Genomic DNA, 57,671 nt, shown 5'->3' with positions numbered 1-57,671 from the left:
CTGTCCGCGGCCACTTCGGTCGCGGGCGGAACGGGTGGAGCCTGTCCCGCAGGTTGCGCGAGAGCGTGGCCAGTGGTTGTCGCTCGGGGGTGATCGCCGATGCTCGGACACCGCCGTCCGTACTCCCCCGCGGAGGGACGGCCCCGCCGACCGCGGCGCTCTCCTTTCCGAGGACGTAGCACTTCTCCCATCCCGGGCCGGGACCCGAACGACTCCCGGCCGGAGATGTACGTCCGAGAAGGAGGAAGTATGGAGTCGCTCGTTCGAGGCGGTACCAGATGGCGGCGGTTCGCCGTCGTCATGGTGCCGAGTGTCGCGGCCACGGCCGCGATAGGCGTGGCACTGGCCCAGGGGGCGCTCGCGGCGTCCTTCGCCGTGTCGGGCCAGGAGTTCAAGGTCACCGCCAAGACCCTGCACGGCAACGGCTTCGTGCAGTACGGCGCCGTGGACGCCGAGGTGAACGGCACCAAGCACCCGGTGGCCGTCTCGGCCTTCTCCAGCGCCACCATCACCGGCCTGTGCCAGTCCGTGGTCATCCCGGCGCCGTTCGTCGGCGACGTGACGCTGAAGCTCAGCGCCGGCAACAACGGCAAGAAGGTCAAGGCGTCGAACCTGTACATCGACCTCGACCAGCTCGACGCCGATGCCACGTTCCACGACATCAACATCGGTGTCGCCGCCGGCGCCGTGAACCCGGACTACGCACAGCCCGAGAACGCGGTCAAGCAGGGCGCCCCCGGCTCCTTCGCCCAGGAGGCCAGGACCGCGGACCTGACCGACGTCCGGCAGACCGCCTGGGCCACCAGCGCCGGCACCTTCAAGCTGGCGGGTCTCAGCATGAGCGTCAAGAAGGGCTCCGGCGCCGGAGTCGAGTGCTACTAGGCGGCACTTGCGCCGACGTGGTCACGGGCGAGCCGCGCGGGACGCGGCTCGCCCCCGGCGAACGAGCCGGCCGCACCGGCCCGCACCCGTCCCCCTGAGCGCCACCCGAGCCCGCCGCACCCGCGGCACCGCACGACCCAGCACGTCCACGCACGTTGAGGCAGGGGCCGTACCACCCGGTGCCGAGCCAGAGCCACGCCAGTGCCAAGTCAGTTCCAGGGAGCTGTTGTCCATGAGCGCCGAGTCGACCGGACTGCGGGCCCGCATCCGCTACGGACGCCTGGTCTTTCGCCACTGGCGGTGGACCCGGCCGTTCTGGGCGGGGTTGCTCACCCTCATCTCCGGGCTCCCCATCGCGTACTTCCCGTACGCCCACCTCACCATCGGTCAGCTGACGGTGCGCATGTCCACGACCACCGGGTCGGCCTCGCTCATCATCGGCGTGCTGCTGTTCGTCCTCGGCCTGACCATGTGGCTGCAGTCCGCGGTGCGGATCTTCGCCGGGGTGGCGACGATCCTGCTGGCGCTGGTCTCGCTGCCGGTGTCCAACGTCGGCGGTTTCCTGATGGGCTACCTCCCCGCGTTGCTCGGCGGCGCGCTCGCCGTCTCCTGGGCGCCCGGCAGACGGGCCGACGAGCCGGGCGAGAAGGCCGAACTGCCGGACGGCACCCCGGTGCCCGGCGAGCCGGGCGAGCAGGAGCCGGCCCTGCCGCGCGATCCCTTCCTGCCCGCGCAGGGCTCGGGTGCCGAGCGCGGCGAGGAGCCGGTGCTGGCCGGCGGACACCCCGACGAAGAGACGACCAAGGAGAACGGGAGGCACCGTGCTGGGTGACGAAGCTCAGCCGGCCGCGAGCGAGGGGCCGCGCGCCAGGGCGGCCTCGGGGCCGCGCCACGCGGCTCCCCGCAAGTCCCTGCTGACCAAGCTGCACGTGCCCGCCGGCAAGGCGGTGGCGCTGGCCGCCATGCCCACCGCCGTCCTGATGGGCATGGGCCTGACGCCCCACCTGGCGCAGGCGGACGAGCCGAAGAACCCGGCCTTCAAGCCGGGCCCGTGCGTCACGCAGTCCGACACCCCGTCCCCGAGCGCCACCGGCAAGGACGCCGGAAAGGACGGCAAGAAGGACGGCAAGGGCGCCGAGGACGCGGGCAAGGACGCCGCGAGCACGGCCGGGGACGCGGCCAAGGGCGCGGAGAAGGACGGCAAGGACGGCGCCGGCACGGCGAAGGACACGCCGAAGCCGACGACGAGCCCGAGCGCGCAGGCGGACGGCAAGCCCGCCGCCAAGGACAGCCCGAGCGCCACCAAGGCGCCCACGCAGCAGCCCACCACGGCCGCGCCGACCCCGACGAAGTCGGTCGACCCGAAGGACCCGCTGGGCCTGGGCGGCCTGCTGAGCGGCCTGCTCGGCGGCGGCAAGCCCACCGCCACCCCGGCGCCGACGACCACCGCGCCGAGGCCGGACCCGACGACCACGCCGCCCGCGCCCGACCCGTCGCCCACCGGCACGCACGCCTCGCCGTCGGCCACCCCGAAGGCGACCGCGACCCACGCCCCGGTCAAGGACGCGGTCAAGGGCGCCTCCGAGGCCGCCAAGAAGGCCGCCAAGGCCCTCGCCGACCCCACGGGCAGCCCCACGGCCTCGCCGAGCGCCACGGACGGCAGCGGCGGCACGGGCGGCTCCGGCGACCCGCAGTCCTACCCCTGCCCGGTGTACGACGCCAAGGCGCTCGCCGACGCGCAGACCGAGCCGGGCATACCCCTGCTGCCGGACCAGCCCTGGACGCTCAAGAGCAGCGTGCTGACCCTGCACGGCCTCAACTACGACGGCATCGTGCAGGTGCGCACCGCGGGCGGCTCAGTCAAGGACGTGCTGAAGTTCACCGCGACCGGCGTGGACATCGGCGACCTGGACCAGTTCGTGGTCGGCCCCGGCAACACCCACACCGAGGTCCGCGCGGCCAAGGGGTCCACCTCCACGATCCGCAACGGCACGGTGACGATGTACACCGAGTCGCTCAGCGGCAACCTGCTGGGCCTGATCCCCATCACCTTCACCCCGAAGGCGCCGCCGCCGCTGACCCTGCCCGAGCTGTTCTTCACCGACGTGACCGTCGTGCAGGCCGGCCAGTTCGGCGGCGACCTCCACGTGCCCGGCATGCAGGTCCTGCCCGGCCAGCCCTGACCGGACCGGCCCTGACGCAGGCTCCGCCCGCAGCGGGCCGACGGGGCCGGCAAGGGCCCTCACCCGTGCGTGCGAACGGCCGCCTGCCCCCGCGAGGGGACCAGGCGGCCGCAGTTCTTCCGCGGGTACCGGCGGTCAGTCGCCCAGGTGGTGCACGCGGACCAGGTTCGTGGTGCCGGGGACGCCGGGCGGGGAGCCGGCCGTGATGATGACGGTGTCGCCCTTGGCGTACTCCGACAGCTTGAGCATCTCCCGGTCGACCAGCTCGACCATCGCGTCGGTGGTGTTCACGTGCTCCACCACGAAGGTCTCCACGCCCCAGGTCAGCGCGAGCTGATTGCGGGTGGCGGGGTCGCTGGTGAAGGCCACCACCGGCACGGGCACCCGGTAGCGGGCCAGCCGGCGGGCGGTGTCACCGGACTTGGTGAAGGCCACCAGCGTCCTGGCGTCCAGGAAGTCGGCCAGCTCGGCGGCCGCGCGGGCCACCGCGCCGCCCTGGGTGCGCGGCTTCTTGTCGGCGCCCAGCGGCTCCAGCCCGCGCCGCAGCAGCTCCTCCTCGGCGGCCACCACGATCCGCGACATCGTCTTGACGGTCTCGATCGGGTACTTGCCGACCGAGGACTCCGCGGAGAGCATCACCGCGTCGGCGCCGTCCAGGATCGCGTTGGCGACATCGGACGCCTCGGCGCGGGTCGGGCGGGAGTTGGTGATCATCGACTCCATCATCTGGGTCGCCACGATCACCGGCTTGGCGTTGCGCCGGCACAGCTCGATCAGCCGCTTCTGCACCACCGGCACCTGCTCCAGCGGGTACTCCACCGCCAGGTCGCCGCGGGCCACCATCACGGCGTCGAAGGCGAGGACGACGTCCTCCATGTTCGCCACCGCCTGCGGCTTCTCCACCTTGGCGACGACCGGGACCCGGCGGCCCTCCTCGTCCATCACCCGGTGCACGTCCCGCACGTCCTTCGCGTCGCGCACGAAGGACAGCGCCACCATGTCCACACCCATCCGCAGCGCGAACCGCAGGTCCTCGATGTCCTTGTCGGACAGCGCGGGCACGTTGACGGCCGCGCCGGGCAGGTTGATGCCCTTGTGGTCGGAGACCACGCCGCCCTCGACCACCAGGGTCCGCACCCGGGTGCCCTCGACCTCGATCACCCGCAGCGCCACATTGCCGTCGTTGATCAGGACCGGGTCGCCCTGCGAGACGTCGCCGGGCAGGCCCTTGTAGGTGGTCGAGCAGATGGACTTGTCGCCGGGCACGTCGTCGGTGGTGATGGTGAACTCGTCGCCGGCCACCAGCTCCACCGGCCCGTCGACGAACTTGCCGAGCCGGATCTTGGGTCCCTGCAGGTCGGCGAGGACGCCGACCGCGTGGCCGGTCTCCTCGGCCACCTTCCTGACCCGGTGGTAGCGCTCCTCGTGTTCGGAGTGGCTGCCGTGGCTGAAGTTGAAGCGGGCCACGTTCATACCGGCCTCGACCAGCGTTTTCAGCTGTTCGTAGGAGTCGACGGCGGGACCCAGGGTGCAGACGATCTTGGCTCGGCGCATGGGCGCTATCCTATCGGTTTGTTCCGCTCCGGAATTATCTGGGGGCTTGCCGGCTGAGCCATGGTCCGGGGCCGGCGCGGGGGCGGTCAACTCCGGGCCAGCGCGTAGGTGTCACGGGCGATCTCCAGCTCCTCGTCGGTGGGCACCACCGCCACCGCGACCCGGCTGGCGGCGGTGGAGACCACCCGGGGGCCCGAGGCCCGTACCGCGTTGTGCACCGGGTCGAGCTCGATGCCCAGATGCTCCAGGCCGCTCATCGCCGCGGCCCGCACCGCCGCGGAGTTCTCGCCCACCCCGGCGGTGAAGGCGATGGCGTCCACCCGGCCGAGGACCGCGGTGAAGGCGCCGACGTAGCGGCGCAGCCGGTGCACGTAGACGTCGAAGGCCAGCCGGGCGTCCCGGTCGCCCTCGCCGATGCGGCGGCCGATCTCGCGCATGTCGTTGGCGCCGCACAGGCCGAGCAGCCCGGAGCGCTTGTTGAGCAGGGTGTCGATCTCCTCGGTGCCCATGCCGCCCACCCGCTGCAGGTGGAAGACGACCGCGGGGTCGATGTCGCCGGAGCGGGTGCCCATCACCAGGCCCTCCAGCGGGGTCAGGCCCATGGAGGTGTCCACGCACACCCCGCCGCGCACCGCCGACGCCGAGGCGCCGTTGCCCAGGTGCAGCACGATCGTGTTGACCTCGGCCACCGGGCGGCCGAGCAGCTCGGCGGTGGCCCGCGAGACATAGGCGTGCGAGGTGCCGTGGAAGCCGTAGCGGCGGATGCCGAACCGGTCGGCGGTGGCCGCGTCGATGGCGTAGCGGGCGGCGGCCTCCGGCAGGGTGGAGTGGAAGGCGGTGTCGAAGACGGCGACCTGCGGCAGATCAGGGCGCAGCTCGCGGGCGACCTTGATGCCGGTGATGTTCGCCGGGTTGTGCAGGGGGGCCAGCGGCACCAGCTTCTCGATCTCGGCGAGCACCTCGTCGGTGATCACGGTGGGCTCGGTGAACCGGGTGCCGCCGTGCACCACCCGGTGGCCGATGGCGGCCAGCGCCGGCGAGTCCAGGCCGACGCCCTGGTCGGCGAGCCGGCGCGCCACCTGCCGCAGCGCCTCGCCGTGGTCGGCGACCCCGCCCTCCTCGCCGATCCGCTCCACCAGGCCGGAGGCGAGCCGGCCGTGGTCGCCCATGTCGAGCAGCTGGTACTTCACCGACGAGGAGCCGGAGTTGAGCACCAGCACCCGGTTCGGGGCGGTCGGGTCCGCTTGAGTGGTCACAGCTCATCACCCTGCGCCTGGATCGCGGTGATCGCGACCGTGTTGACAATGTCCTGTACAAGTGCCCCGCGGGACAGGTCGTTCACCGGCTTGCGCAGCCCCTGCAGCACCGGGCCGACGGCCACCGCCCCGGCCGAGCGCTGCACCGCCTTGTAGGTGTTGTTGCCCGTGTTGAGGTCGGGGAAGATCAGCACCGTCGCCTGGCCCGCCACCGTGGAGCCGGGCAGCTTGGCGGCCGCGACCACCGGGGAGACGGCCGCGTCGTACTGGATCGGGCCCTCCACCATCAGCTCCGGCCGCAGCTCGCGCACCAGGTCGGTGGCCGCGCGCACCTTGTCCACGTCCGCACCCGTGCCCGAGGTGCCGGTGGAGTACGACAGCATCGCCACCCGTGGCTCCACCCCGAACCGGGCGGCGGTGCCGGCCGCCTGGACGGCGATGTCGGCCAGCTGCGCGGCGTCCGGGTCCGGGATGACCGCGCAGTCGCCGTAGACCAGCACCCGGTCGGCCAGGCACATGAAGAACACCGAGGAGACGATGGCCGCGTCCGGGCGGGTCTTGATGATCTCGAAGGCCGGGCGGATGGTGGCGGCCGTGGAGTGCACGGCGCCGGAGACCATGCCGTCGGCCAGGCCCTCCTGGACCATGAGGGTGCCGAAGTACGACACGTCGGCCACGACGTCGTAGGCCAGCTCGCGGGAGACGCCCCGGTGGGCGCGCAGCTGCGCGTAGAGGGTGGCGAAGCGGTCGCGCAGCGGCGAGGTGTGCGGGTCGATCAGCTCCAGGCCGGGGTCGTCCAGGGCGATGCCGAGGTCGCCGGCCTTCTTGCGGATCGCGTCCTGGTCGCCCAGCAGCGTCAGGTCGCACACTCCGCGGCGCAGCAGCACCTCCGCCGCCCGCAGGATGCGCTCCTCGGTGCCCTCCGGCAGCACGATCCGCCGCTTGTCGGCGCGGGCCCGCTCCAGCAGGGCGTGCTCGAACATCATCGGGGTGACCCTCGGCGAGCGGGCCACCGACAGCCGCTCGGTCAGCTCGGCGGTGTCCACGTGCGTCTCGAAGAGGCCGAGCGCGGTCTCGGCCTTGCGCGGGGTGCCGGCGCCGAGCTTGCCGTCCAGGCCGAAGAGCTCGGCGGCGGTGGGGAAGGAGCCGGTGGGCACCGCGAGGACCGGGGTGCCGGGGGCCAGCCGGTCGGCCAGGGCGAGGATCTGCGGGCCGGGCCGCTCGTCCAGGGTGAGCAGCACGCCGGCGATCGGCGGGGAGCCGGCCGAGTGCGCGGCCAGGGCGCCCACGATCAGGTCGGCCCGGTCGCCCGGGGTCACCACCACGCAGCCCGGGGTCAGGGCGGGCAGGAAGGTGGGCAGCATGGCGCCGCCGAAGACGAAGTCCATGGCGTCGCGGGACAGCCCCGCCTCGTCGCCCAGCAGCACCTCGGCGTCCAGGGTCTCCACGATCTGCCGGACGGTGGGCGCGGTGAGGGCGGGCTCCTCGGGCAGCACGTAGACGGGCACGTCCAGGGTGCGGCGCAGCTGCTCGGCGGCCGGGCCGACCTCGGCGGGGTCCACCCGGTTGGCGACCATCGCTATCACGTCGCAGCCCAGGTTGGTGTAGGCGTGGTGGGCGTTGCGGACCTCGGCGACCACGGAGTCCGCGCTCTGGTCGCGGCCCCCTATCACCACCAGCACCGAGGCTCCGCACTCGTTGGCCAGGCGGGCGTTGACGCCGAGTTCGGCCGGCAGGTTGGTGTCGGCGAAGTCCGAGCCGAGGATGAGGACGGTGTCGTATTCCTCGGCGACCCGCAGGTAGCCCTCCACGAGGCGGGCGGTCAGCGCCTCCTGGCCGCGGTCGGCCTGCAGCGCCGCGGCCTCCTCGTAGCCCAGGCCGAGGACGCTGTCTTCCTTCTGGGTGAGGCGGTAGCGGGTGCGCAGCAGCTCCAGGATGCGGTCCGGGGCGTCGTGCACCAGGGGACGGTAGACGCCGAGGCGGTCGACCTGCCGGGTGAGCAGTTCGGTCACCCCGAGTTCGACGACCTGCCGGCCGTCGCCGCGGCCGATCCCCGTCACATAGACACTGCGGGTCACCCGGTTCCTCCGAGATACGTTGCACTGGGCGTGCGGGGGTCCGACCGCCCCCGTCCCGACGGTAACGCCCCCTCTTCGCGCCTGCCCGCCGGGTCCCCGGATCAGCCACGGATTCTGCCTCCGGCGCGCCCTCTTTCGCGGTGTCATCCAAGGGATGTGCGAGGTCCGGACCGTAGGGTGAGGGCGGGGCGGGAGAAGGAGGTGAGGTGTATGGAGGTGCTGGCCACAGGTGTGCAGCGCGACGAGCGGCCCCTGCTGGAGGCGGCCTTCGCGCCGCGGCACCAGGTGCGCTGCCTGGAGACCGCGCTGAGCGCCGACACGCTGCCGCTGGCCGCGGGGTACGAGGCGGTGTCCACCAGCGCGGACTCCGTGCTGGACGCTCCCGCCCTGGAGGCGCTCTCGCGCGGCGGCACCCGGCTGGTGGCGCAGCGCTCCACCGGCTACAACAACATCGACCTGGCGCACGCCGAGCGGCTCGGCATGACCGTCGCCCGAGTCGCCCGCTCCGCGCCGTATCCGGTGGCCGAGTTCGCCTGGTCGCTGGCCGCCGCGCTCAACCGCCGGCTGGTGCGGGCCGCCTCCCGCACCCGCGACTTCGACTTCCGCCTGGACGGGCTGCTCGGCCGCGACTTCCACGGCCGCACCGCGGGCGTCATCGGCACCGGCCGGATCGGCACCGCCTTCGCCCGCATCGCCGGCGGCTTCGGCATGCGGCTGCTCGGCTGGGACATCGCGGTCAGCCCGCAGTGCCAGGAACTCGGCATGGAGTACGTCGAACTCGACCGGCTGCTGCGGGAGTCGGATCTGGTCAGTCTGCATGTGCCGTTGATGCCCTCCACCCACCACCTGCTCGGCGCCCGCCGGCTCGCCGAGCTGAAGGACGACGTGCTGCTGGTCAACACCGGTCGCAGCGCCCTGATCGACCCCGCCGCCCTGGTGGACGCGCTGGGCGACGGCCGGTTCGCGGGGGTGGGACTGGACTTGTACGAGGAGGAGGAAGGAGTCTTCTTCTACGACAAGTCGCTGGAGGTCATGACCGACGACACGCTCGCCCGGCTGCTCGCCTTCTCCAACGTCCTGGTCACCTCGCGCCAGGCGTCCTGGACCGCGGAAGCGGTACAGGAGATCGCCGCCACCACCGTCCGCAATGTGGACGACTATCTCGCCGGGCGGATCACCGAGTGCACGCTGATTCCGACGTCCCCGTGACACCCGTTCGCCGATCCCCTGGAGGCAGGCCATGCGTATCGGAGTCCTCACAGCCGGTGGCGACTGCCCCGGTCTCAACGCCGTCATCCGCTCCGTCGTCCACCGCGCGGTCACCGGGCACGCCGACGAGGTCATCGGCTTCGAGGACGGCTTCGTCGGGCTGCTCGAAGGGCGCTTCCGCGAACTGGACCTGGACTCCGTCAGCGGCATCCTGGCCCGCGGCGGCACCATCCTCGGCTCGGCGCGCCTGGAGCGGGCCCGGCTGCGGGAGGCCGCGGACAACGCCGACGAGCTGTGCCGCCGCTACGGCATCGACGTCCTGATCCCGATCGGCGGCGAGGGCACCCTGACCGCCGCCCGGATGCTCTCCGACGCCGGGATGCCGGTGGTGGGCGTGCCCAAGACGATCGACAACGACATCAACGGCACCGACCGCACCTTCGGCTTCGACACCGCCGTCACCGTGGCCACCGAGGCGATCGACCGGCTGCAGACCACCGCCGAGTCCCACCAGCGGGTGATGGTGGTGGAGGTGATGGGCCGGCACGCGGGCTGGATCGCGCTGGAGGCGGGGATGGCCAGCGGCGCCCACGGCATCTGCGTGCCCGAGCGGCCCTTCGACCCGGCCGACCTGGTGGACATGGTGGAGAAGCGGTTCGCGCGCGGCAAGAAGTTCGCGGTGGTGTGCGTCGCCGAGGGCGCCCACCCGGCCAAGGACACGATGGACTACGGGGTCGGCGCCATCGACAAGTACGGCCACGAGCGGTTCGCCGGGATCGGCACCACGCTCGCCCGCGAGCTGGAGGCCCGGCTCGGCAAGGAGGCCCGGCCGGTGATCCTCGGCCATGTCCAGCGCGGCGGCGTGCCCACCCCCTACGACCGGGTGCTGGCCACCCGCTTCGGCTGGCACGCCGTCGAGGCCGCGCACGCCCGCTCCTTCGGCCACATGACCGCCCTGCACGGCACCCGCATCAGCCTGGTCCCGCTCGCCGACGCGGTCACCCACCTGAAGACCGTCCCCGAGAACCGGATGGACGAGGCCGAGTCCGTCTACTGAGCCCGGCCCCCGAAGCGGCCGCCGTCCGGGCGGAGCCGGGGACGCGGCGTACAACTGTTGCGGGCCGCCGCGGGTCTTGGATGCACAGCACTGTTCGCATCGGTGCTCCGGAGGGGATCCGCGGTGCTCAAGGCCAGTATTGTCGTGCCCGTATTCAACGCCGGGGCGTCGATAGAGCGCTGCGCTCCGTCACTGACGGGGCAGAGCATCGGCGCGGACGCCTATGAGGTGCTCTACGTCGACGACGGGTCCACCGACGGCTCCCTGTCCGGGCTGCACCGGATCGCCGAGAGGTTCGCACACGTCAGGGTGGTCGCGCTGGGGAATTCCGGGCGGCCGGGGAAAGCCCGCAACACCGGCGTCCGGACGGCCCGCGGCGAATACGTGCACTTCGTGGACCAGAGCGACGAGTTGGCGCCCGACGCGCTGGAACGGCTCTACCGGCTGGCCCGCCGGAACTCCTCGGACATCGCGTTCGGAAAGGCGTACGGCGAGTCGCTGGGCCCCGCGGGCGCCTTCCGGCACACCCGCGAGCGGTGCTCGGTGCGCGACGCCGAACTCTTCGAGACGCTGACCCCGTACAAGATGTTCCGCCGCGCCTTCCTGCTCGACAACGGCATCGAGTTCCCCGAGGGCCGGGTGCGGCTGGCCGACGAGCTGTTCCTCGCCCGCGCCTACCCGCTGGCCCGCACCGTCTCCGTCCTCGGCGACCACCCCGCCTACCACCGTCGCCCCGCCGCCCGCGCCCGCAGCACCCGCCCGCCCGGGCCCGAGGACTACTACCGGCAGCTGCGGGCCGTGGTCCGCGCGGTCAAGGAGCGCTCCGAGCCGGGCCCGGTGCAGGACCGGATGCTGCGCCCCGCCTACCGCCGCGAGGTGCTCCGCCCGGTCACCGAGCCGCGGGTGCTGCAGCGCGGCGGCCGGCAGCTGGAGCGGTACTTCGAGCTGGTGCGCCGACTCGCGCTGGAGGAGTTCCCGCCCGGGGTCGCGGCCGGGCTGCCGGCCCTGCCGGGCCTGCGCGCCCACCTGCTGGAGACCGGCCGCCTGGACGGCCTGGTCGAACTCGCCCGCCGCACCGCCCGGATCAGGGTGCGCGTCGAGACGGGCGCCGTGCGCTGGCGGCGCGGGCGGCTGGTCGTGCCGGTGCGGGTGTGGCTGGTGCACGCCGGCGGCCGGCCGGTGGCGCTGGCACGCCGGGCCGACGGCCGGCTGCTGCTCGACCCGGTGCTGCTCGACGGGGTGCCCGGCGCCCGCGGGTGGGAGGTCGCCGACCCGTTCGCCGACACGCACGGCGAGGTGCTGGTCAAGGACCCGCGGACCGCGCAGTTCTGGTACGCGCAGAACGACCTGCGGCCGCGCCTGGAGCCGCTGCGCGGCGGGCGCTGCCATGTCGTGCTGTCGGCCGAGGCCGTCGTGGACCCGCTCACCGTCGCGGGCGGCGGCGCGTTGCCCGCCGGGCGGCACGAGATGTGGATGGACGTCCAGCTGCTCGGCCTCGGCCGCCGCCCGCGCCTGGCCCTGCCCCGGGGCGCCGCCCGGAGCGCCCGCCGGGCGGCGCGCACCACGGTGCCGGGCCGTCCGCCGCGCGGCCGGCTCGCCGGCTGGCACGGCGCCGGCGCCCAGCTCCTGCTCCGCGCCCCCGAGCCGGCGCCCCCGGCGGACCCGCTGCGCTGAACCGGCTGGCACCGCAAGGCAAGCGGGCTCGCGTCCGGGCACGCCGACCGGGGCCGCGGGCACCTGACCGGCAGCCCGCGCAGGGTTGCGGCGGCGCCGCCCGGACCGCTACGGGGCCGGCCGCAGCCAGACCGTGGCCAGCGGGGGGATGGTCAGGGCGATGCTCTGCGGCCGGCCGTGCGCGGCGACCGCCTCGCTCTTGACCGGCGCCCCGGTGTGCACGCCGCTGCCGCCGTAAAGGGCGTCGTCGGTGTTGAGCACCTCGGTCCACACGCCCTCGGGGCAGCCCAGCCGGTAGTCGTGCCGCACCACGGGGGAGAAGTTGCTGACGCACAGCAGCGGCCGGCCGTCGGCGTCCAGGCGCAGGAAGGACAGCGTGTTGTCCTCGGCGGCACCGCCGTCGACCCACTCGAAGCCCGCCGGGTCGGTGTCGCACTGCCACAGCGCGGGTGTCGCCCCGTACACCACGTTCAGGTCCCGCACCAGGTCGCGCACCCCGCGGTGGTCGCCGGCCGCGGGATACGTCTCGTCCAGCAGCCACCAGTCCGGGCCGTTGTCGTGCGACCACTCGGTGCCCTGCGCGAACTCCTGTCCCATGAAGAGCAGTTGCTTGCCCGGGTGGGCCCACATGAAGCCCAGGTAGGCGCGGAGGCTGGCCCGCCGCTGCCACCAGTCGCCGGGCATCTTCTCCACCAGGGCCCGCTTGCCGTGCACCACCTCGTCGTGCGAGATCGGCAGCACGTAGTTCTCGCTGTAGGCGTACACCATCGAGAACGTCATCTCGTTGTGGTGGTACTTGCGGTGGATCGGCTCGTGCTGCATGTACTCCAGCGAGTCGTGCATCCAGCCCATGTTCCACTTCAGGCCGAAGCCGAGCCCGCCGAAGCCGGTGTGGCCGACGTGGTGGGTGGCGCGGGTGACGCCGTCCCACGCGGTGGACTCCTCGGCGATGGTGACGACGCCGGGGCAGCGGCGGTAGACGGTGGCGTTCATCTCCTGCAGGAAGGCCACCGCGTCCAGGTTCTCCCGCCCGCCGTAGGCGTTGGGCACCCAGTCGCCGCCCTCGCGCGAGTAGTCCAGGTAGAGCATCGAGGCGACCGCGTCCACCCGCAGCCCGTCGATGTGGAACTCCTCGCACCAGTACACCGCGTTGGCGACCAGGAAGTTGCGCACCTCGGTGCGGCCGAAGTCGAACTCCAGGGTGCCCCAGTCCGGGTGCTCGGCCCGGCGCGGGTCGGCCGGCTCGTAGAGCGGCTCCCCGTCGAAGCGGGCCAGCGCCCAGTCGTCCTTCGGGAAGTGCGCCGGCACCCAGTCCATGATCACGCCGATGCCGGCCGCGTGCAGCGCGTCCACCAGGAAGCGGAAGTCGTCGGGGGAGCCCAGCCGCGAGGTGGGGGCGTAGTACGAGGTGACCTGGTAGCCCCACGAGCCGCCGAAGGGGTGCTCGGCGACCGGCATCAACTCCACGTGGGTGAAGCCCAGTTCGCGCACGTAGGCGGGCAGCTGCTCGGCCAGCTCGCGGTAGCCCAGGCCCGGCCGCCAGGACGGCAGGTGCACCTCGTAGACGGAGAAGGGCGCCCGGTGCGCGGGGAGGTCCCCGCGGTGCGCCATCCACTCGCCGTCCTGCCACGTGTAGGCGGAGTCGGTGACGATCGAGGCGGTGGCCGGCGGCACCTCCGCGGCCCGCGCCATCGGGTCGGCCTTCAGTTTGTGCGAGCCGTCCGGCCGGGCGATGTCGTACTTGTACGCGGTGCCCGGGCCGACGCCGGGCACGAACAGCTCCCACACGCCCGAGGAGCCCAGCGAGCGCATCGGCAGCGCGGTGCCGTCCCAGAAGGTGAAGTCGGCCGCCAGCCGCACCCCGCGGGCGTTGGGCGCCCACACCGCGAACCGGGTGCCGGCCACGCCCTGGTGGACCATCGGCTGCGAGCCGAGCGCCCTCCACAGCTGCTCGTGCCGCCCCTCGCCGATCAGGTGCAGGTCCAGCTCGCCGAGCGAGGGCAGGAAGCGGTAGGGGTCCTCCACCACGTGCTCGCCGTCGTCGTAGCGCACGGCCAGCCGGTAGGACTCGGGGACGGCCGGCAGCGGCAGCAGCCCCGAGAACAGCCCGTCGCCCTCGGCGGCCAGTTCCGTACGCTCCCCGCCGTCCAGCACCACCGCCACCGACAGGGCGAACGGCCGCAGCGCCCGCACCCGCACCCCGCCCGCCTCCTGGTGCGCGCCGAGCACGCCGTGCGGGTCGTGGTGCGTCCCGCCCAGCAGCCTGGCTCGGTCGTCGGGCCCGAGCGAGCCGGCCGGGGCGGGGGCCGGGGCAGGGGCCGCCTGACCGCTCGCGCCCGCCTTCCGTGATGCGCCTCCCGTGCCGCCGGGGGCCTGCCCGTTCGCGGCACCGCCCGCCGCGCCGTTCGCCACAGGGGAGCCGCCGGCCGGTGCCGCACCGCCGGGCCGCCCGTTCGCCGTGCCGCCGGCCGCGGCAGCGCCCGCCGAAGGCCGTCCGCCTATGACCCCGTTCGCGCCGCCGCCCGTGGCCGGGTCGCCGCCGCCTGCCCGTTCGCCGCTCGTACCGGCCGCGGGCGAGCCGCCGGTCAGCGGCGCCCCGGCGGGCGGCCGGCGGCCCGCAGGGCGGGTCTGCGGGGCGCGGCCGGATGCCTCGGGGTGCCGGGTGGTCGCGTCGTAGCCGCGGGCGGCGGCCTCGGAGGTGGCGTCCGCGGGCGGCGGGGTGGGGCGCTGGGACTCGGGCGGGACGGTCACGGAAGGTGCCTCCTCGTGCGGTGGAGCGGGTGGCGGGCCGGGGGTGCGGTCAGCCCGCCGATGTGGCGAGACGGGCGAGTGCGGACAGCGGGATCGGCAGCCACGCGGGGCGGTGCCGGGCCTCGTAGCGGGCCTCGTAGACCGCCTTGTCGGTCTCGAAGGCGCGTATCAGCACCGGGTGTTCCCGGGGGTCGGTGCCGGCGACGGCGGCGTAGCCGGTGCAGAAGGCGTCCCGGTGCGGGGCGGCCCAGGGGCCGTTGCCGCTGTGGTGGGCGGCGTAGTCGAAGGAGCGCAGCATCCCCGCCACGTCCTGTACCGGCGGGGCGGGGCGGCGCCGCTCGGCCAGCGGCCGGGCCGGCTCGCCCTCGAAGTCGATGAGCACCCACTCCCCGTCCGGGCCGCGCAGCGTCTGGCCCAGGTGCAGGTCGCCGTGGACGCGCTGGACGGTCACCCGCCCGGCCCGGCCCGCGCCGAGCTCGGCCAGGTCGTCGAAGGCCGAGCGCAGCGCGCTCGCGTAGGGGCGCACGGCGGGCACCTCGGCGGCGGTGTCCTCCAGCCGCCGGGTCATCGCGGCGGCCATCCGCTGGACGGCGGCGCCGTCCAGCGACGCCACCGGCAGCGCCTCGGCGAGCGCCTGGTGGACCTCGGCGGTCGCCGCGCCCAGCGCCGCGGCCTCGGCCCGGAAGTCGCCGTCCTCGGCGACCGAGGCGAGCGCGAGCGCCCAGCCGTCGGTGGAGCCGGGCAGGAAGCGCTGCAGCACGCCGAGCGTCGTGGGCTCGCCCGCGCCCTCGGCCGGGCCGTCCTCCTGGCCGGCGGCCCCGCACACCACGTCCACCGCCTCGAACCAGGCGGCCGGCTCGGCCACCCGGCGCGAACCGGCCCTGGCCAGGGCGCGGGAGAGCTCCAGGTCGGGGTTGGCGCCGGGGGAGACCCGGCGGAACAGCTTGAGGATGTAGGTGTCGCCGTACACCACGGAGGTGTTGGACTGCTCGGCCGTGGACACCCGCGGGGTCAGCCCCGGCGGGAACTGGGCGTTCGGCTCGGTGGAGAAGCGCAGCGGGCCGGTGCGGCCCGGCAGCCGCAGCCGCTCCAGCAGCGCCGCGGCCAGCCGCGGGTCGTGCGGGGCGTCGTAGAGCGTCAGCCCGTCGTAGGGGCCGCCGACCGCGGGGCCGAGCGCGGTGCGCACCAGGGCGGAGGGCAGCAGCGGATGGGCGCCCAGCAGCAGTTGGTAGCAGTCCGGCGCCCGGCCGGGTTGCTCCACGTCGACCAGGACGTGCAGCAGCCCGAGCGGGCCCAGTGCGCCACCCGGGGGAACCAGTTCGGTGGCGGCGGCCAGCGAGAAGCGCCCGATCGGCAGGCCCTTGCCGGCGAACCACCGCTGCCGGGGCAGCCAGCCGCGCAGCAGCGGGTCGAGGGAGCGCAGCAGGCCCGGCACGAGGTCGCGCCCGGCGGCAACGGCGGGAGCACGGGTCCAGGAGCTGTCCGACATGACGTCCTTTCCCCGGGGAGTCGCGCACCCGGCCGCGACCAAACGGGCGGGTGCGTCAGCCTCCCGGATGACGGGTTCGGGCTGTCCGGCGACACGTGGAGCCTGCCCCGGGCGGGTGACAGGAAACCGCCGTACGGGCTTGCAGCGGGAGTACCCCTGGATCCTCCCAAAGGTGCGGGGTGGCCGCACCTCGGGCGCGGCGGGGGCCGGGCGCGTCCGAGGACGCGGCCGGCCCCGCGGCGTCAGGACGGGTCGCGGCGCAGCCGGAACCAGTAGAAGCCGTGGCCGGCCAGGGTGAGCAGGTACGGCAGTTGGCCGATCGCGGGGAAGCGCACCCCGCCGATCAGCTCCACCGGGTGCCGCCCCTGGTACTGCCCCAGGTCCAGCTCGGTGGGCTGGGCGAAGCGGGAGAAGTTGTTCACGCACAGCACCAGGTCGTCGCCGTCCTCCCGCAGGAAGGCGAGCACGGCCGGGTTGCTGGAGGGCAGCTCGGTGTAGGAGCCGGTGCCGAAGGCACGGTTCTGCTTGCGGATCTCGATCATCCGGCGGGTCCAGTGCAGCAGCGAGCTGGGCGAGCTCATCTGCGCCTCGACATTGGTGACCTGGTAGCCGAAGACCGGGTCCATGATGGTCGGCAGGTTCAGCCGGCCCGGGTCGCAGGAGGAGAAGCCGGCGTTGCGGTCCGGGGTCCACTGCATCGGGGTGCGCACCCCGTCGCGGTCGCCGAGCCAGATGTTGTCGCCCATCCCGATCTCGTCGCCGTAGTACAGCACCGGCGAGCCGGGCAGCGACAGCAGCAGCGCGGTGAACAGCTCGATCTGGTTGCGGTCGTTGTCCAGCAGCGGGGCCAGCCGGCGGCGGATGCCGATGTTGGCCCGCATCCGCGGGTCCTTGGCGTACTCCGCGTACATGTAGTCGCGCTCCTCGTCGGTGACCATCTCCAAGGTCAGCTCGTCGTGGTTGCGCAGGAAGATGCCCCACTGGCAGCCGGCCGGGATCGCCGGGGTCTTGGCCAGCACCTCGGAGACCGGGTAGCGCGACTCGCGGCGCACCGCCATGAAGATCCGCGGCATCACCGGGAAGTGGAACGCCATGTGGCACTCGTCGCCGCCGCTGCGGTAGTCGCCGAAGTAGTCGACGACGTCCTCGGGCCACTGGTTGGCCTCGGCGAGCAGCACGGTGTCCGGGTAGTGCGCGTCGATCTCCGCCCGGACCCGCTTGAGGAACCCGTGGGTGCGCGGCAGGTTCTCGCAGGAGGTGCCCTCCTGCTGGAACAGGTAGGGCACCGCGTCGAGGCGGAAGCCGTCGATGCCGAGGTCCAGCCAGAACCGCAGGGCGGCCAGGATCTCCTCCTGCACCTGCGGGTTCTCGTAGTTCAGGTCCGGCTGGTGGGAGAAGAAGCGGTGCCAGTAGTACTGCTTGCGCACCGGGTCGAAGGTCCAGTTCGACGTCTCGGTGTCGACGAAGATGATCCGCGCGTCGGCGAACTGCTTGTCGTCGTCGGCCCAGGTGTAGTAGTCGCCGTACGGGCCGTCCGGGTCGTTGCGGGACGCCTGGAACCAGGGGTGCTGGTCGCTGGTGTGATTCATGACGAAGTCGATGATCACGCGCATGCCCCGCTGGTGGGTGGCGTCCACGAACTCCACGAAGTCGGCGAGGTCGCCGAACTCCGGGAGCACGGCGGTGTAGTCGGCCACGTCGTAGCCGCCGTCGCGCAGCGGCGAGGCGAAGAACGGCGGCAGCCACAGGCAGTCCACGCCCAGCCATTGCAGGTAGTCGAGCTTGGCGGTGATGCCTTTCAGGTCGCCGACACCGTCGCCGTTGCTGTCCTGGAAGGAGCGCACGAGGACTTCGTAGAACACCGCCCGTTTGAACCATTCGGGATCGCGGTCCTTGGCCGGTGTGTCCTCGAATGTGTCAGGAACGGGTTCGTTGACGATCAACTGAGTGACCCTCCGATCGATGGAGACGGTCGCAGCGACAGGACGTGCGCGGGCGCGCGGCCCGGCTCGAGGCGCACATAGTTGTCCCTGCCCCAGTGGTAGGTCTCGCCGGTGAGCTCGTCGCGCACCGGGAACGACTCGTGCCAGGAGAGGCCGAGTTCCGGCATGTCCAACGAGACGGTGGCCTCCTGGGTGTGGAACGGGTCCAGGTTGGCGACCACCAGCACGACGTCGTCGCCGCGCCGCTTGGAGTAGGCGAGCATCGCGCCGTTGTCCACGGGGTGGAACGCCACGTCCCGCAGCTGCCGCAGCGCCGGGTGCCTGCGGCGCAGCCGGTTCAGGCGGGTGATCAGCGGGGCCAGCGAGCGCCCCTCGGCTTCGGCGGCCGCCCAGTCCCGCGGCCGCAGCTGGTACTTCTCCGAGTCCAGGTACTCCTCGCTGCCGGGGTGCGCCGGGGTGTTCTCGCACAGCTCGAAGCCGGCGTAGACGCCCCAGCTCGGCGAGAGGGTGGCGGCGAGCACCGCCCGCACCTCGAAGGCCGGCCGGCCGCCCTCCTGCAGGTAGGCGTGGAGGATGTCGGGGGTGTTCACGAAGAAGTTCGGCCGCATCCAGCCGGCCGCCTCACCGCTCAGCTCCCTGACGTACTCGGTCAGCTCGTCCTTGGTGTTGCGCCAGGTGAAGTACGTGTACGACTGCTGGAAGCCGATCTTGCCCAGGGTGCCCATCATCGCCGGGCGGGTGAACGCCTCGGCGAGGAAGACCACGTCGGGATCGGTCCGGTTGATGTCGGCGATCACCTTCTCCCAGAAGACCACCGGTTTGGTGTGCGGGTTGTCCACCCGGAAGATCCGCACCCCGTGCGCCATCCAGTGCCGCAGCACCCGCAGCGTCTCGCGGACGATGCCGGCGAAGTCCTGGTCGAAGGCGATGGGGTAGATGTCCTGGTACTTCTTCGGCGGGTTCTCCGCGTAGGCGATGGTGCCGTCGGCGCGGTGGGCGAACCACTCGGGGTGCTGGGCCACCCACGGGTGGTCGGGCGAGCACTGCAGGGCGAAGTCGAGCGCGACCTCCAGCCGCAGTTCGCGGGCCCGGGCCACGAAGTGGTCGAAGTCGGCGAGGGTGCCCAGGTCGGGGTGGACCGCGTCGTGGCCGCCCTCGGGCGAGCCGATCGCCCAGGGCGAGCCGACGTCGTCGGGCCCCGCCGACAGGCTGTTGTTGCGGCCCTTGCGGAAGGCGGTGCCGATCGGGTGGATCGGCGGCAGGTACACCACGTCGAAGCCCATGGCGGCGATGGCCGGCAGCCGCTCCGCCGCGGTGCGGAAGGTGCCCGAGCGCACGGTGCCGTCCGGCTCGCGCACCGCGCCCTCCGAGCGGGGGAACATCTCGTACCAGGAGCCGTACAGCGCCCGCTCGCGCTCGACCTGCAGCGGCATCGGCCGCGAGGCGCTGACCAGTTCGCGCAAGGGGAAGCGGTCCAGGACGGCGACCACGTCGGGGGCGAGGGCGGCCGCGTGCCGGGCCGAGGGCGGGCGGGAGGCGTCCCGCAGCGCGTCCACCGCCTCCAGCACCACCTGGCGGCCGTCGCTCTTGGGCACCCCGGCGGCCGCCCGCTCGTGCAGCGCGGCGCCCTCGGCGAGCACCAGGTCGGTGTCGATGCCGGCCGGGATCTTGATGCCCGCGGTGTGCCGCCAGGTCGCCACCGGGTCCGACCACGCCTCGACGGTGTAGGTCCAGCGCCCTTCGGCCGTCGGGGTGACGCGCGCGCCCCAGCGGTCGGTGCCGGGGGCCAGTTCGCGCATCGGCGTCCACGGGCCGGAGCGGCCCGCGGCGTCGCGCAGCACCACGTTGGCGGCGACGGCGTCGTGCCCCTCGCGGAACACCGTCGCCGTGACCTCGAAGGTCTCGCCGACCACCGCCTTGGCCGGCCGGCGGCCGCAGTCCACCACCGGACGGACGTCGAGGACGGGAATACGACCGATCATTTCCTCACCTGGCAGGTCGGACGGTGGACGGGGAGCCCCGATTCTTTTTAACTGCTCTTGGCCGAACCGGCTCGCTCGGGCGGGCCGCCCGGGAGGGGTTCACCCGGGTGGCCTGCCCGAAAAGCCGCGCACATGTCGGAGCCTGCCCAGGCATCCCGGCCGGAACTCACCACCTGACGGCGTTTCGGGTGCGCGCCCCCGATGGCCCCGTTCACTCCCGTGAGCCCCCGTTCGGGCGTTTGGGCGGCGGGATCGTGGAGAGCTTGCCCGGGACCCCGCTGTCCGGGCTACGGTCGACAGTGTGAAGGCTATCCGTCGTTTCACCGTGCGCACCGTCCTGCCGGAACCTCTGCGCCCGCTGGGGGAACTGGCCCGCAACCTCCGCTGGTCCTGGCACCAGGAGACCAGGGAGCTCTTCTCGAGCGTCGACCCCGAGGGCTGGCAGAGAGTCCAGGGCGACCCGGTACGCCTGCTCGGCTCGGTCTCCAAAGAGCGCCTGGCCGCCCTGGCCGCCGACCGCCGCTTCGTCCGCCGGCTGGCGGCCGCGGCAGAGGACCTCGCCGACTACACCTCGGCCCCGCGCTGGTACCAGGAGGGGGCCGGGCAGGGTGAGGGGGAGGGCGGCGGCAGACCCGCCGCCGTCGCCTACTTCTCCCCGGAGTTCGGCGTCACCTGGGCGCTGCCCCAGTACAGCGGCGGCCTGGGCATCCTCGCCGGGGACCACCTGAAGGCCGCCAGCGACCTGGGCGTGCCGCTGATCGGGGTGGGCCTGTTCTACCGGCACGGCTACTTCCGCCAGTCGCTCTCCCGCGAGGGCTGGCAACAGGAGCACTACCCGGTCCTCGACCCCAACTCCCTGCCCGTCACCGCGCTGCGGGAGGCCGACGGCAGCCCGGCCGTGGTCACCCTGCACCTGGCCGGCGGCCGCACCCTGGCCGCCCGGATCTGGACCGCCCAGGTCGGCCGGGTCCCGCTGCTGCTGCTCGACTCCGACGTGGAGGGCAACGAGCCGGCCGAACGCGACGTCACCGACCGCCTCTACGGCGGCGGCAGCGAGCACCGGCTGCTGCAGGAGATGCTGCTCGGCATCGGCGGGGTGCGCGCGGTGCGCGCCTACTGCCGGATCACCGGCCACCCCGCGCCCGAGGTCTTCCACACCAACGAGGGGCACGCCGGCTTCCTCGGCCTGGAACGCATCCGCGAGCTGGGCGAGCAGGGCCTGGACTTCGACGCCGCCCTGGAGGCGGTGCGGGCCGGCACCGTGTTCACCACCCACACCCCCGTCCCGGCCGGCATCGACCGCTTCGACCGAGACCTGGTCGCCCGCCACCTCGGCGACGGCGGCGAGCTGCCCGGCCTGGACAGCGGCCGCATCCTGGAGCTGGGCCGCGAGACCCACCGCGGCGGCGACCCCAACCTGTTCAACATGGCCGTCATGGGCCTGCGGCTGGCCCAGCGCGCCAATGGCGTCTCCACCCTGCACGGCGCCGTCAGCCGGGAGATGTTCGCCGGGCTGTGGCCGGGCTTCGACGCCGAGGAGGTGCCGATCACCTCCGTCACCAACGGCGTGCACGCCCCCACCTGGGTCGCGCCCGAGGTGCTGCGCCTGGGCAGCCGCCAGTTCGGCGCCCAGCGCGCCGAGGACGCCCTGATGATCGGCGGCGAGGAGCGCTGGGCGGACCTGGCCGACCCCGCCCGGGTCTCCGACGCCGCCATCTGGGAGCTGCGCCGCACCCTGCGCGAGCAGCTCGTGGACGACGTGCGGCGGCGGCTGCGCGCCTCCTGGCGGCAGCGCGGCGCGGGCGACGCCGAACTCGCCTGGACCGACCAGGTGCTCGACCCCGACGTGCTCACTGTCGGCTTCGCCCGCCGGGTGCCCTCCTACAAGCGGCTCACCTTGATGCTGCGCGACCCCGAGCGGCTGACCGCGCTGCTGCTCCACCCCGAGCGGCCGATCCAGATCGTGGTGGCCGGCAAGGCCCACCCGGCCGACGACGGCGGCAAGCGCCTGGTGCAGGAGCTGGTCCGCTTCACCGACGACCCGCGGGTGCGGCACCGCATCGTCTTCCTGCCCGACTACGACATGCGGATGGCCCGGCTGCTCTACCCGGGCTGCGACGTGTGGCTGAACAACCCGCTGCGCCCGCTGGAGGCGTGCGGCACCTCCGGGATGAAGGCCGCCCTGAACGGCTGCCTCAACCTGTCGGTGCTGGACGGCTGGTGGGACGAGTGGTTCGACGGCGAGAACGGCTGGGCGATCCCGACCGCCGACGGCGTCGAGGACGAGGACCGGCGCGACCAGCTGGAGGCCGCCGGGCTCTACGACCTGCTGGAGCACCAGGTCGCCCCGCGGTTCTACGACCACGGCCGGCACGGCTACCCGCAGCGCTGGACCACCATGGTCCGGCACACCCTGGCCACGCTCGGCCCCAAGGTGCTCGCCGGGCGGATGGTCCGCGACTACGTCGAGCAGCTCTACACCCCGGCCGCCCGCTCGCACCGGGCCGTACAGGGCCCCGCGGCGGCCGGGCTCGCCGAGTGGAAGCGGCGGGTGCGGCAGTGCTGGCCGCAGGTCGCCGTCGACCACGTGGAGACCTCCACCGACGAGGACTCCGCCGACGGGACCCCGCAGGTGGGCGCCACGCTCACGCTGCGGGCGCAGGTCTCGCTCGGCGGCCTGGAGCCGGGCGACGTGGACGTGCAGCTGGTCGCGGGCCGGGTGGACGCCGCCGACACCCTCGCCGCCCCGGCCACGGTGTCGCTGAAGCCGGCCGGCCGGGCCGACGTGGCCGGCCGGTACTGCTTCGAGGGCCCGCTGACCCTGGACCGCACCGGGGCCTTCGGCTACACCGTCCGGGTGCTGCCCGCCCACCCGCTGCTGGCCACGCCCGCCGAGCTGGGCCTGGTGGCCTTCCCGGCCGGCGCGCAGGCGATGACGGGCGGTGTGCTCCGCTAGTCCGCGAAACGCTGCCGGACGCCGAGCGGCACCGAGCAGCACCGAGAAAACGGGGAGGCCCGCACCGGAGGTTCCGGTGCGGGCCTCTCGTACGCCGTGGGGGTGAACCCGGGCGACGAACCTCAGGCGGTGCCCTTGACCATGCGGATGTTCTCCGCCTGCGGGCCCTTGTTGCCCTGGGTGACGTCGAACTCCACCTTCTGGCCCTCCATCAGCTCCCGGTAACCGGTGGCCATGATGTTGGAGTAGTGGGCGAAGACGTCGGAGCCGCCGCCGTCCTGCTCGATGAAGCCGAAGCCCTTTTCCGAGTTGAACCACTTCACGGTTCCGGTTGCCATATTCCCTCTCCTACGGGTGGTGCGGGTTTCCAGTTCCGCACTGTACGGAATCGGGCGGCTGTGGATGATCACCCCACACCGGAGCAAAACGGCAAAAAATGATTCCGGTCTCCCGTTCAGCCGACGTTGAGCGCGGTGTCGTCCAGCAGGAAGGACGTCGCCAGCGAGGAGTCCTCGGCGCCGGTGAACTTCAGGGTGAAGGTCTTGCCGATCTGGGAGGAGAGGTTGACGGTCTTCTGGACGTAGCCGCTGCTCGCGTTGAGGTTGGAGTAGGTGGCCACGGTGGTGCTGCCGGCCTGGACGGTGAGCTTGTCGTAGGCGGTGGTGGTCGAGGTCTCCTCGGTGGAGACCTCGAGGTAGAACGTCAGGGTGGCCGAGGTGCAGGTGGCCGGGACGGTCACCGACTGGGAGAGCGTGTCGGTGTGGGTGGTGCCGTAGCCGTCGAGCCAGGCCTTGTAGGAACCGGAGTGCGCGGGCGCGTCCGAGCTGTTGTCGATCACGCCGGTACTCGCCGTCCACGAGGTGGCGCCGGACTCGAAGCCCGGGTTGGCGACGACCTGGCCGGCGGTGCAGCCGCCGCCACCGCCGGAGCCGGTGACCGTCCAGGTGAAGGTGGCCGAGCCGGTGGCGTTGGTGGAGTCCTTCGCCGTCACGGTGACGCTGGAGGTGCCGGTGGCGGTCGGGGTGCCGGAGATCAGGCCGGTGGTGGAGCCGATCGACAGGCCCGCGGGCAGCCCGGTCGCCGAGTAGGTCAGCGTGCCGCCGTTGGTGGAGCTCGCCTGGATCTGCAGGCTCGCCGCGGTGCCCACCTGAGTGGACTGGTTCGCCGGCTGGGTCACGGTGACGCCGGAGGGCGTGCTGACCCGGCTGCCCACCCCGATCGCCGCCCACGTGTTGGCGACCGTGTTGTACGTGGCGCTGCCCGCGCCCCACAGGTCGGCGGCCGCCTGCAGCGACTGGGTGCGCGCGGCCGCGTAGTTGGTGGTGGAGGTGAAGCGCTCGGTCAGCGACTTGTACCACAGGGCCAGCGCGTTGGCCCGGCCGATGCCCGGCACCGGCAGGTTGTCGTAGGTCGGGCTGTTGTAGCTGACCCCGCCGATGACCTTGGCGCCGCTGCCCTCGGAGAGCAGGTAGAAGAAGTGGTTCGCCGGGCCCGAGGAGTAGTGCACGTCCAGGCCGCCGAGGCTGGAGGACCAGTAGTCCTTCGAGCCGCCGTCCTTGCTGGGCTTGTCCATGTAGCGCAGCGGGGAGCCGTCGCCGTTGATGTCGATCTTCTCGCCGATGAGGTAGTCACCGGGGTCCGAGGCGTTGTTGGCGTAGAACTCCACGCCGGTGCCGAAGATGTCCGAGGTCGCCTCGTTGAGGCCGCCGGACTCGCCGCTGTAGTTCAGGCCGGCGGAGTTGGAGGTGACGCCGTGGCTCATCTCGTGGCCGGCGACGTCGAGGGCGGTCAGCGGGTGGGCGTTGCCGCTGCCGTCGCCGTAGGTCATGCAGAAGCAGGAGTCGTCCCAGAAGGCGTTGACGTAGGAGTTGCCGTAGTGGGCGCGCGAGTAGGCGGCGCGGCCGTCGTTGGCGATGCCGTTGCGGCCGTAGGTGTTCTTGTAGAAGTCCCAGGTCTCCTGGGCCCCGTAGGCCGCGTCCACACCGGCGGTCTGGGCGGTGCTGCCGTTGCCGTCGCCCCAGGTGTCGTCGGCGTCGGTGAACAGGGTGCCCTTGCCGGAGGTGCCGTGGTTGAGGTTGTACGTGCTGTGGCCGCCGCGGGTGTTGTCGGTCAGGTTGTACGTCGACCCGGACTTGGTGGTGCCGATCGTCACCTGGCCGCTGTACTCGCTGTTGCCGACACCCGTCTCCACGGCCTGGTAGCTGTAGAGCTTCGCGCCGGTGGCCGCGTCGGTGACGACGTGCAGCTTGCTCGGGGTGCCGTCGTCCTGGAAGCCGCCGACCACCGTCTCCCAGGCCAGCTTCGGCACGCCGCCGGCGGCCCAGACGACCTCGCGCGGCGCCCCGGCCTCGGCGCCGGCCTTGCCGCCCTGCGCCTTCGCCGTGCTCAGCGCGAGGGCCTGCGCCGAGGCCGCGCTCTTGGCGGGCTGCTCGGTGGCCAGGGTGAGCGCGGCGCCGGTGGCCCGGTCCACGCCGGTGGTCGCGCCCGCCGCGTCCTGGTGGACCACCAGGTCGCCGCCGAGCACGGGCAGTCCGTCGTAGGTGCGCTCGTAGCGGGTGTGCACGCTGCCGTCGGCGTCCTTCATGACGTCCTTGACGACCAGCTTCTCCTTGGCGCCCAGGTGCAGCGCCTCGGCCGCCGCGTCGGTGCCGCTCCGGGCGGCGGCGACCAGCGCCTCGTGCTGGGCCGGCGAGAGGTCCGCGGGCAGGGCGCCCGCGCGGGGCTGTGCATGGGCTGCGGCTGCTGAGACTGCTGAGGCCGTTGAGGATGCCAGGGTGGCCGGGGCGGGGGAGGCCACGGCGGGCAGGGCCGCGGCCACTGTGGCGGCGCCGGCGATCAGCGCGACCGCTGCGGCTCTCGCGGTGCGGGGGGTGATGCGCACTCGTCACTCCTTCTGCTGCGGCCGCCGCTGCGGCGGCCGGGACAGTCCGGGCGGGCGCGGTCCGCGGCCCGTCCGGCAGGTGGGGGTGGAGCAGATGACTCGTGATGCGCGTGGAACCTGTGCTCTGGCTGTGCGCGGCGGTGCTGCGGAACGGGCCACACAGTGACACCCTTTACCTGTTCATGTCATCCTCATGGGGAGAACTTGGCCGAAATTCGTCCGCTGTCCGGTGAGCGGTATCCGTATAACGGGCATGTTGCGCGGGTGTTGCACCCGCAGGTGGCACGGCCGGCGGAGCGAAAACCAGGTGAGCGCTGTCGGAGGGACCGCCTAGGGTCGGACGGTGATGTCTGCACCGGATCAGCCGCCCCCGCCGGAAGCCCGCCACCGATCCACGGTCCGCTCGCTGATGCGGCTCGCCCCCTACGTCAGACCGGTCCGGGTGCGGCTGGGGGCCTCGGCCCTGGTCGCCGTCGCCGCCTCCTGCATGGCGCTGCTGATCCCGCTCGCCCTCAAGCGGCTGGTGGACGGGCCCGTGCGGGACCAGGACCCCGGCGGGGTGTGGCTCGGCGGCCTGACGGTGCTGGTCCTCGGGCTGCTGGAGGCGGGGCTGTTCGGCGTGCGGCGCTGGCTGGTGGCCCGGCCGCTGGCCGGCGTGGAGGCAGCCATGCGCAAGGACCTCTACGAGCGCCTGCAGCGGCTGCCGGTGGAGTTCCACGACCGCTGGGCCTCGGGCCAGCTCCTCTCCCGGGCCACCATGGACCTGCAGATCCTGCGGATGTTCCTCGCCTTCCCGCTGGTCTTCCTCGTGGTCAACGGGGCCACCATCGTCATCGGCTTCGCCATCCTGCTCACCCAGTCCTGGCTGCTCGGCCTGGTGCTGCTCGGCCCGGTGCTGCCGCTGACCATCGTGTGCTGGTACTTCGAGACCAGCTACGCGCTGGCCGCCCGGCGGGCCCAGGACCAGGCCGGCGACCTGGCCACGCTGGTGGAGGAGTCGGTGCTCGGCATCCGGATCATCAAGGCCTTCGGCCGGCACCGCAGCCAGGCCACCGCCTTCCGCGACCGCAGCCGGCAGCTGTGGGGCACCGAGATGCACAAGGCCCGGCTGCTGTCGAACATCTGGGCCGTCATCATGACGCTGCCCGAGATCGCGATCGGCGTCGCCCTGCTGCTCGGTGTCCGCGAGGTGGCGGACGGACGGCTGTCGGCGGGCACGCTGGTCGCCTTCCTGTCCACCGCGCTCGCCCTGCGCTGGCCGGTGGAGTCCATCGGCTTCCTGCTCGCGATGAGCAACGAGGCGGGCACCGCCGCCGACCGCTACTTCGAGGTGATGGACACCCCGCTGCCGCCGGACACGCGGACGGGGACCGAGGAGCCCGCGGCCGGGAGGCGATCGGCCGGGACGGGACCGGCCGACGGGCCCGCCGCGGAGGAACCTGCGGCCGGGCGGCACCCGAGGCGGGACCTCTCGGGTGACCCCGGGAGCGGGGGAGAAGGCGGCATCCGGCTGGAGGGCGTCCGCTTCCGGTACCCCGACGCCCCGCCCGGGAGCCCCGACCTGCTCACCGGCGTCGACCTGCACATCCGCCCCGGCGAGACCATGGCGCTGGTCGGCGCCACCGGCAGCGGCAAGACCACCCTCACCGCCCTGCTGCCCCGGCTGCTCCCCGCCACCGGCGGCCGCATCACCCTGGACGGCGAGGACATCGCGGCCATGCCGACGGCCCGGCTGCGGCACCTGGTGGCCGTCGCCTTCGAGGAGGCCACGCTCTTCTCCGCCAGCGTGCGGGAGAACGTCGCCATGGGCGCGGGGCCCGAGGGCGCCGACGACGAGGAGATCCGCAGGGCGCTGGCCATCGCCCAGTGCGACTTCGTGGACCGGCTGCCCGGCGGCCTGGACACCCAGGTCGGCGAGCAGGGGCTGAGCCTGTCCGGCGGGCAGCGCCAGCGGCTCGCGCTGGCCCGCGCGGTCGTCGGCCGCCCCCGCTTCCTCGTCCTGGACGACCCGCTGTCCGCGCTCGACGTGCACACCGAGGCCCTGGTCGAGGCCGCGCTGCGCGAGGTGCTGCGCGGCACCACCGCGCTGGTCGTCGCCCACCGCCCCTCGACCGTCATGCTCGCCGACCGGGTCGCCCTGCTGTCCGGCGGCAGGGTCACCGCGGTGGGCACCCACGCGGATCTGCTGCGGGAGAACGCCGAGTACCGCCGGCTGATGTCCGGCACCCACCAACAGGCCGCAGAAGAAACGACAGAACAAGACCCCGAACAAGCCGCAGGACAAGCCACGGAACAAGGCGCAGGAGAGGCCGGCGCCGCCCGAGCGGGCGGCGAGCCGCGGTCCGCGGACGGCGAACTGCCCGCGCTCGAAGGGAGCGAGGCCCGATGACCGCGGCCCCCGGCACCGAGGCCACCACGAAGGCCGCTCCCGGCGGCACCGCCGCCCCCGAAGGCGACGGCCCCGGAGACCCGTTCGACCAGGACCTGCTCCCCGCGCCGCGCAACGCCCAGTTCGCCCTGCTGGGCTCGCTGCTGGCCCCCGCCCGCGCCCGGGTCTGGCTGGCCGCGGTGCTGCTCGTGGTGCAGCAGGCCGCCGTCCAGGTGGGGCCGCTGCTGGTTGCCTACGCGATCGACCACGCCGTGCCCGCGCTGCGCGCCGGCCGGCACGGGCCGCTCATCGCGGTCGGCTGCGCGTACATCGGCTGCGGTCTGGCCGCCGGCGGCCTGCAGCGCGTCTTCATCAGGACCGCCGCCCGGGTCAGCCAGGACGTCCTGGTGGACCTGCGCGGGCGGATCTTCCGGCACGCCCAGTCGCTCAGCCTGGACTTCCACGAGCGCTACACCTCGGGCCGGCTGATCTCGCGCGCCACCTCCGATGTGGAGACCATCCGCGAACTGCTCAACGACGGCCTCGACGAGCTGATCGAGGTCGTGCTCTCCACCCTCTACATCGGCGTGCTGCTGGTGGTGCTGGACTGGCGGCTGGGCCTGGTCACCGTGGCCTCCGCGATCCCGCTGTATGCGTCCGTGCGCAGCTACCAGCGCCGCTCCATGGCCGTCTACCGCAGGCGCTCCACCGCGACCGCCGCGGTGATCGTGAAGTTCACCGAGACGATGAACGGCATCCGCCCGGTCAAGGCGTTCCGCCGCGAGGAGCCCAACGACGCGGCCTTCGCCGACCTCAACCACGCCCACTACCGGGCCAACGGCGACGCCCTGCTGGAGATGGCCCGCTACGTGGTCGGCTCCCGGCTGATCGCGAACATCACGGTGGCCGGGATCGTCGTCTGGGGCGCCTACCGGGTGGCCGGCGGCGGCATGGCGCTCGGCGTGCTCGCGGCCTTCGTGCTCTACCTGCGCCGGCTCTACGACCCGATCGACCGGCTGGGGATGTTCCTCAACTCCTACCAGTCGGCCGCCGCCTCGCTGGAGAAGATCGCCGGGCTGCTCGCCCAGGCGCCCACCGTGCCCGAGCCCGAGCACCCGGTGCCGCTGCCGGCCCGGCCGCAGGGCGCCCCGCCCGGCCGCGAGGTCGTCTTCGACGGCACGCGCTTCGCCTACCGCACCGGCGGCGAGGTGCTGCCCGCCTTCGACCTGCGCATCCCGGCCGGGCAGACCGTCGCGGTGGTCGGCGCGACCGGCGCGGGCAAGTCCACCCTGGCCAAGCTGCTCGCCCGCTTCTACGACCCCACCGAGGGCCGGGTGCTGCTCGACGGGGTGCCGCTGGCCGACCTCGCCCGGGACGACCTGCGCCGGGGGGTGGTGATGGTCACCCAGGAGGCGTTCCTGTTCTCCGGCACGGTGGCGGAGAACATCGCCATCGGCCGGCCCGACTCCACCCGGGCGGAGGTCGAGGCCGCCGCCAAGGCCATCGGCGCCCACGACTTCATCGCCGCCCTGCCCGACGGCTACGACACCGACGTCCGCAAGCGCGGCGGCCGCATCTCCGCCGGGCAGCGCCAACTCGTCGCCTTCGCGCGGGCGCTGCTCGCCGACCCGGCCGTCCTCATCCTGGACGAGGCCACCTCGTCGCTGGACATCCCCGGCGAACAGGCCGTCCAGCACGCGATGGCCACGGTGCTGCGCGGCCGCACCGCGGTCGTCATCGCCCACCGCCTGTCCACGGTGGAGATCGCCGACCGGGTCCTGGTGATGCGCGACGGCCGCGTCGTGGAGGACGGCCCCCCGTCCGAACTCATCACCGCGAGCGGCCACTTCGCCGACCTCCACCAGGCATGGCGGGACAGCCTGGTGTGAGGCGGCGCCAGCCGTGGGGCGGGGTGGTGGGCACCCTCCGGCGGCCCTCGGCGTGCACGGTGCCGGGGACGGGGCACCGTCCTGGCCGCGGGACCGGGGCGTCGGCGATGCGGTGTGCGGCCTCGCGGCACCCTGCCGGAGACAGGGCGAGGTCAAGGCGGGGTCAGGGCAGCCCGGTCGGGTGCGGGGCGGGGTTCGCGGGGGTGGGCGAGGCGGCTCCCGAGGGGTGCGCGCCGGCCCGCGGCGGGATCGCGCCCGGGGCGCTCCCGCGGCTGGGGGCCGGGGTCGGCACCGGGTCGGGCGGCAGCGGAGTGCCGGTGCGGGCCGGCGGCACGGGCGTGGGGGAGTGGCCGGTGCCCGCGCCCAGCCCCACACCCGCGCCCACCGCGGCGGCCGCCACCGTCAGCACACCGGCGAGGGCGACGGCCGCGCGGCGGCGCCGGATACGGCGGCCGCCGGCCACGGCCGCGTCCGTGAGGCTGCCCAGCGCGGGTTCGGGGCTCGCGTCCAGGATCGCCGAGAAGGCGGCCCGCAGCTCCTCGCCCCCGTGGTCGTCCATGCTCCCCCCCATGCTTCCCTGACCGCCCTTCACCGTCCGCCCCCCGCGCCCGCCATGGCCTCGACGATCCGGCGCAGCCGGGCCAGCCCCCGCGCGCTCTGGCTCTTCACCGTGCCCGTGCTCACCCGCAGCGCGTGCGCGGTCTGCTCCACCGTCCAGTCCTCCCAGAAGCGCAGCACCAGCACCGCCCGGTAGCGAGGCGGCAGTTCCAGCAGCGCGGCCTGCATCACCATCCGCAGCTCGGGTGTCCCGGCGGAGTCCGGCGCGAGGCCGTCGGGCACCTCGCCGACCGGCTCCTCGCGCCAGCCGCCCCTGCGCTGCTGGTCGATGAAGGTGCGGGTGAGGATCGTACGGGCGTAGGCGTCCACGTTCCCGTCCCGGCTGACCCGGCCCCAGGCGGCGTAGAGCTTCATCAGCGTGGTCTGCGTCAGATCCTGCGCCTGGTGCCAGTCGCCGCACAGCAGATAGGCGCCGCGCCGCAACTGCGTCTGCCGCTGCTCGGCGAACTCCCGGAACTCCCGCTCCCGGACCGCTTCCTTCACCCTGCCCGACCCTCCCGGCCCACCCGGCCCACCGCACATGCCCGCCTCCTGTAGGTACGGGGACACGGGCGGGGAGGTTGCATGGGCGGCCTGCGGGATTCCTCACCCGCGCGGGGCGGGCCGGTGGTGCAACCCGGGCGGGCCCGGCCCCCGTACTCCTCTTGCGCAAGGGGCTCCCGCCGATCGGGCGGCAGCCCGCGGACCCGCAGAGGGGAACACCGTTGCCGAACCACCGGAAGTTCACGCAGAACCGCCGCCTGATCCTCAGCATCGCCGCCGGGACCGTCCTGGTGGCCGGAGGTGTGGGCGGCGTCGCGGCCGCCGCGACCCCGGCGCATCACGCGGCCCCCGCCAAGCCCGTGCCCTCCCCGGTGGCCTCGGCCGCGAAGGGTGCCGCGCCCGCCCCCGCGGCCCCGAGGCCGGTCGCCTCGGCGCCCGCCGCGGCCCCGGTGCCCGTCCCGGGCCACGGGGGTGCCGCTCCCGTCCCGGTTCCCGGCCACGGGGGCGCGGCTCCCGCTCCGGCACCGGGTCACGGCGGCGCCGCGCCGAGGCCCGTGCCCGCCGGCCACGGTGGCGCGGCCCCGGCGCCGGCCCCCGGCCACGGCGGTGCGGTCCCGACCCCGGCGCCCGTGCCGCCGGGCACCTACCCCGTGCCCACCCCGGCCTCGTAACCGGCGCCGCCCGTACGGGGGGTGGCCGCCTGAGCGGCCACCCCGCCGGCCTCAGTGGGCCGCGTCCGCCGCTGCCGCCCGCCGCAGGTTGCGGACCGCGGGGATCGCCAGCAGGGCCGCCGCCACGAAGAGGGGGACCGCGCCGCCGATCAGCAGGACGTGCTCCGCGCCGATCGCCGAGGCGGCGGGGCCCGCCAGGGCCTGCCCGACCGGGACCATGGCGATGGAGCCGGCCACCTCGTAGGCGTGGATGCGGTTGAGGACCGCGCCGGGCACCTGGGTCTGCACGCTGGTGGCCCAGTTGACGCCCCAGTAGGCCGAACTCGCGCCCGACACCAGCACGCAGCACACGATCGCCCACACCGGCAGGCCCAGGCCCACCGACACCGGCATCAGCGGGGTGCCGAACAGCGCCAGCGAGCCCGCCCGCAGCGGGCGCGCGGCCCGCACCCGCATCGCGCACAGGGCGCCGAGCGCGGTGCCCGCGCCCAGCGCGGAGTTGACCAGGCCGTAGGCCCCGGCGCCGTGCGCGGGGATGATCTGCCCGGCCGACAGCGGGGTGTACGGGCCGACCGTGCACACCGTGTAGACCATCCACACCAGGATCACCGACCACATCCAGGTGCGGGCCCGGAACTCCCGCCAGCCCTCGGCGAGATCGGCGCGGAAGGACGCCGCCGCGACCGCGACCCGCCGCGCCCGCGGCGCCAGCCGCAGCGACAGCAGGCACACCGCGCTGGTCAGGTAGGTGGAGGCGTGCGCCCCGAACACCGCGGCGGGCGAGGTGAACCCGACCAGCATGCCCGCGACCGCCGGCCCCACCAGGCTCGCCACCGACTCCGCGGTGCGGGTGGCCCCGTTGGCGCCCTGCACATCGGTGGCCACCCGTACCAGCGTGCTGGCCACGCCCGGCTGGAACATCGCCGCGCACGTGCCGTTGACCACGGCGATGACTGCCATCTCCCACAGCCGCACCTGGTGGGTGGCGAACAGCACGGCCGCGGTGCTCTGCGAGCAGACCCGCACCAGGTCCGCGCCCACCATCAGGGTGCGCGCGTCGAACCGGTCGGCGAACACCCCGCCGAAGACGACGAACCCGGCGAAGCACGCGGTGGAGGCGGCCATCACCAGGCCGACGTCGCCGGCCGAGTAGCCGTAGGAGAGCAGGCCCGCCGACAGGGCGACCGGCAGCATGGTGTCGCCGAGCATCGCGACCGAGCGGGCGGTGAAGAAGAGCCGGAAGTTCGCCGACCACAGCCGGCCGGGAGCGGGCAGGGACGGGGCGCCGGCGACGGCCCGACCGGCGCCGGGAGGGGAGGGAATCGGTCTCACCCGGCCACTATGGACTGGACCACTCGCCGGGGTCCAGGCAGGTCGGGGCGGCTGCCGGGAGCCGTGCGGGCGCGGCCCGTTCAGCCGTCCGCGCGCACCCGCAGCAGCCGCGCCGAACGGGCCGCGACCGTGATCGCCGTGCCGCCGGCGACCGCCTCCGCCGCGCCCTGCCCGCCCATCCCGCCGTCCTCCCGGGCCGTGTCCAGCACGCCCTCGTACGCCTGCGCCCAGGGCGCCCCGGGCAGGGTGAACTCCACCGGGCGGTGGCCCGCGTGCACCACCAGCAGGAAGCTTTCGTCGACCACCGGTTCGCCCCGGGCGTCGCGCTGGGCGATGTCCCGCCCGGACAGGAACATCCCCAGCGTCACGGCGGGCGCGAACCAGTCGGGCTCGTCCATCTCCTTGCCGCCGGGGGCGAACCAGGCGACGTCCCGCAGCCCTTCGGAGGCCAGCGACAGCCCGGAGAAGAAGCCGCCCCGGCGCAGCACCGGGTGCGCCCGGCGCAGCGCCACCAGCCGGGAGACCAGCGTGCACAGGGCCGCCCAGTGCGGATCGGACAGCAGCGACCAGTCCACCCAGCCGGTCGGGTTGTCCTGGCAGTAGGCGTTGTTGTTGCCGCCCTGGGTGCGGCCCATCTCGTCGCCTGCCACCAGCATCGGCACCCCGGTGGACAGCAGCAGCGTCGCCAGCAGGTTGCGCAACTGGCGGCGGCGCAGCGTGCGCACCTCGCCGTCCTCGGTCTCGCCCTCGGCGCCGCAGTTCCAGGACCGGTTGTCGTCGCTGCCGTCCCGGCCGTCCTCGCCGTTGGCCGCGTTGTGCTTGCCGTTGTAGGAGACCAGGTCGCGCAGGGTGAAGCCGTCGTGCGCGGTCACGTAGTTCACCGACGCGTACGGGCGGCGCCCGCCCCAGTCGTAGAGGTCGGAGGAGCCCGACAGGCGGTAGCCCAGGTCGCGCACGTCGCCCGCGGCACCGCGCCAGAAGTCCCGCACGGTGTCGCGGAACCGGTCGTTCCACTCCGTCCACAGCGGCGGGAAGGCGCCCGCCTGGTAGCCGCCGGGGCCCACGTCCCACGGCTCGGCGATCAGCTTGACCCGGCGCAGCACCGGGTCCTGTGCGACCACCGCGAGGAACGGCGAGAGCATGTCCACGCCGTTCTCGCCGCGGGCCAGCGCGGCCGCCAGGTCGAAGCGGAAGCCGTCCACGCCCATCTCGGTCACCCAGTAGCGCAGCGAGTCGGCGACCAGCCGCAGCACCTGCGGGCGCACCACGGCCAGGGTGTTGCCGCAGCCGGTGACGTCGGCGTAGCCGCGCGGGTCGTCGGCCGGCCGGTAGTAGCCGCGGTTGTCGATGCCGCGGAAGCACAGCGTCGGGCCGCCCTGGCCGCCTTCGGCGGTGTGGTTGTAGACGACGTCGAGGATCACCTCGATGCCGGCCGCGTGCAGCGCCTTCACCATCCGCTTGAACTCCCCGACCTGCTGGCCGCGGGTGCCGCTCGCGCTGTAGGCGGCGTGCGGGGCGAAGTAGCCGATCGAGTTGTAGCCCCAGTAGTTGCGCAGGCCGCGCCGCTGCAGGTGCGGCTCGTCGGCGAACTGGTGCACCGGCAGCAGCTCCACCGCGGTCACCCCGAGCCGGGTCAGGTGCTCCACCGCCGCCGGGTGGGCGAGCCCGGCGTAGGTGCCGCGCAGCTCCGGCGGCACGTCCGGGTGGGCGCGGGTGAAGCCGCGTACGTGCAGCTCGTACAGGACGGTGTCCGACCAGGGCGTCTTGGGGCGGCGGTCGTCGCACCAGTCGTCATCGTCGTCCACCACCACGGACTTCGGGACGAAGGGCGCCGAGTCGCGGTTGTCGCGCACGGTGTCGGCGATGTCCTGCTCGGGCCAGTCCCGCACGTGGCCATAGATCTCGGGGACGTCCGTGAAGGTGCCGTCCACCGCTCGCGCGTACGGGTCGAGCAGCAGCTTGGCGGGGTTCCAGCGGGCGCCGGTCCAGGGGTCCCAGCGGCCGCCGACCCGGAAGCCGTAGCGCCGGCCCGGCCCCACGCCGGGCACGAAGCCGTGCCACACCGCGTGCGTCTGCTCGGTCAGTGGCGCCCTGGTCTCGGTGCCGTCCTCGGCGAACAGGCACACCTCCACGGACTCCGCGCCGCCCGCCCACAGTGCGAAGTTGGTGCCGGTCCGCCCGTCCGGGCCGGTGCGGAAGCGCGCGCCCAGCGGCTGCGGCGAACCCGGCCAGACCGCGACCGGGGCGGAAGCGGCCGCGCCCGTCCCGTCGCCCGCGGCCCGCGGCCGCGGCGGCGCCGCGACGGATATGCCGGCGGGCGGCGGGAGCGGCTCCGCCCGCCCGGCCGCGCCGACCTCGCGTGTCTCGGACACGTGACCGCCCTCCCGGACTCGGGACGGCCGGGCGGCCGTCCCCCCACGATGCTGGGACCTGCTGGGGCCTGCCCGGCACACCCCGCCCGGTGGGCAGGGTGCGGCCCGCACGCTCGCCGCGAGGTGCCGGACATGCTCTGCGGGCCCGGTCCCGCCCGTGCCCGCTCCTGCATTGTGCCCGCGCGGGAGCGCCGTCACCCTGCTGCCGCCGTTCAGTCACCTCCGGCGCACACCGTCGTTGACCGGGTGTGACAGGAGTGCTCAGGCGCGCGCTGCGCGCGGGAACCCGGACGGGCGCGGTGCTGGCCGCGGTGCTCGCCGCCGTGGCGGTCGGCACCGCGGGGTGCGGCCCGGGCGGCGGCGCCGACGGCAAGCCGGACCGGGCCGGGGCCGCCGGGTCCGCCCGGCCGCAGCCGACATTCATCGGCGTCTTCTCCCCGGAGAAGGGCTCCACGGTCGGCACCGGGGCCATCGTCTCGCTGGACTTCACCCGGCCGATCACCGCCCGGGCGGCCGTCGAGCGGGCCATCACGGTCACCAGCAGCCCGCCCGTGGAGGTGGTCGGCCACTGGTTCGGCGACCAGCGGCTGGACCTGCGGCCCGCGGCGTTCTGGCGGCCGGGCACCGTGGTCACCCTGCACCTGCGGCTGCGCGGGGTGCAGGGCGCGCCGGGCGTGCGCGGCACCCAGTCCAAGGACGTCTCCTTCACCGTCGGCCGCGACCAGCGCAGCCTGGTCGATGCCGCCGCGCACACCATGACCGTCACCCGCGGCGGCCGGCTGCTGCGGGTGCTGCCGGTCTCGGCCGGCTCGCCGCAGCACACCACGTACAACGGGATCATGGTGATCTCCGAGAAATACCTGGTGACCCGGATGAACGGCAGCACTGTGGGCTTCGGCGGGGAGTACGACATCCCGGACGTGCCGCACGCGATGCGGCTGACCAGCTCGGGCACCTTCGTGCACGGCAACTACTGGTCGCCGCCCGGGGTCTTCGGCACCCGGAACGTCAGCCACGGCTGCATCGGCCTCCAGGACCGCAAGGGCGGCGGCGCGGACACCCCTGCCGGCTGGTTCTACCGGCAGTCGATGATCGGCGACACGGTCGAGGTGGTCGGCTCGCAGGACGAGACGGTGGCGCCGGACAACGGCGAGGGCGGCTGGAACCTGTCCTGGCCGCAGTGGACGGCCGGCTCGGCCCTCTGACCGCGGCGGCGGCCTGCCGCGCGGCGGTCCGCCGTCGTATGGTCGCGGGATGACGGTGATCCTCGAAGTCGACGCCGGCGTCGGCACCATCCGGCTCGACCGGCCGAAGATGAACGCGATCGACTCCGGCCTCCAGGAGAAGCTGCGGCAGGCCGCCGCCGAGGTCTCGGCCCGCGCGGACGTGCGGGCCGTGGTCGTGTGGGGCGGGCCCAAGGTGTTCGCGGCCGGCGCGGACATCAAGGAGATGCAGCGGATGTCCTACGAGGACATGGCCGCCTACTCCCACCATTTGCAGGGCGCCCTCACCGATGTCGCCCGCATCCCCAAGCCGGTGGTGGCGGCGGTCAACGGCTACGCGCTGGGCGGCGGGTGCGAGCTGGCGCTGTGCGCGGACATCCGGATCGCGGGCGAGGACGCCCAGCTCGGCCAGCCGGAGATCCTGCTCGGGCTGATCCCGGGCGCGGGCGGCACCCAGCGCCTCGCCCGGCTCGTCGGCCCCGCGCGGGCGAAGGACCTGATCTTCACCGGCCGCACGGTCGGCGCGCGGGAGGCGCTCGACATCGGCCTGGTGGACCGGGTGGTGCCCGCCGAGGACGCCTACCCGCAGGCCCGGGCCTGGGCCGAGCGGCTGGCCCGCGGCCCCGCGCAGGCACTGCGCGCCGCCAAGGAGGCGATCGACACGGGCCTGGAGACCGACCTGGCGAGCGGCCTGGCGCTGGAACGCTCGCTGTTCGCCGGGCTGTTCGCCACCGCGGACCGTACCGAGGGGATGCGCAGCTTCGTGGCGGAGGGGCCGGGCAAGGCCGTCTTCGGCTGACGGGTGCGAGTGCGCCGGACCTCCGGCTGACAGGCACCGGCGCGTCGGGCCCGTCGCGCGGACGATGGGCTCCGCCGGCCCCGGGGCGCGGGAGGGGTGCACCCTGCGTGCACGGCGCGGGCCGCGGGGCGTGGCCGGAACTCGGCGCCGCCGGAGCCGTTTTCGGGCAACCTGATGAATTCTCAGCGTTACCGCACGGGACGGTCCTGTGACGGCCATCATGAAGGCATGGTGGCTCGGGGTGGCGCGGAGCAGTCGCAGCAGGCAGAGGGCGCGGCGGTCGCCGCTCCGCCGGCCGCTGCCGACACCCCGGTCTGGGACCTCGCCTCGTTCGGCGATCCCGCGGCCGGCGAGGTGCGCCTCACCTCCCGGCCGGAAATGGCCGCCCAGGCCCGCCGGCTGTCGCTCTCGGTGGTCAGGATGTGGGGGCTGCCGCACCTGGCGGACACCGTCGAACTGCTCGTCTCGGAGCTGGTGGGCAACGCCGTGCGGCACACCGGGGCCCGCACCTTCGGCCTGCGCATGCACCGGCGGCGCGGCTCGATACGGGTGGAGGTGCGCGACCCGTCACGGGCGCTGCCCTGCCTGCTGCCGGTGCGCCCGCTCGACATCAGCGGCCGGGGCCTGTTCCTGGTGGACCACCTGTCCGCCCGCTGGGGCGTGGACCTCGGCCCGACGGGCAAGACCACGTGGTTCGAACTGCGGGTGACCGAACGGATCTGAGCCGGGGCGGGAAGCCGGGGCGGAGGCGGGGCCGGGCGGGAACCTGGGCCGGGGAAGGAAGAAGCCCCTCCGCGTCGGGGGGGGGGTGACAGCGGGAGGGGCCTCTTCGGTACCGCCGCGGAGCAGGGGGGGGTGTTCCGCGGCGCCTGTGGAACGGCCGAGCCCGGGTCGGTGGCGGCCGTTGCCATCGACTGTGACACGACCGGGCGGGCGAGAGCAAATCCGCATATCGTCCGAGGTGCCCATAAATAGGACATATCACTTATTGATATAAGGGTGACCTCGACCACTCGCCTTCTAAATAAGGGTTAAAAGCTCTCATGAACCTTTCATGTGAGGATCGTGTGGACAAAAGAGGGCGGGGGTGCGATGCCGGTGGCACCGCACCCACGCCCGGGTCCCGTCAGGGTGTCACGGCCGCAGCCGGATCACCTGCGGGTCGTGGTCGCTCGTCTGGTTCGCGAACTCGGCGTTGATGTGGACCACGTCGTAGTCCACCTTCCGGTCCAGGTCCGGGCTGACCAGGATGTGGTCGAGCACCTGGGAGTTGCCCTCGTAGACGTAGGAGTAGCGCTCGGCCACGGGGAGGGTGTTGACCAGGTCGGTCAGCGTCTTCCCGTTGTCGGTGAGCGAGGTCACCGCCGGCGAGAACTGGTAGTCGTTGAGGTCGCCCAGGACCACCACGTCGGCCTTCGGGTCGGCGGTCTCGATCTGCTGCACGAAGTCGTGCTCGATGATCGCCTGCCGCACCCGCTGCACCTCGGAGCTGCGCACCGGCGGCTGGTCCACCGAGTCGATGCCCTGGTCGCCGCCCTTGCTGTCGAAGTGGTTGGCGATCACGAACAGCTTCTTGCCGCGGAAGGTGAACTCGCCGGCCAGCGGCTTGCGGCTGTCGTTCCACGCCGGGTCGTCCGGGGCGATCCGGCCCGGTGAGGCGGTCAGCGAGGTGGCGCTGCCCTTGCCGGTGACGCCGACCGCGGTGGTCGAGCCGCCGCCGGGGATGTCCACGAAGCCCACCCGGTCGGGGTTGAACAGGAACGCCTGGCGGATGTTGCCGCCGGGCTCGCCGCCGTCCTTGTCGTTGACCGGGTCGATCTCGCGCCACTGGTAGTGCGGGCCGCCCGCGGCGGTGATCGCGGCCACCAGCTTGGTGAGCGTCTGGTCGGCGGCCACCGTGCCGTCGTCGGTGGCGCCGTTGTTGTCCTGGATCTCCTCCAGCGCCACCACGTCGGGCGACCGCAGGTTGGTCACCAGGCCCTTGGCCAGCGCGTCGAACTTCGACTGCGGGTTGCCCGGCGCCAGGTTCTCCACGTTGTACGTGGCGATCGTCGCCTGGTCCGGCTTCGCCTTGTCCGTCACCTCGGGCGTGATGCCGCCGCTCCGGACGGTGCCGAGCGTGCGGGCCTGCAACGCGTACGTGCCGGCGAACTGGTTGTAGTCCAGCGGGCCGGTCGTGGTGCCGCTCAGGGTGTCGCCGACGTTCGCCGTCGGGAAGGGCGCGGTCGCGGTCGGGATCAGCGACTGGACCATCAGGCGCCCGGAGTTGGGGGCGTCGTAGCCGGTGTAGAGGGTGCCGCCGCGCTTGGTCGGGTTCTGCTTCGGCTTCACCGTGACCCACAGCTCGGAGTAGGGGTCGGTGGCGCCGACCACCCGGCTGCTGCCGATCGAGACGTTCATGCCGTCCAGCGAGGCGTACAGGTCGAGCGCGTACTCGTCCGGGCGCAGCGGCAGGTTCTCGATCGAGCCGCCGCCGGCGCTGGGCGCGAAGGCGTCGGGCACCGTGCGGTCGTCCAGGACGACCGGGGCGGGCACCGGGTTGCCGGTGGAGACGGTGGTGACCTTCGGCTTGGTGATCTCGGTGACCGACTGGCCGCCGGCGTCCTTGCCGCCCGGGTAGTAGTCGGAGACGGTGCCGGCCACCGACACGCTGTCGCCGACCGCCACGGTGGGCGTGGACGAGGTGTAGACGAAGATGCCCTCGCTGGTGCGCGGGTCGGCGTCCGGGTGCGGGTCCTGGAACCAGAAGCCCTGCGAGGAGCCGTAGGCGCGCACCCCGGTGACGATGCCCGTCACGCCGGCGACCTGCTTGCCCTCGTACGGGGAGATCCGGGTGTCGCCCTGGATGTCGTGGATCGCCGCGGTGGCGGGCGGCGGGGTGGTGCCGCCGGTGCTGCCGCCGTCACCCGTGCCGCCGGTGGCGCCGCCGTCACCGGTGCCGCCGTCGGTCGCGCCGCCCGTGCCGCCCGCGGCGCCGCCGGAGTTCTGCGGGGTGGGGGCGCCGGCGGTGAAGTCGGCCGCGTTGTCGTCGGTGTCGGTCAGGGCGGCGTTGCGCGCGACGGAGGCGGTGTTGCTCGCCCCGGCGGCCGCGCCGCTGCCCTCGTGGACGGTGGCGGTGCCGTAGCCCACCAGGTCCTTCACCCGGCTGTCCGCGGCGCAGTCGGCGGCGGTGACGCAGGTGAGCGGGTCGGAGCCCTGCACCAGGGCGACGGTGCCGCTGGTGCCGGACAGGGCGATCGCGCCGGCCGCGTCGGTGGCGGGCAGCGGGGTGGTGCCGCCCGTGCCGAAGCCCTCGCCCACCAGGTAGCGGCCGCCTCCGGCGAGCGTGCCCGCGAGCGGGGTGACCTGCCACTTGGAGCTCGCGGTGGGCGCGCCCGGCAGGTACTGGACCGAGTAGCCGCCCATGTCCACCGACGCGCCGCCGGCGTTGCCGATCTCGACGAAATCCTCGGTGTACTGGGCACCGGAGTTGCCGCCGCCGCCGTAGACCTCGGCGATCACCGCGTCGGCGGAGGGCGCGGCGAAGGCCGCGTGCACGCCGATTCCGGCGATGGTCAGGGCACCGGCTATGCCGATGGGCAGGACGCGCCTGCGCCGCTTGGACGTCCGGGCCGGGTCCGCGGCAGGCGAGGGCGGCGTCGGTTCGGGCGCTGCGGATCTCGCGGGGCGGTCGGCCCCAGAGGAGTGCGACACCTGGGGTGATCTCCTTCGTGCGGTGCGGAGGTTGACGGGGCGGCAGTCCCGCACCCCGCGCGGGGCACCGGCGACCTGCCGCGGCCTCAAGATACGCGCGTAGATGAGGCCGTGGCAGGTACTTCGGATGAATTCTCTGTACGGCGGGCGGCCGCGATGGTTACCGGGCGGTTTCGTCCGGCCTCGCGGGGCGGGCGGCCGCGGCTGTGGGGCGGCGGGTGTCGGGCGCCCCCAAGGGGCCTGCGGGTAAAGGGCGTTGGGCTTCCGCAACGGGCGCTGCGGGCGGTGGGTGCCGGAGTGCTACTGGCCGACGCGGCCGTCGACGCACTCGCGCAGCAGGTCGGCGTGGCCGTTGTGGCGGGCGTACTCCTCGATCATGTGGACGAGGATCTCGCGCAGGGTGATCGGGCCGCCCTTGTCGGGGTGGACCGCGCCGAGGTCGGGTGCGGCGGCCACCAGGGCGTCGGCCTCGGCGACCTCCTCGCGCCAGCCGTTCCAGGCGGCGGCCACCACCTCGGGGTCGGGCACGGCCCCGGTGAAGGCGCCGTCGCGGTCCTCGTCGGTGCGGAACCGCCACGGGATGTCCTGGCCGGCCATCACCTTGCGGAACCAGTAGCGCTCGACGTCGGCGAGGTGGCGGAGGATGCCGAGCAGCGAGAGCGTCGAGGGCGGTACCGACCGACGCGCCATGCCTGCGGCGTCCAGCCCGGCGCACTTGAGCCGGAAGGTGAGCCGCTGGTCGTTCAGATACCCGAGGAGGGTGTCGCGCTCCCCGACGAACCCGCCGTCGCTGCGGGGGTCCTCCTCGGGGCGGGCGAACATGTCCTTCCAGCCGAAGGTGCGGGTGGGCAGCGCGGTCTCACCGTAGTTCTCGCTCATGACGGCCACCCTGCCGCCTCACGCCGCCCGCCCGCCAGGGGATTTCCGCCGGCGCGGTGGGGTGGGGGAGGGGCTCAGGCGTGGACCGACGGGTGCGGGGCGGTGGGGAGAGTGCGCAGGCCGGAGAGGAGCATGGTGAGGCCGCGGTGGTAATAGGCCTCCTCGCTGGTGCACTCGGCCAGCGCGTCGGCGGCCGCCACCACGTGGGGGTAGCGGCTCGGGGGGAGGGAGAGGAGGCGGGCGCGCCGGGCGCGCACCGACGCCTCGTGCGCCTCCGGGTCGTCGGTGAGGGCACGGCCCGGCTCGCTGATCACCATGGTCACCAGGGTCACGAGGACCTGACTGCCCGTCATCGCCGCCTCGTCCACGGTGTGCCCGCCCTCCGCGAGCAGCGCGAGGATCCGCTCGACCAGGGCCAGGCCCGGGTCGCTCGCCATGATGTCGGAGAGCAGCAGCCCGGCCGCGTTCGGGTGCGCGCGCAGGGCGTCGAGCACCCCGGTGAGGACATCGCCCAACTGCTCGTGCCAGGGGCGGTCGTCCGGCTCGGGCAGCCGCGTCTCGGCGAGCAGCTTCTCGGCGACGGCCGCCAGCAGCCCCTCCTTGTCGGGGAAGTGCCGGTAGAGCGCCATGGGGGTGACGCCGTGCAGCTGGGCGACCCGCCGGATCGTCACCGCGTCCAGGCCCTCGGCGTCGGCGACGGCCAGCGCGGAGGTGACCACGTCGTCGCGGTTCAGGCGCTTCTGCGCGGCCATGGTCCGGTCCTCCGCCTCGCTCGTGGGGCCTCCATCGTACGCAGCCGCCCCGGGTGGTCCGGCCGCTCGGACGCCGTACCCGCCGGATGGTGTACGGCGTACACACCACGTGTATGGTGTCGGTCGTAAGCATACGCCGTACACATACGCCGTATGCACCGGTTGACCCCATCTACCTGCGGAGACTCCATGCGACGCAGCCCCTGGGCCACCCTCACGGTGCTGGCCCTCGCGCAGTTCATCGTCGTCCTGGACGTGACGATCGTGAACGTTGCGCTCCCCGACATCCAGTCCGACCTGCACTTCTCCACCGACAGCCTGCAGTGGGTGATCAGCGGGTACACCCTCGTCTTCGGCGGCTTCCTGCTGCTCGGCGGCCGCGCGGCCGACCTGCTCGGCGCCCGCCGCGTCTTCGTCGCCGGCCTCGCGCTCTTCGGCGTCACCTCGCTCGCCGGCGGCCTGGCGCAGTCCTCCGGGCTGCTCGTCGCCGCCCGCGCCGTGCAGGGCCTGGGCGGCGCGCTGCTCTCGCCGGCCGCGCTGTCCATCCTCACCGTCACCTTCGAGCACGGCCGGCGGCGCAACATCGCCATGGGCGTCTGGGGCGGCCTGGCCGGCCTCGGCGGCACGCTCGGCGTGGTCGCCGGCGGGGTGCTGGTGGACTCCTTCACCTGGCGCTGGGTCTTCATCGTCAACGTGCCGATCGTGATCGCCCTGGTGGCCGCGACCCCGCTGATCGTCCGGCACTTCCCGCCGCGCGCGGAGGGCCGCTCCTTCGACCTGCCGGGCGCGCTGCTCGGCACCGGCGGGCTGCTCGCGCTCGTCTACGGCGTGGTGCGGGCCGAGCCGGTCGGCTGGGCCTCGGCCGAGGTGGTCGGCTGCCTGGCCGGGGGCGTGGTGATGCTGGCGGGCTTCGTCGTCGTGGAGTCCCGGGCCGAGGCGCCGCTGGTGCCGCTGCGGCTGCTGCGGTCGCGCGCGCTGAGCACGGCGGGCGGGGCGCTCGCGCTCGACGGGGCCGGGTTCCTGTCGATGTTCTTCCTCACCGCGATCTTCCTGCAGCAGGTCAGGCATGGGTCCGCGCTGCACGCGGGCGTGGAGTTCCTGCCGATGGGGGCCGCCGCGATCGCGGGGGCGGGAGCGGCCACACCGCTGGTGACGCGGTTCGGCACCCGTCCGGTGCAGATGGTGGGGGCGGTGTTCGGCGTCGTCGGGCTGGTGCTGCTGGCGCAGGCGGGCGCGCACGGGTCGTACGCGGGCGGGCTGCTGCCGGGGCTGGTGCTCTTCGGCGCGGGGATCACCTCGCTCGCCGTGCCGGCGCAGATCGCGGCGGTGGTCGACGTCTCGCACGAGGAGGCGGGCGCCGCTTCGGGGGTGGTGACCGCCTTCAACCAGGTCGGCGGGGCGCTGGGCCTGGCGATCGTCAGCACGCTGTCCACGTCCAAGGCGAACGCCGAAGCGGCGGCGGGCAGTTCACCCACCGACGCGCTGGTGGCGGGCTTCCACCGGGGCCTGCTGGTGGCCGCGGGCTTCATGCTGCTCGCGCTGGCGACCACGCTGGTCGCTCCGCGGTTGTCGCCGGCGGCGGAGCAGATCGCCGATGCCGCGGTTGCTTAGTACGGGGGGTTCCTCGTGGGCTCCGTACGCAGGGGCACCCTGCACCGGGTCCTTCGTGGGCGCCGTCCGCACGCGGGGCTTGCGCCTGCCCGGCGCGGAGGGTGCCGCTTCGCGGCAGGGCACTGCGTGCGGCCAGATAGGGGCGCTGGGGGCACGTCCCAGGCGAAGCCCTGGGGGAGGAACTGCGCGCCCAGTTGGAGCGGTCTTACGCTTCGCCACCTGCCCGAAGGGGCAGCCCGGTCCGTCCCGGACCACCGGCCGGTGGACGGCTGGTCGCGCAGTTCCCCGCGCCCCTATACGGCTGACCCTTCGTGCGCAGGACGCCGCCGTACGACCGGGGTGCCAAGAGCACCCCACCGGTGGGTGGTCCGGGAGTGTGCCGGCGGGGCAGACGGGGTGGGGCTCGTAGCGGATGCCGCGGCTCAGAGGGCTGTGAGGATGCGGGGGCCGTTGTTGGTGATGGCCACCGTGTGTTCGATGTGGGCCGCGCGGGTGCCGTCGGTGGTGCGGAGGGTCCAGCCGTCGGGGGCGGTGGTGTAGGTGTCGCGGCCGCCGGAGAGCAGCATCGGCTCGATGGCGAGGGTGAGGCCGTGGCGCAGCGGGAAGCCCCGGCCGGGACGCCCCCGGTTCGGCACGTGCGGGTCCTCGTGCATCTGCCGGCCGATGCCGTGGCCGCCGAAGTCCGCCGGGAGCCCGCAGCCCGCGCGCTTCGCCTCGGCGCCGACCGCGTGCCCGATGTCGCCGATGCGGTGGCCGACGACAGCCGCGGCCACCCCCGCGTCCAGCGCCCGCTGGGTCGCCGCGATGAGCGCCACGTCCTCCGGCCGTGGGGTGCCCACCGTGAACGAGATCGCCGCGTCCCCGGTCCACCCGTCCAGTTCGGCGCCGGCGTCCACGCTCACCAGGTCGCCGTCGCGGAGCCGGTAGCCGTCCGGGATGCCGTGCACGATCGCGTCGTTCACCGAGGTGCAGATGACGGCGGGGAAGGGGCTGGGTGCGAAGGACGGCTGGTAGCCGAGGAACGGCGAGCGGGCCTTCGCGCGGGTCAGGACCTCCCTGGCCGCCGCGTCGAGTTCGAGCAGGCTCACCCCCACGGCGGCCGCCTCGCGCGCGGCCGCCAGCATCCCGGCCACCACCCGCCCGGCCTCGCGCATCGCCTCCAGCGCCGCGTCGGTCTTGATCTCCACCATGCCCGCTGCCTCCCCATTACAATACCGGATTGCTATCCCGGTATTAGTATCACGTCCATGGTGAGAAATCCCCTGACCCCCGAGGAGTGGGCGCGCGGTGAGCGGCTGGGCGCCCTCCTGCGGGAGGCACGCGGTGCACGCAGCATGACGGCGGTCGCCGCGGCGGCCGGGATCTCGGCGGAGACGCTGCGCAAGATCGAGACGGGACGGGCGCCGACACCGGCGTTCTTCACGATCGTCGCCCTGGCCGCCGCCCTCGGCCTGTCCACGGACACCCTGGCCGCGGCGGCCGCCGCACCCCAAGAACCGGAGCAGACGCGGCTGTCGGCCTGAGACCGAGCCGAACCGCGGCCCGGCGAGCGGGCGCCGTGGCAGCGACGGTTGTGCGGTGCGGCTCCGCGGCAGCCCGACGCGGACGCCGCGGCAGCCCGCGGCCGCGGCTTGCCCCCGTCCCCTGCGTGCTGCCCGCGCGCGGGGCGAACGGCATTGATCGGGGCGAGGGTTGCCGAGGTGAGCGCGGGACGCGGTGTCGAGCCGTGCCGCGGGGCCGAGCACGCAGGGTGAACGCCGTTGCCCGGTGCTGGGGTTGTGGGCGTGCCCAGGTGGCACTCGTGGCCGTGCGGTAGGCGGTCGGTGGAGGTCGGTGGGCGTGTGAACCGGCAGGTCACGGCGCCGCGTTGGGCGGGAGGGTGCGGGCCGTAACCGTTGGCGGGGGTCCGCGTCGGCCACCTTCGGGCCGCGGGCCGGTCAGGCCATGCCCGCGCTGACTTGGCTCAACGCCACGTGGGAAGCGCTGCCTTGGCGCCATACGCGCAGGGCGTCCGCGTACTCGCGGACCGCGGGCTCGGTGGGCCGGCTGTCGGTCAGGGCGAGGAGTTCCTCGGCGCGCTGGACCACCGAGCGGATGGGATGGTCCGCGGCCGTCTTCAGCGCCGACTGCGCCAGGGACAGGGCGTGTTCGAGGTCGGGACGCGGGGTGTGCAGGTGGGCGGCGGCGACGTCGAGGGTGACCAGGGCCTGGCTCCAGGGGGAGTCCGAGCCCGTGACGTGGGCCTCGATCTCCTCCGCGTAGGCGAAGACCTTCTCCGGGTCGCCCAGCGAGAGGTGCGCCGTCGCAGCGTTGGCCAGGGTACGGGCGCGGCCGTAGGGCTCGAAGGAGATGCACGCGGTCAGCCCGGGCGGCGACGCGAACTCCTCGGTGAGCGCGAGCGCCTGGTCCAGTGCCCGTTCCGCGGCCGTACGGTCGCCGAGCCGCGCCGCCGCGCGGGCCACGCCGTTGGACAGCAATCGGATCGCCTGCGGGCTGTCCGGCGCCGCCCGGACGCCGGCGTGCGCGAGGTCGAGCGCCTCCTCGTGGCGCCCGGCGTAGTACGCCGCCAGGGACTGGGTGCCGCGCACCCACGCCACCAGCGCCCGGTCCTCGGCCTCCTCGGCGAGCTGCAGCGCCTGAGCGGCATAGGCCGTTGACGCGGGCAGCCGCCCGACGTTGACCGCCATATAGGCGAGCAGCCCTGAGCACTTGGCCGTCAGGGCGTACAACTCCCGCCGTTGGCGCGGGTGCTGGCGCCCGGCCAGGAGGTCCAGCTGCACCCTCAGCACCTCGGCCGCACGCGGGGCCAGCCGCAGCGGACCCTCGGCCTCGTAGCGGTCGACGATCTCCTCCAGGGCGCCGCGCAGCGCGGTCAGCGTGGCCTCGTCGGTGTTGACGGCGGCGATGCTCATCGCTCCGCGGGCGATGGCGATCGGATCGGCCCACGCGGAGGCGGCAACTCCCATGACCTCCCTGGAGTTTCCGGCGGTGCCCGTAAAGCCCGCGCCGCTCGTGGCGGTTGAGTCAGCGAGCCCCGCAACGACCGTAGCTTGCGCGTCGGCCTCGCCGGTTCCGGTGGCTGCCCTCGCAAGGCCTGTGGCGCCCACGGCGGTTGAGTCAGCGAGCCCCGCAACGGCCGTAGCTTGCGCGTCGGCCTCGCCGGTTCCGGTGGCTGCCTCCGTAAAGCTCGTCACGCCCGCGACGCTTGCATCAGCGAGGCCCCCGGTCGCCCGAGCCCCCGCGCCGGGCTCACCGGTTCCGGTGGCTGCCCCCGCAAAGCCCGCGACTCCTCGGGTGGTTGGGGCACCGAGCCCCGTAACCGCCCCGGCTTCCCCACTGCTTGCCGCAGCCGTCCGCGGCTCCTGCGGGGCAACTCCTCCGCGCGCAAGTGCATCCCGCGTGCCCACGGATTCCGGCCCTCCTGGCGCGGTCCCGTACGCCGTACCGGCCTCGCCCGCAGGCGCTCCCGCGCGCGAGCGCCGTCCGCGCGCGGCGGTGCCCCTGCGCCGTCCGGCGCCACCTGACACGGGTGCTGAGGCACCGTCGGAAGAAGCCTCGGGGGCCACGACTGCCGCCCCGCCGACGTCCTCGCTCGAACTCCCCGCCGCCGAAGCGCCGTTGCCCGCCGTGGCCTCCTCGGCCGGGGCCCCGCCGCCCTCGATCCCATTGCCCGCGGGGCGCGCAAGGCCCTGCGCGCCCCGCGGTGCCGCGTCGCCCTCGGGGCCTTCCGCTTCGCCCCCCGCCCCCTGCAGCGGCGAGAACGCGTTCGGCACCCCCAAGCCGTGGACGAAGTGCAGCGCCTTCTCGATGTTGGTCAGCCGCCGCGTCCCGGACTCCAGCGCGGATAAGTACGACTGCCGGATTCCGGTGAGCGCGGCGACATCCTCCTGCCGCAGTCCCGTACGCTCCCTGACCAGACGGCTCAGCCGGCCGAAGTCCATCTCCCGCAGGGCGCCCTGGACTTCGGGATCACGCCACAGCTGGTCCGGTATGGTCTGTCGGCGGGGAGCCGACACTCTGCGCCGGGAGCGCTCGCACGCGCCGCACGCGGTCGCGTCGTTGTACCGGCTCAGCCGGCAGCCGCAGACGGCGCATCGGCGTCCGTCCTCGTCGGCCATCGAGAGCCCTCCTCCGCTGAGGTACCCGAGTGAGAGAAGTGACCGGGTACTACGCCAGTGATATCACCGCTGAGATGTGCGCGGGTGTGGTTCTGACCGGATGCTGTGCGGACCGCGTTCAACCGCTTACGGTTCGTACCCCGGTCCGGGCTCCCGAGGGACGATCCGGGAGCGTGCCTACTCTGCATTGAGGTTAGCGATGCCCCAGCTGCCCATCGGCGCCCGCCGGGCCGCCGTGCGGGACCGCCGTCGTCCGCAGCGCTCCGGCAGGCGGCACGGCAGACGGCCCGGCGTGCGGCCGCCGCGGGCCTGCCGGCGATGAGCGCGCTGCGCTGGGGGGGAAGAGGCGGCAAGGACGGGGCGGAGGGGCGCGGCGACTTCACGCCCTCCTTCGATCCGGCGGGCGCCGACGGGGAGTTGCGCATCGCGCTGGAGGAGGTGCGGATCGGCCGCTGGGTGCCGATGCGCAACCTGCTGGCCCGCACCGGCGACCAGTGGGGCCTGCGCACCTCGCGCTCCCAGGTGCTGGCCGCGGCCGCCGCGCGCAGCCACGTCGTCAAGGAGTGGCTGGCCGAGGAACCGGCCAGCGCCGACGCGCTGATGATGCGCTCGCGGGTGGGCACCGAGCGGGTGCTGCGCGCCCACCGCTCCGGCCACGAGGACGCCGCCGAACTCGCCGAGCAGGCCCGCGCCGCCGTGTGGGACGCGGCCAGGGCCGCCCCCGCGGACCCCGTCCCCTGGGTCTGCCTGCTCGCCCTCGCCCAGGTCGACTCCGCCCAACTGCTCAACGAGCACCGCATGCCCGCCCCCGAGGACATGCTGCCGCCCGGCCCCTGGCGGCTGCTGAAGGAGGTCCAGCGGCGCGACGCGCTCAACCGCGAGGGCCACCACCGGATGCTGCAGTTCCTGCTCCGGGCGCGCCTCGCCGGGCCCGCGCAGGCGCTCAACTTCGCGCACTGGGTGAGCACGTGGGTGGAGATGGAGTCCGCCTCCCCGCTGCTGGTGCTGCCGATGTACGCCTACGCCCAGCACTACCGCGACAAGCGCGAGCGCGGCCGCTACGACCCGATCGGCCGCGCCCAGTGGACCCGCGAGCCGCTCACCACCGACGTCGAGCGGGCGCTGCGCGGCTGGTTCGAGCGCTCCCGCCCGGCCGACTGCTCGCCGCTGGACCTCAACCACCTCGCGCACGCGCTGTGGGCCGGGCGCCGTTACGACGAGGCGGCCCGCGTCTTCCGGGCCATCGGCACCCACGCCACCGCCCAGCCCTGGCAGGTGGTGGCCGCCGACCCGAACGACCCCGGGTCCGGCATGGAGGAGTTCATCAAGGCCAGGCGCCAGTGCCTGTCCGTGGCAGGAGGTTCACGCGACGGGCCGTGACCGCCGGCCCCGTGACAGCGCACGGCAGCCCGGAACCGGCCCCGACCGGCCCCGGCCGGCCCGGAAACGCGCCGTCAGGAGCGGTTCGGGCACTGGGAGCGACCGGCCGCCCCGTACGCCCGCATTGTCGACTTGTTCATCTGTATCCCAGCGTTGACGGAAGGTGTCTCATGTCCCAAGCCGACCCCGTGCCCGCCGCCTCGCGGCTGGACGACGACGGCCTGCTGCGCGAACTCGGCTACGAGCCGGTGCTCAGCCGGAAGATGAACGGATTCGGCAACTTCGCCATCTCCTTCTCGGTGATCTCCATCCTGTCCGGCTGCATGACGCTCTACGGGTTCGGCCTGTCCACCGGCGGCCCCGCGGTCATGCTGTGGGGCTGGGTCGTGGTCGGCGCGATGGTGATGCTGGTCGGCTCGGCGCTCGCCGAGGTCACCTCCGCCTATCCGACCAGCGGCGCCCTCTTCGACATGGCCAATCGGCTCGGCGGCCCCCGCTGGGGCTGGTACACCGGCTGGCTGAACCTGCTCGGCCTGCTCGGCGCCATCGCCGGCATCGACTACGGCGCCGCTCTGTTCACCGGCGCCTTCGCCAACCTGGAGTGGGGCTTCCAGCCCACCGCGGGCAGGACAATGCTGATCTACCTGGTGATCCTGCTGTTGCACGCCGTGCTCAACCTCTTCGGCGTCCGGCTGGTCAACCTGCTCAACTCGGTCTCGGTGTGGTGGCACCTGGCCGGCGTCGGCGCCATCGTCGGCGCCCTGATGATCGTCCCCGACCACCACCAGTCGCCGCACTTCGTCTTCACTACCTTCGTCAACGACACCGGCTGGTCGCACAACTGGTACGTGGTCCTCGTCGGCCTGCTGCTGGCCCAGTACACCTTCTGCGGCTACGACGCCTCCGCGCACCTGTCGGAGGAGACCACCAAGGCGCAGGTCAGCGCGCCCCGCGGGATCGTGCACGCGATCGGCTGGTCGTGGCTGGCCGGCTTCGTGCTGCTCTTCGGCCTCACCTACGCCATCCAGGACTACGCCGGCACCCAGGGCAGCGCCACCGGGGTGCCACCCGCCCAGATCTTCCTGGACGCCCTCGGCTCCGGCGGCGCCAAGGCGCTGCTGATCGTGGTGATCATCGCCCAGCTGTTCTGCGGCAACGCCGAGGTCGCCGCCTGCTCCCGGATGGTCTTCGCCTTCTCCCGGGACGGCGCCCTGCCCGGCTCGCGCACCTGGCGCCGGGTCAGCGGCCGCACCGGCACCCCGACCCGCGCGGTGTGGCTCGCCGTCGCCGTCGCCGCCGTCCTCGCCCTGCCGGCCCTCTACAGCACGGTCGCCTACGGCGCCGTCACCGCGATCAACGTCATCGGCATCACCCCCGCCTACGCCATCCCGATCTACCTGCGGCTGCGGGCCGGCCGCCGCTTCCAGCGCGGCCCCTGGCACCTGGGCCGCTGGAGCACCCTGATCGGCTGGACCGCCGTGGCCTGGGTGCTCTTCGTCACCGTGCTGTTCTGCCTGCCGCAGACCCGCCCGACCCACCACCTGGTGACCGTCTCGTCGTTCAACTACGCGCCGATCGCGCTCGTCGTGGTGCTGCTGCTGGCGAGCATCTGGTGGGTGGTGGCGGGGCGGCGCGACTACGAGTCGCCCGCGCTGGCCGACGACGCCGAACTCGCGGAGTACGCGGAAGGCGTCGTATGACGACATCCGCCGACGGCCGCCGGGAGCCCGGCGGCCCGATCTCCCCCGACGTGGAGCGGCGGCTGGTCACCGACGGCTGAGGGCGGTGGGGCGGCAGAGTGCCGAGTGCCGCCGGGGATGGGGGAATTGCCCCGCTATGCCAACCGACTTGACGGGATCTGCGGCGCTCTGGGAAGTCTTGGCGCCTCCCCCCGCCCGATTCCAGCAGGTTGGTAGGTCCATGCGTGTCCTCCCCGCGGTCGGCGCCACGGCAGTCGCCGTCGCCGCCACCGCTCTGTTCGCACCTCTCGCCGCGGCGAACAACGCCCCGGGCGACAACGGCACCATCAAGATCCATGACGCGAAGACCGGCGAGGAGCTGGTCCGCAACGAGCCGCACGTGTGCACGTTCTACCTCGACGCCTTCTACTTCGACGGCAGCCAGGCCGCCTCGTACAAGATCGTCGGGATACCGCCCACCGGGTCCAAGAACGACATCACGCAGGGCTCCATCACCCTGGACGCCCAGGGCCACGGCCGCACCGCCGACATGACCCTGCCCGACGGCCACTACAAGCTGGAGTGGAACTTCGACGGGGAGCACGGCGCCGCCAAGCACAAGGTCTTCTGGACCGACTGCGGCGACCAGAGCGGCACCGGCGGCGCCTCGGGCGGCACCGCGGGCACCACCGGTGGCTCGGGCGACAACGGCGGCACCAGCGCGGGCACGTCCGGCGGAACCGGTGACAACGGCGGCACCACGAGCGCCGGTTCGTCCTCCGGCGGCGCGAGCACGGCGCCCGCGCAGAGCGGCGGCGCCTCGTCCTCCGCGAGCGCCGCGGCCGCCGCGTCGTCCGGCTCCGGCACCTCCGGCGGCGGCAGCCTCGCCTCCACCGGCGCCTCGGTGACCGGCATCAGCATCGCGGCCGTCCTCCTGCTCGCCGGCGGCGTCGTGATCCGCTTCCGCCGCAAGGGCGCCCAGCGGCACCTCTGATCCCACGGCCCCGGCCGGTACGAGCGGCGCCGGTACGGTCCCCGACCGTACCGGCGCCGCTCGCCGTTCCCCGCCCCGGCCCCCACGACGGCCCGCGCGCGCGGACGTGCGGGCCGCCGGTGACGCGGGCCGCCGCGCGGGCGGCTTCGGCAGCGGGTGCCGGACGCCTCCGGCGTCGTACGACCCGGCCGTCACGGGCTGAACTTGAGGGCCGCTGCGAACCTCCGGCGAGGACGCGTACAAGGCGCCGGAAAAGGCCGCCGGCACCCGGGGTGTGACGTTTTCCGTGGTCGCTGCGCTTGCGTTGGTTGCCGTCCCACCCGCGGGGGACGGCCTCGCCTGGACAACCGGAAGGGACGCGTCTATGGACCAGCAGGTCGCGCATGCTCCGAGCGTTCCGCGGGCAGAGGTCCGCGGGCCCCGGATGGCCGCGGACGCGGTCGCCACGGTGCGGGAAGGGGCCCGGATCCGGCTGGACTACACGCCCGCCAGCCTCGCGCTGGTGGACCGCATCATCGACGGCATCCGCCGCGAGGGGCCGCCCGAAGAGGCGCTGCTGCCCTTCCTCACCGGCTTCGGCGCCTACACCGGGCAGGTGCTCGTCCGCGGTATCGGGGCGCAGTGGGTGGACTTCGACCCCGCTCAGCGCGATATCTTCGGTCAGCCGTTCGGAATCCGCACGCGGGACGGCCGCGTGTGGAACCCGCTCGGCAAGGCGGTGAAGCGGTACCGGAACGGTGCCGAGGACAGCCTGCGGCTGTTCTACCTCTCGGTGGCGGGACAGGCGCTGGTGTGAGCCGGGCCGGCGGGGTGCTCGCAGGACCCCGCGCCGGTGCGCGCGCACCGGCCACCGCAGCTGACCGGCGAGTACGAAGAGGGCGTGGTGGGGAAAGCGGAGCTGCGTCGGCACCGCAGGATGGACGAGGCCGAGCTGTCCGAGGCCGTCGCCCTGGCCCAGCACGGCGACCACACCGCCTTCGGCCGCGTCTACCGGGACGTCCACCCCATGCTGCTGGGATACCTGCGCGGACTCGTCGGCGACGACGCGGACGACATCGCCTCCGAGACCTGGCACGACATCGTCCGCGACCTCGGCCGCTTCCACGGCGACGGGATCTCCTTCCGCAGCTGGGCGGCGACCATCGCGCGGCACCGGGCGCTGGACCACATGCGGCGCACCAAGGTCCGCCCGCGCACCACGGAGCTGGACGAGGGCGTCGCCGAACGCACCACCGGACCCGACTCCGAGGGCCTGGCCCTGGACAACCTGTCCACCGAGCGGGCGCTCGCGCTCATCGCCGAACTCCCGCAGGACCAGGCGGAGGCCGTGCTGCTGCGAGTGGTGCTGGGCCTGAACGGCCCGATGGCCGCGGAGGTGCTGGGCAAGCGCCCCGGCGCCGTCCGCACCGCCGCACACCGCGGCCTGAAACGTCTGTCGGAGCGCCTGCGCGGCGCCGAGGAGAAGTAACCGATGAGCCAGAGCCGAGACGGCGACCACCGCGCCGCGCCACGGCCCCCCGGCCCCGCCGCCCCGCGGGTCCCCGCGGGGGAGGACGGCGCCCCGCCGCAGGGCGGCTTCGTGCCCGGGGTGCCGGACGCACCCGCCGAAGCGGCCCCGAGCCGGGCACGGCCGGAGCCGTCGGCGGAGGGCACCGGACCGGCCGCGGCGCCGCGGGTGTCCAGCGGGCCGGGCGGCGAGGGCGCGGGCGAGGCATCCGGCGGGGTTCGGCAGGATGCCGGCGGACCGGCGGTGCCCGTTGGGGGCGCCGGGGCCGGCGAGGTGCCGGCGGAGGGTGCCGGAGCGGCGGCCTCCGAGGCGGAGTCCGGTCGCGAAGGGCCCGGACTGCCGCGCGAGGCGTCGTCCGGAGGCGGCGAATCGGCCCCGTCCGCGGGGGAGTTCGGTGCGGACGCAGGGAGTGGGCGCAGGGAGGCCGGGCCGGGCGCCGCCGGGGGAGAGATCGGGCCCGAGGACGTGGAGCGGTTGCTGCGGGGCGGGGTGGCGGCCGACGGGGCCGATCCCTCCGACGACCGTCTCGCGCCCCTCGCACGGCTGCTGGCCGCCGCCGCCGAGCCGCTGCCCGGGCGGCCCGGCGACGAGCAGGCCGTGCTCGACGCCTTCCGGGACGCGGTCGCCGCCCGCCCCTCGGCCGGCCGCGGCGGGCGTGCCGTGGCCCGGACGGCGAGGCGGCGGTGCAGACGCGGGGCGCTGGCCGGCGGTGTGGTCGCCGTCCTCGCGCTCGGCGGGGTCGCCGTCGCGGCCCAACAGGGCCACCTGCCGCACCCGTTCGGCTCCGGCACCGTGGCGCCGCCCTCCTCCGGCTCGGCCGCGGCGGGCAACAGCGCGAGCCCTCGGGGCGGTTCGGGCTCGCCCACCCCTTCGTCCGCGGGCACCGGCACGCCCGTCGGTACGGTCCCGCCGTCGCCCTCGGCCGGCGCGCCCTCGACCGGCCGGGCGGTTCCGCCGGGCGTGAAGGGGCTGTGTCAGGCGTATCTGACGGCCGTGGACCACGGCAGGAGCCCGGCGGCCCCGGTGGCCGCCGAACTGGCCGTGGCAGCCGGCGGTACGGACCGCATCGCGGACTACTGCGCCGAGCAGACCGCCTCACCCCCCGCCTCGCCCCCCGCCCATCCCAGCCACCCCGCGCACCCCGCTCACCCTTCGCACCCCGCCCACCCGGCGGCGGGCGGCTCCTCCTCCGCCCCTGCGGACAGCCCCACCGCGGAGCAGGCCCCCGCGACACCGTCCGCGGTCCGGACACCGCCCGCCAAGTCCCCCACGGCGGACCCGACTTCCACGACGGCGCCCGTGGTGAAGGCGCCGGTGACGAAGTCCCCGGCCACGAAGCCCCCGTCGGGACCGAAGCCGGGTATCACCCGCCCCTGAGCGGCAATCGGCCCAGCACCGCGCATCCGCACTCCGCCCCCCGGCACCTGCCCGTACGCAACCCGCACCCCGTCACCCGCGGCCGCGCCCCGCAGCAACGGCCGCGGGGCCGGAAGGAGTTCCTTCCGGCCCCGCGGTGGGGGTCACGCTGCCCCGGACGTGCTGTGGACGTGCCGCGTGCGGGGCGGTCCGCTCAGAACGCCCCGACTCCGTTCGGCGTGCCGAGGCCGGTCGGGCCGTCCCAGCCGGTGCGCGCGGTGCACCATTGGCTGGTCGTGCAGCTGCCGTTGCTGCCCGAGGTGACGTCGTTCAGCGACGAGGAGTGCGTGTAGGGGTAGTTGTTGTCGATCGAGCCGGTGTTGCCGGCCAGGGCGTAGACCGAGGCGATGACCGGCGAGGAGACGCTGGTGCCGCCGAAGACCATCCAGCCGACGTAGCCCTGGTAGGCCGTGCTGTCGTAGACGGCGACGCCCGTCGAGGGGTTGGCGACCGCCGAGACGTCGGCCTCGGCCCGCTTGGCGCAGCCGGTGCCGAAGGACGCCTGGCCGCTGAGCGCGGTGTTGTAGGCCGAGCAGCCGCTGCCCGCCCCGCTCCACGCGGTCTCGCTCCAGCCGCGCGAGGTGGACGCCTTGCTCAGCGAGGTGCCGCCGACCGCGGTGACGTAGTGCGAGGACGCCGGGTAGCTCGCGCCGTAGCCGTTGTCACCGGAGCTGGCGGTCACCGCGATGCCCGGGTGGTTGTAGTAGGAGCCGTAGGTGGCGTCGGAGGCGTCGGAGCCGCCGTAGCTGTTGCTGATCGCGACGACACCGGGAGTGGCCGCCGCGCGGTTGACCGCCGCGCCGAGGTTGGCGAAGGACGAACTGCTCGCTTCCACCAGCAGGATGTGGCAGTTGGGGCAGATCGCCGAGACCATGTCGAGGTCGAGTGAGATCTCCTGGGCCCAGCCGCCGTCCTTGCGCGGGTAGCTCGTGCCGCCGTTCTGGTCGACCTTCTTGAAGCAGCCGTTGGCGGTGGTGCAGGCGGGCAGCCCGAACTGGCTGCGGTAGACGCCGAGGTCGGCCTCCGCGGTCGGGTCGTCGTAGGCGTCGACGATCGCGACCGTGCGGCCCGAACCCGCGGTGGCCGAGGGCAGGTTGTACGCCGACTGCAGGTCGGCGGGGCCGAAGCCGGAGGGGGTGGCGGCATCCGGCTTGGCGCCGGCGGGGGCAACCGTGCCGGTGACGTCGGTGCGGACGAGCGCCTGACAGGAGGCGTACCCGGCCTTGGCGGTGGTGCAGGAGCGGACCGCCTTGGCCGGCGAGGCCGCGGCGTGCGAGGCCGCCGCCGGGCCGAGCACGGTGAGCGGGATCGCCGCCAGTGCCGCGATGCCCAAAGCGGACAGCCGTGCGCGCAGGTGCATAGGACTCTCCTTGGTAGGTGACCGAGGGTTTCTCGACCTCGACCGCCCGCCCGCGCCCCCTCCCCCGAGAGGGGCACGCCTCGGGCGGCCGCGTTTCAGGGGAGGGCGACGCGGGGCGCCGGCGGCGTCCCGGCCGCGGCGGAGTCCGCCGGAAGGGCGGCGGTGTAACGCGCGTGTGTCAGGCTCATGACAACAAGGAATGCGTCAGCGAACAGGGCCGTCGTACCCGCGGCCCGCTTCTCCACGCACATCCGCACCACCACACCGACCAGCCCCTCTCGACGCCGACGATGCAGTGTGAGCCCACGGGGCACGCTGCGCAACCCCCGGCACACAAGGGGTAATTCGCCCTCGCGTCCGTGCCCCTCGGGCGGCGCCGGGCATGCGTCGGCCGGGGCACTCGCGCGCCCCGGCCGGCTGCGGGTTCAGCCCGCGGTCAGTCCCTGATCACCACGTGGCCCCCGGCCAGTCCTCGGTCAGTCCTCGGTCACTCCTCAGCCCCCGGCCGGTCCTCGCGGTGCCGGCGGCCGGGCAGCATCTCCTGGACCTTGGCCTTGAAGCCCTGCCGGACCATGCCCGCCCGGTCGCTGTCGCCCTGCAGCACCGAGGATGCGGCGGCCTCGATCTGATCC

Annotated in this window: 40 protein-coding genes and 1 pseudogene (1 of these 41 only partly in view); 20 read left to right on the top strand and 21 right to left on the bottom strand. The window is 73.9% G+C overall.

Going from position 1 to position 57,671, the window contains the following annotated elements:
• Positions 1–249 precede the first annotated feature (249 nt).
• From BLR33_RS06820 to BLR33_RS35095, 3 genes are all read left to right on the top strand, one after another.
• A complete protein-coding gene (locus BLR33_RS06820) occupies positions 250–882 on the top strand; it encodes a DUF6230 family protein (protein ID WP_093783377.1) in 633 nt (210 codons plus the stop codon).
• A 232-nt stretch (positions 883–1,114) separates the two neighbouring features.
• Positions 1,115–1,714 carry a DUF6114 domain-containing protein gene (locus tag BLR33_RS06815; protein ID WP_093783376.1) on the top strand — a complete coding sequence of 200 codons (600 nt, stop codon included), beginning with the start codon at positions 1,115–1,117 and terminating at the stop codon, positions 1,712–1,714.
• On the top strand, positions 1,704–3,065 hold the full coding sequence (locus BLR33_RS35095) for a hypothetical protein (RefSeq protein WP_093783375.1): 1,362 nt from the start codon (positions 1,704–1,706) through the stop codon (positions 3,063–3,065). Before BLR33_RS06815 ends, BLR33_RS35095 begins: the two co-directional genes overlap by 11 nt.
• Before the next feature lie 135 nt (positions 3,066–3,200).
• Here BLR33_RS35095 and pyk read toward each other — a convergent pair whose 3' ends face one another.
• From pyk to pta, 3 genes are all read right to left on the bottom strand, one after another.
• Positions 3,201–4,619: a pyruvate kinase gene (gene pyk / locus BLR33_RS06805; RefSeq protein ID WP_093783374.1), complete on the bottom strand. Its 1,419-nt coding sequence runs from the start codon at positions 4,617–4,619 to the stop codon at positions 3,201–3,203.
• Positions 4,620–4,705: 86 nt separating this feature from the next.
• Positions 4,706–5,875, bottom strand: coding sequence for an acetate kinase (locus tag BLR33_RS06800; RefSeq protein ID WP_093783373.1), 1,170 nt, complete (start codon positions 5,873–5,875; stop codon positions 4,706–4,708).
• Positions 5,872–7,953 (bottom strand): phosphate acetyltransferase, encoded by a 2,082-nt coding sequence (pta, locus tag BLR33_RS06795; protein ID WP_093783372.1) that lies wholly within the window; start codon positions 7,951–7,953, stop codon positions 5,872–5,874. Before pta ends, BLR33_RS06800 begins: the two co-directional genes overlap by 4 nt.
• Before the next feature lie 210 nt (positions 7,954–8,163).
• Between pta and BLR33_RS06790 the strand changes: the two genes are divergently transcribed.
• The 3 genes from BLR33_RS06790 (at position 8,164) to BLR33_RS36900 (ending at position 11,893) form a co-directional block, all read left to right on the top strand.
• Positions 8,164–9,162 (top strand): 2-hydroxyacid dehydrogenase, encoded by a 999-nt coding sequence (locus BLR33_RS06790; RefSeq protein ID WP_093783371.1) that lies wholly within the window; start codon positions 8,164–8,166, stop codon positions 9,160–9,162.
• A 31-nt stretch (positions 9,163–9,193) separates the two neighbouring features.
• A complete protein-coding gene (locus BLR33_RS06785) occupies positions 9,194–10,219 on the top strand; it encodes an ATP-dependent 6-phosphofructokinase (RefSeq protein ID WP_093783370.1) in 1,026 nt (341 codons plus the stop codon).
• Between the two features lie 144 nt (positions 10,220–10,363).
• Positions 10,364–11,893, top strand: coding sequence for a glycosyltransferase family 2 protein (locus BLR33_RS36900; protein ID WP_143031651.1), 1,530 nt, complete (start codon positions 10,364–10,366; stop codon positions 11,891–11,893).
• Positions 11,894–12,001: 108 nt separating this feature from the next.
• On the opposite strand, the gene glgB is transcribed toward BLR33_RS36900, so the two are convergent.
• From glgB to BLR33_RS06760, 4 genes are all read right to left on the bottom strand, one after another.
• Complete coding sequence (gene glgB / locus BLR33_RS06775; RefSeq protein WP_093783368.1) at positions 12,002–14,644, bottom strand: 1,4-alpha-glucan branching enzyme; 2,643 nt, start codon at positions 14,642–14,644, stop codon at positions 12,002–12,004.
• Positions 14,645–14,693: 49 nt separating this feature from the next.
• Entirely contained in the window at positions 14,694–16,133 is a 1,440-nt protein-coding gene (locus BLR33_RS06770; protein ID WP_093783367.1) for a maltokinase N-terminal cap-like domain-containing protein, read from the bottom strand.
• 242 nt (positions 16,134–16,375) lie between these two features.
• On the bottom strand, positions 16,376–18,076 hold the full coding sequence (gene treS, locus BLR33_RS06765) for a maltose alpha-D-glucosyltransferase (protein ID WP_093783366.1): 1,701 nt from the start codon (positions 18,074–18,076) through the stop codon (positions 16,376–16,378).
• On the bottom strand, positions 18,073–20,058 hold the full coding sequence (locus BLR33_RS06760; RefSeq protein WP_093783365.1) for an alpha-1,4-glucan--maltose-1-phosphate maltosyltransferase: 1,986 nt from the start codon (positions 20,056–20,058) through the stop codon (positions 18,073–18,075). Before BLR33_RS06760 ends, treS begins: the two co-directional genes overlap by 4 nt.
• Before the next feature lie 301 nt (positions 20,059–20,359).
• On the opposite strand from BLR33_RS06760, the gene glgP reads away from it, so the two are divergent.
• Entirely contained in the window at positions 20,360–23,014 is a 2,655-nt protein-coding gene (gene glgP, locus BLR33_RS06755) for an alpha-glucan family phosphorylase (protein ID WP_093783364.1), read from the top strand.
• A 122-nt stretch (positions 23,015–23,136) separates the two neighbouring features.
• On the opposite strand, the gene BLR33_RS06750 is transcribed toward glgP, so the two are convergent.
• Entirely contained in the window at positions 23,137–23,352 is a 216-nt protein-coding gene (locus BLR33_RS06750; protein ID WP_093783363.1) for a cold-shock protein, read from the bottom strand.
• A gap of 116 nt (positions 23,353–23,468) precedes the next feature.
• Positions 23,469–25,895 (bottom strand): M4 family metallopeptidase, encoded by a 2,427-nt coding sequence (locus BLR33_RS06745; RefSeq protein ID WP_245771226.1) that lies wholly within the window; start codon positions 25,893–25,895, stop codon positions 23,469–23,471.
• 346 nt (positions 25,896–26,241) lie between these two features.
• On the opposite strand from BLR33_RS06745, the gene BLR33_RS06740 reads away from it, so the two are divergent.
• Positions 26,242–28,284, top strand: a complete 2,043-nt coding sequence (locus tag BLR33_RS06740; protein ID WP_093783362.1) for an ABC transporter ATP-binding protein — start codon at positions 26,242–26,244, stop codon at positions 28,282–28,284.
• A complete protein-coding gene (locus BLR33_RS06735; protein WP_093783361.1) occupies positions 28,281–30,152 on the top strand; it encodes an ABC transporter ATP-binding protein in 1,872 nt (623 codons plus the stop codon). The genes BLR33_RS06740 and BLR33_RS06735 overlap by 4 nt, the downstream gene beginning before the upstream one ends.
• A 163-nt stretch (positions 30,153–30,315) precedes the next feature.
• Here the strand turns inward: BLR33_RS06735 and BLR33_RS06730 are convergent, their stop codons facing one another.
• The 4 genes from BLR33_RS06730 to glgX all read right to left on the bottom strand — a co-directional run bounded on the left by BLR33_RS06730 (position 30,316) and on the right by glgX (position 35,565).
• Positions 30,316–30,711, bottom strand: coding sequence for a hypothetical protein (locus tag BLR33_RS06730; protein WP_093783360.1), 396 nt, complete (start codon positions 30,709–30,711; stop codon positions 30,316–30,318).
• 29 nt (positions 30,712–30,740) lie between these two features.
• Positions 30,741–31,253 (bottom strand): SigE family RNA polymerase sigma factor, encoded by a 513-nt coding sequence (locus BLR33_RS06725; RefSeq protein WP_093783359.1) that lies wholly within the window; start codon positions 31,251–31,253, stop codon positions 30,741–30,743.
• A gap of 722 nt (positions 31,254–31,975) precedes the next feature.
• Positions 31,976–33,256: an MFS transporter gene (locus BLR33_RS06715; RefSeq protein ID WP_407639643.1), complete on the bottom strand. Its 1,281-nt coding sequence runs from the start codon at positions 33,254–33,256 to the stop codon at positions 31,976–31,978.
• Positions 33,257–33,336: 80 nt separating this feature from the next.
• Positions 33,337–35,565 carry a glycogen debranching protein GlgX gene (gene glgX / locus BLR33_RS06710; protein ID WP_093783767.1) on the bottom strand — a complete coding sequence of 743 codons (2,229 nt, stop codon included), beginning with the start codon at positions 35,563–35,565 and terminating at the stop codon, positions 33,337–33,339.
• A 311-nt stretch (positions 35,566–35,876) separates the two neighbouring features.
• On the opposite strand from glgX, the gene BLR33_RS06705 reads away from it, so the two are divergent.
• From BLR33_RS06705 to BLR33_RS06695, 3 genes are all read left to right on the top strand, one after another.
• Positions 35,877–36,833: a L,D-transpeptidase gene (locus BLR33_RS06705; RefSeq protein ID WP_093783357.1), complete on the top strand. Its 957-nt coding sequence runs from the start codon at positions 35,877–35,879 to the stop codon at positions 36,831–36,833.
• Positions 36,834–36,882: 49 nt separating this feature from the next.
• Entirely contained in the window at positions 36,883–37,650 is a 768-nt protein-coding gene (locus tag BLR33_RS06700) for an enoyl-CoA hydratase/isomerase family protein (protein WP_093783356.1), read from the top strand.
• A gap of 228 nt (positions 37,651–37,878) precedes the next feature.
• A complete protein-coding gene (locus tag BLR33_RS06695; protein ID WP_093783355.1) occupies positions 37,879–38,373 on the top strand; it encodes an ATP-binding protein in 495 nt (164 codons plus the stop codon).
• Positions 38,374–38,784: 411 nt separating this feature from the next.
• On the opposite strand, the gene BLR33_RS06690 is transcribed toward BLR33_RS06695, so the two are convergent.
• The 3 genes from BLR33_RS06690 to BLR33_RS06680 all read right to left on the bottom strand — a co-directional run bounded on the left by BLR33_RS06690 (position 38,785) and on the right by BLR33_RS06680 (position 42,974).
• The gene (locus tag BLR33_RS06690; RefSeq protein WP_322987150.1) at positions 38,785–41,232 is read right to left on the bottom strand and encodes an endonuclease/exonuclease/phosphatase family protein; all 2,448 of its coding nucleotides are present in this window, start codon (positions 41,230–41,232) and stop codon (positions 38,785–38,787) included.
• Between the two features lie 411 nt (positions 41,233–41,643).
• The gene (locus BLR33_RS06685) at positions 41,644–42,222 is read right to left on the bottom strand and encodes a DinB family protein (RefSeq protein WP_245771225.1); all 579 of its coding nucleotides are present in this window, start codon (positions 42,220–42,222) and stop codon (positions 41,644–41,646) included.
• A gap of 74 nt (positions 42,223–42,296) precedes the next feature.
• Positions 42,297–42,974: a TetR/AcrR family transcriptional regulator gene (locus tag BLR33_RS06680; RefSeq protein WP_093783354.1), complete on the bottom strand. Its 678-nt coding sequence runs from the start codon at positions 42,972–42,974 to the stop codon at positions 42,297–42,299.
• A 189-nt stretch (positions 42,975–43,163) separates the two neighbouring features.
• Between BLR33_RS06680 and BLR33_RS06675 the strand changes: the two genes are divergently transcribed.
• Complete coding sequence (locus BLR33_RS06675) at positions 43,164–44,585, top strand: MFS transporter (RefSeq protein ID WP_093783353.1); 1,422 nt, start codon at positions 43,164–43,166, stop codon at positions 44,583–44,585.
• A gap of 422 nt (positions 44,586–45,007) precedes the next feature.
• On the opposite strand, the gene map is transcribed toward BLR33_RS06675, so the two are convergent.
• Positions 45,008–45,775: a type I methionyl aminopeptidase gene (gene map, locus BLR33_RS06670; RefSeq protein WP_093783352.1), complete on the bottom strand. Its 768-nt coding sequence runs from the start codon at positions 45,773–45,775 to the stop codon at positions 45,008–45,010.
• Positions 45,776–45,832: 57 nt separating this feature from the next.
• On the opposite strand from map, the gene BLR33_RS06665 reads away from it, so the two are divergent.
• Entirely contained in the window at positions 45,833–46,108 is a 276-nt protein-coding gene (locus BLR33_RS06665; RefSeq protein WP_093783351.1) for a helix-turn-helix domain-containing protein, read from the top strand.
• A 414-nt stretch (positions 46,109–46,522) separates the two neighbouring features.
• On the opposite strand, the gene BLR33_RS35090 is transcribed toward BLR33_RS06665, so the two are convergent.
• Together BLR33_RS35090 and BLR33_RS35895 are read right to left on the bottom strand one after the other, a co-directional pair.
• The gene (locus tag BLR33_RS35090) at positions 46,523–47,551 is read right to left on the bottom strand and encodes a tetratricopeptide repeat protein (RefSeq protein ID WP_176930163.1); all 1,029 of its coding nucleotides are present in this window, start codon (positions 47,549–47,551) and stop codon (positions 46,523–46,525) included.
• An 813-nt stretch (positions 47,552–48,364) separates the two neighbouring features.
• Positions 48,365–48,526: pseudogene (locus BLR33_RS35895) on the bottom strand (helix-turn-helix domain-containing protein); the annotation flags it as partial.
• A 495-nt stretch (positions 48,527–49,021) separates the two neighbouring features.
• Between BLR33_RS35895 and BLR33_RS06655 the strand changes: the two are divergent.
• The 6 genes from BLR33_RS06655 (at position 49,022) to BLR33_RS06630 (ending at position 55,640) form a co-directional block, all read left to right on the top strand.
• Complete coding sequence (locus BLR33_RS06655; RefSeq protein WP_245771224.1) at positions 49,022–50,083, top strand: hypothetical protein; 1,062 nt, start codon at positions 49,022–49,024, stop codon at positions 50,081–50,083.
• A 170-nt stretch (positions 50,084–50,253) separates the two neighbouring features.
• Positions 50,254–51,783 carry an amino acid permease gene (locus tag BLR33_RS06650; RefSeq protein WP_093783350.1) on the top strand — a complete coding sequence of 510 codons (1,530 nt, stop codon included), beginning with the start codon at positions 50,254–50,256 and terminating at the stop codon, positions 51,781–51,783.
• A gap of 220 nt (positions 51,784–52,003) precedes the next feature.
• Positions 52,004–52,756 carry an LPXTG cell wall anchor domain-containing protein gene (locus BLR33_RS06645; protein ID WP_093783349.1) on the top strand — a complete coding sequence of 251 codons (753 nt, stop codon included), beginning with the start codon at positions 52,004–52,006 and terminating at the stop codon, positions 52,754–52,756.
• Positions 52,757–53,120: 364 nt separating this feature from the next.
• On the top strand, positions 53,121–53,552 hold the full coding sequence (locus BLR33_RS06640; RefSeq protein WP_093783348.1) for a hypothetical protein: 432 nt from the start codon (positions 53,121–53,123) through the stop codon (positions 53,550–53,552).
• Positions 53,553–53,672: 120 nt separating this feature from the next.
• Positions 53,673–54,224, top strand: coding sequence for an RNA polymerase sigma factor (locus BLR33_RS06635; protein WP_093783763.1), 552 nt, complete (start codon positions 53,673–53,675; stop codon positions 54,222–54,224).
• 3 nt (positions 54,225–54,227) lie between these two features.
• Positions 54,228–55,640 (top strand): hypothetical protein, encoded by a 1,413-nt coding sequence (locus tag BLR33_RS06630; RefSeq protein WP_093783347.1) that lies wholly within the window; start codon positions 54,228–54,230, stop codon positions 55,638–55,640.
• Positions 55,641–55,833: 193 nt separating this feature from the next.
• Here BLR33_RS06630 and BLR33_RS06625 read toward each other — a convergent pair whose 3' ends face one another.
• Both BLR33_RS06625 and BLR33_RS06620 read right to left on the bottom strand, forming a co-directional pair.
• Complete coding sequence (locus BLR33_RS06625; RefSeq protein ID WP_093783346.1) at positions 55,834–57,039, bottom strand: S53 family peptidase; 1,206 nt, start codon at positions 57,037–57,039, stop codon at positions 55,834–55,836.
• 487 nt (positions 57,040–57,526) lie between these two features.
• Positions 57,527–57,671 carry the 3' end of a thiamine pyrophosphate-requiring protein gene (locus tag BLR33_RS06620; protein ID WP_093783345.1) on the bottom strand. It continues 1,673 nt past the right edge of the window, so only the last 145 of its 1,818 coding nucleotides appear in the window; the start codon falls outside the window, past its right edge — the gene reads right to left on this strand; it ends in the stop codon at positions 57,527–57,529.

The organism is Actinacidiphila guanduensis (genome assembly GCF_900103985.1).
Taxonomy (GTDB): domain Bacteria; phylum Actinomycetota; class Actinomycetes; order Streptomycetales; family Streptomycetaceae; genus Actinacidiphila; species Actinacidiphila guanduensis.
The sequence above is the reverse complement of the archived record's forward strand: the minus strand, read 5'-3'. Positions and strand labels throughout refer to the sequence as shown.

What these genes read in the sequence shown, in the direction of transcription:
- BLR33_RS06735 (WP_093783361.1), top strand. Translation starts at nt 28,281, where the DNA reads ATGACCGCGGCCCCCGGCACCGAGGCCACCACGAAGGCCGCTCCCGGC.
- BLR33_RS06625 (WP_093783346.1), bottom strand. Translation starts at nt 57,039, where the DNA reads ATGCACCTGCGCGCACGGCTGTCCGCTTTGGGCATCGCGGCACTGGCG.
- BLR33_RS06640 (WP_093783348.1), top strand. Translation starts at nt 53,121, where the DNA reads ATGGACCAGCAGGTCGCGCATGCTCCGAGCGTTCCGCGGGCAGAGGTC.
- BLR33_RS06740 (WP_093783362.1), top strand. Translation starts at nt 26,242, where the DNA reads ATGTCTGCACCGGATCAGCCGCCCCCGCCGGAAGCCCGCCACCGATCC.
- BLR33_RS06650 (WP_093783350.1), top strand. Translation starts at nt 50,254, where the DNA reads ATGTCCCAAGCCGACCCCGTGCCCGCCGCCTCGCGGCTGGACGACGAC.
- BLR33_RS06700 (WP_093783356.1), top strand. Translation starts at nt 36,883, where the DNA reads ATGACGGTGATCCTCGAAGTCGACGCCGGCGTCGGCACCATCCGGCTC.
- BLR33_RS06695 (WP_093783355.1), top strand. Translation starts at nt 37,879, where the DNA reads ATGGTGGCTCGGGGTGGCGCGGAGCAGTCGCAGCAGGCAGAGGGCGCG.
- BLR33_RS06655 (WP_245771224.1), top strand. Translation starts at nt 49,022, where the DNA reads ATGAGCGCGCTGCGCTGGGGGGGAAGAGGCGGCAAGGACGGGGCGGAG.
- BLR33_RS35090 (WP_176930163.1), bottom strand. Translation starts at nt 47,551, where the DNA reads ATGGGAGTTGCCGCCTCCGCGTGGGCCGATCCGATCGCCATCGCCCGC.
- BLR33_RS06760 (WP_093783365.1), bottom strand. Translation starts at nt 20,058, where the DNA reads ATGATCGGTCGTATTCCCGTCCTCGACGTCCGTCCGGTGGTGGACTGC.
- BLR33_RS06665 (WP_093783351.1), top strand. Translation starts at nt 45,833, where the DNA reads ATGGTGAGAAATCCCCTGACCCCCGAGGAGTGGGCGCGCGGTGAGCGG.
- BLR33_RS06790 (WP_093783371.1), top strand. Translation starts at nt 8,164, where the DNA reads ATGGAGGTGCTGGCCACAGGTGTGCAGCGCGACGAGCGGCCCCTGCTG.
- BLR33_RS06815 (WP_093783376.1), top strand. Translation starts at nt 1,115, where the DNA reads ATGAGCGCCGAGTCGACCGGACTGCGGGCCCGCATCCGCTACGGACGC.
- BLR33_RS06630 (WP_093783347.1), top strand. Translation starts at nt 54,228, where the DNA reads ATGAGCCAGAGCCGAGACGGCGACCACCGCGCCGCGCCACGGCCCCCC.
- map (WP_093783352.1), bottom strand. Translation starts at nt 45,775, where the DNA reads ATGGTGGAGATCAAGACCGACGCGGCGCTGGAGGCGATGCGCGAGGCC.
- BLR33_RS06785 (WP_093783370.1), top strand. Translation starts at nt 9,194, where the DNA reads ATGCGTATCGGAGTCCTCACAGCCGGTGGCGACTGCCCCGGTCTCAAC.
- BLR33_RS06730 (WP_093783360.1), bottom strand. Translation starts at nt 30,711, where the DNA reads ATGGACGACCACGGGGGCGAGGAGCTGCGGGCCGCCTTCTCGGCGATC.
- BLR33_RS06750 (WP_093783363.1), bottom strand. Translation starts at nt 23,352, where the DNA reads ATGGCAACCGGAACCGTGAAGTGGTTCAACTCGGAAAAGGGCTTCGGC.
- pyk (WP_093783374.1), bottom strand. Translation starts at nt 4,619, where the DNA reads ATGCGCCGAGCCAAGATCGTCTGCACCCTGGGTCCCGCCGTCGACTCC.
- BLR33_RS06770 (WP_093783367.1), bottom strand. Translation starts at nt 16,133, where the DNA reads ATGTCGGACAGCTCCTGGACCCGTGCTCCCGCCGTTGCCGCCGGGCGC.
- BLR33_RS06635 (WP_093783763.1), top strand. Translation starts at nt 53,673, where the DNA reads ATGGACGAGGCCGAGCTGTCCGAGGCCGTCGCCCTGGCCCAGCACGGC.
- BLR33_RS06820 (WP_093783377.1), top strand. Translation starts at nt 250, where the DNA reads ATGGAGTCGCTCGTTCGAGGCGGTACCAGATGGCGGCGGTTCGCCGTC.
- BLR33_RS06645 (WP_093783349.1), top strand. Translation starts at nt 52,004, where the DNA reads ATGCGTGTCCTCCCCGCGGTCGGCGCCACGGCAGTCGCCGTCGCCGCC.
- BLR33_RS06685 (WP_245771225.1), bottom strand. Translation starts at nt 42,222, where the DNA reads ATGAGCGAGAACTACGGTGAGACCGCGCTGCCCACCCGCACCTTCGGC.
- BLR33_RS06675 (WP_093783353.1), top strand. Translation starts at nt 43,164, where the DNA reads ATGCGACGCAGCCCCTGGGCCACCCTCACGGTGCTGGCCCTCGCGCAG.
- BLR33_RS06680 (WP_093783354.1), bottom strand. Translation starts at nt 42,974, where the DNA reads ATGGCCGCGCAGAAGCGCCTGAACCGCGACGACGTGGTCACCTCCGCG.